Below are 55,601 nucleotides of genomic sequence, written 5' to 3' on the forward strand. Positions count from 1 at the left end.
GATGTACACCGACGGCCTGGTGGAGCGCAGGGACACGTCCGTTCAGGTGTCCCTGTCCCAGCTGCTCGCCGCGGCACAGGACCCGGCCCGTCGTCCTGGTGCTCAGCTCCGCGTCACCGCCGCCGTCAGTCGCGCGCCCAGGTCCTCGGCGTACGCGCGGAGCGGCTCGGGGCCGTGGATCGTCAGCGGCGCGTCGACCAGGGCGAGCCGCAGGGCCAGCCACTCCACCGAGTCCGCGCAGCGGGCCCGCAGTCGGCAGCGGTGCTCGTCCGTCGCCGTCGGCACCAGGTGGGAGGGCAGCCGGGCGGTCACGAACGACACGGGCGCCTCGAAGCTGACGTCCAGCTCCATCTCCTGCTGGGTCTTGTTCATCGACCGGGTCAGCATCTGGGCCGCGTCGCCCGTCGGCAGCTCGCGCGGGGTGAAGCGGGCCCCCGTCGCGAACGGCTCGCTCACCCGGTCGACCCGGAAGGTCCGCCAGTCCTCGCGCCCCAGGTCGTACGCGACGAGGTACCAGCGGTGCCCGGTCGACACCAGCCGGTCCGGCTCCACGAGCCGCTTCGTCTCGGCGCCGTCGCCGGCCCGGTAGCCGAACCGCAGCCGCTCCCGCCCGGTGACCGCGCCCGCGAGGGTCGTCAGCGTCGAGGGCGCGACGGTCGCCCCGTCGCCCCGGGTCAGCGGGATCGTGGCGTTCTGGAGGGTGGAGACCCGGTGCCGCAGCCGCTTCGGCAGCACCTGCTCCAGCTTCGCCAGGGCCCGTACGGACGCCTCCTCGACGCCCTCGATGGCGTGCCCGGCCCCGGCGCGCAGGCCGACGGCGATCGCGACGGCCTCCTCGTCGTCCAGGAGCAGCGGGGGCATCGCCGTACCGGCGACGAGGCGGTAGCCGCCCACCGCGCCGTGGGTCGCCTCGACCGGGTAGCCGAGGTCACGGAGGCGGTCGATGTCGCGGCGGATGGTCCGGGCCGAGACCGAGAGCCGTTCGGCGAGTTCGCTTCCCGGCCATTCGCGCGGGGTCTGGAGGAGCGACAGCAGATTCAGGAGTCGTGCCGGAGTGTCCGTCATGCGTTCCAGGATGACGCGGAACTAGGACACGAACTGACCTATATGACTTCTATCTTCGTCGTATGAGTTCACACGACGCCGCACAGGACGCCGCACCCGACGGCGGTACCGCACCCGACGGCGGTTCCGTCGCCGACAAGAGGCGCTGGGTCGCCCTCGCCATCGTCATGACCGCCGCCTTCATGGACCTGGTCGACGCCACGATCGTCAACATCGCGATCCCCAGCATCGAGCGGGACCTCGGCGCCACCTTCGGCGCGATCCAGTGGATCACCGCCGGGTACGCGCTCGCGTTCGCCGCCGGCCTCATCACCGGCGGGCGGCTCGGGGACATCTACGGCCGCAAGCGCCTCTTCCTCCTCGGCACCGCCGGCTTCACCCTCGCCTCGGCGCTCTGCGGCTTCGCCGCCAACCAGGAGATGCTGGTCGCCTCCCGCCTCCTCCAGGGCGCGGCGGCCGCGATGATGGTGCCGCAGGTGCTGTCGATCGTCCACGTCACCTTCCCCGCGCACGAGCGCGGCAAGGTCTTCGGCCTGTTCGGCGCGATCATCGGCCTCGGCGCGGTCTCCGGCCCGCTGCTCGGCGCGCTGCTCACGCAGTGGAACATCGCGGGTCTCGAATGGCGCCCGATCTTCCTCATCAACCTGCCGGTCGGCGTCGCCGCCCTGATCCTGGGCCGGAAGTTCATCGTCGAGTCGAAGGCCCCGAAGGCGCTCCGCCTCGACCTGGTCGGCGTCGTCCTCGTCACGGCCGCCCTGCTGATGCTGATCTACCCGCTGACGCGCGGCCGCGAGCTGGACTGGCCGCTGTGGGGCCACCTGATGATGGCCGGCAGCCTCGTCGTCTTCGCCGCCCTCGTCGCGTACGAGAGGTACAAGACGAGGAAGGACGGCTCGCCGCTGGTCGAGCTGACGCTGTTCCGGGTGAAGAGCTTCGCGGCCGGCATCGCGGTGCAGCTGACCTTCGGCGTCGTGATGGGCATCTTCTTCCTGGTCTGGACGCTGTACATGCAGATCGGGCTCGGCTGGACCCCGCTGAAGGCCGGACTGACCGGCGTCCCGTTCTCCATCGCCGTCTCCGTCGCCGCCGGCATGTCCGTGCAGAAGCTGGTGCCGCGCTTCGGCCGCAAGGTGCTCCAGGCGGGCGCCCTGACGATGATCGCGGGCGTGCTGCTCTACCTCTTCGAGGCGGGGCGGTACGGGGCCGGGATCGCGCCCTGGCAGATGGTGCCGCCGCTGGTGATCATGGGTGCCGGCATGGGCCTCATCGTGGCGCCGCTGACGGACGCGGTGCTCTCCGAGGTGCCGAGGGAGCACGCGGGCTCGGCCTCGGGGCTGATCAACACGACCGGGCAGATGGGCAACGCGCTCGGGCTCGGCCTGGTGTCGGTGGTCTTCTTCGGGGTGATCGACGAGAGGCCCGCGCCCACGTCCCCCGCCGAGGCGGCGACGGCGTTCGCGGACGCCTTCCAGAACGCGATGGGCTGGGTGGCCGTGGTCCTCGGCGTGATCTTCCTGGTGATGTTCGCGCTGCCCGCGAAGCCGAAGCAGCACCTGGAGGGTGGCAGCGACGGTGACGGCGAGGAGCCCGAGGCCGTCGGGAAGGAACCGGTGCTCGTGCACTGAGCCGCACCGGGAGAGGTACGGGAGAGGGGCGGTGCGTTCCGTGAACGCACCGCCCCTCCTCACGTCACTTCTTCGGCATGCCGAGGAACCGGTTGCCGCTGTTGAGCGGCGGGTCGCCCGGGGTCGGCGTGGTGAGTTCGACCCACGGGCCGAGCTCGTCCGTCGGGGTGCCGACGCAGTCGAGTTCGTCCGGAGTGCCCGGGTCGATGTCGCACAGGGTCTCCCACACCTCGCCGTCCTGGGTGAGCACCTGGACGGAGACGTGGTTCGCCTGGGAGGCGATGGAGACGGAGCAGGCACCCGCCGGGTAGTTGGGGTGGTCCACCGGGTCGGTGAGGTCGGTCCATACGAACGGGGTGACGTTGGGCTCCAGGTCCCGGATGCCGACGTACGTCACGCCGTTGCTGAGGACGGCCTTGACCTCGCGGCTCTCGGCGGGGTTGTAGCCGTCGACGTCGTTGCACGGCCCGGCGGGCCCCGTCGCACCCGTCGCGCCCGTGGCACCCGTGGGGCCGGTCGGACCCGTCGGCCCGGTGGGGCCGGTCGGACCCGTCGGACCCGTGTTGCCCTTCGGGCCCTGCGGTCCGGTCGGTCCGGTCGGTCCCGTCGGTCCCGTCGGTCCCTTCGGGCACTCGCCGCCGCCCATCGCCTCCGGCGGGACCACCGAACGGACCCGGGTGTCCTCGACCAGCCGCCCGACCTCCTCGTCCAGGAACTCCTGGAGCGCGGTGGTGACCGGCCGCCCCCGCTCGTCGTGCTGCTGCGGCCCGGCCTGCTCCTGCACGGCCCGGGGCTTCCTGCAGCCCGTGGCCGGGTTGACGTTCGTCGGGCCGCCCCAGGCGGCCGCCGAGGGTGCGAAGCCGGTCAGGACGAGCGCGACCGAGGCCAGCGCGCCGCCACTCGTCCAGGCACGCCGACGGGGCAGCGGGCCGAGCGGGGACCTGGACGGAGTCCTGGAATCAGGACGCATGCATGCTCCTTTCCTCCGCCGACGACGAACGTCGGCGCCACGATGTGGGGTGGGGACGAAGGCGGAAGCGATGAAAGCCTTCCGATCGGATCATCGGACCGCGACTGCGAGGACTTGACGGTTCCACGGCGCTATGAGCGCCATGGCGTAGTGCCGCCAGCCGAATGGATGCGTACGCGACGGCGAACGTGCCGGGACCGGGCGGCGCGGCGCCGCCGCCTCCCCCCGGGGCCGTGCGTACCGTCGCCCCCCGACCGAACCCCCGGAGGTGGTGTTGCCGTGAGGCCGTCCATCTGCTTGTGCATGATCGTCAAGAACGAGGCCGCGGTCATCGAACGCTGCCTCGCCTCCGTCCGCGGCCTCGTCGACACCTGGGTCGTCTCCGACACCGGCTCCACCGACGGCACCCAGGACCTCGTCCGCGCCGCGCTCGCCGGCGTCCCCGGGGAGCTGCGCGAGGAACCCTGGGTGAACTTCGGCCACAACCGCAGCCTGAACATCGCGCACGCCCGCGGCCGCGCCGACTACCTGCTGCTCCTCGACGCCGACCACGTCCTGCGGCAGGACGGCCCGCTGCCCGCGCCGGCCACCGCCGACTCGTACATGATCCGCCACGAGGGCGCCCTGGAATACCGCATCAAACGGCTCGTCAGGGGCGATCTGCCCTGGCGGTACGAGGGCGTCACCCACGAGTACCTGACGGCCGACCGTGACCACACCCAGGAGAACCTCGACGCCCTCGTCATCGAGGACCACGCCGACGGCGGCTCCCGCCACGACAAGTTCGAGCGCGACGCCCGCCTCCTCGGCGCCGAACTCGACCGCGACCCCACCAACACCCGCACGGTCTTCTACCTCGCCCAGACCCTCCGCGACATGGGCCGCTCCGCCGAGGCCGCCGACCTGTACGAGCGGCGCGCGGCCATGGGCGGCTGGGGCGAGGAGGTCTACTACGCCCTGCTCCAGAGCGGGGTCCTGCGCGCCGAGGGCGGCGACTGGCCGGCCGCCGCCGACGCCCTCACCCGCGCCTGGGAGTCGCGCCCGCAGCGCCTGGAGGCCTGCTACGAGCTGGCCTCACGGCTCAGGAAGGCACGGCGCCACCACGCGGCGCACGCCATCCTGACCGCCGTCCTCGACCGCGAACCGCCCGCCGACGACGTGCTGTTCCTCCAGCCCTGGGTGTACCGCTGGGGGCTGCTCTTCGAGTACTCGATCACCGCCTACTGGGTCGGCGACGCCGAGGCCTCGCTCGCCGCCTGCGACCGGCTCCTCGCCCTGCCGGACCTGCCCGCGGCCCACCGCGAGCAGACCCGCGTCAACCGCCGGTTCGCCGCCGCCCGGCTCACCGGCACCGCCGCCCCCGGCCTCACCTGAGACCCGGCCGGGGGCGGCCGGGGCCCGCCCTCACCCGAGACCCGGGCGCGGGCGGCCGGCGCGTCAGCGGACCCGGGAGCGGGACTCCATCGCCTCGCGGGCCGCGCTCTCGGAGTCGTACACCTCGCACATGTGGCGGCCGTCCGGGGTCGCCGTGTGCTCGACCTCCCAGAGGCTCACCTCGCTGCCGTCGAGGAGCAGGAACTGGTGCTCGTAGAGGGTGAAGCCGGCGTCCCGGCCCCCCTCCACGGGGCAGTGACGGCCGAAGGCCTGGGTGATGTGGTGCGCGAACGCCAGCCGCAGCCGACGGGCCGTCCGCTCGCCCGGACGGTCGGCGTTCTCCGCCCGCCGCAGCACCCGGCGCGCGTGGTCCGCGGAGTTGTCCGGCACGTACATCCGGGGCTGCGCCGGTATCGGACGGGCCAGGAGCGCCGCGAGCAGCTCCATGTCGTCGTCCTCGTCGAGCGCGCCGCCGTCCGCCCGCCCGGCGGTCCAGCCCGGCAGCGGGCCCGCGGGCAGCCGGGAGGCCGCGAGCCGGGCTTCCGCCTCCTCCGTGTACAGCTCGTGCTGCTCGGCACCGTCCCGGCCCGCGTTGTGCACGAGCTCCCAGACGGTGAGCGCGCTGCCGTCGGCGAGCAGGTACGTGTGCCGGTGGGTGGTGCGGTGCAGCGCCGCGCTGTGGTGCGAGGAGTGCAGCGTGCTGGAGTGGGCGAGCGCCGTCTGGAGGCGCTCGACGGTGGTGTCGGGCAGGTCGAAGGAGTTGAGCGCCCTGCCGAGGAGCCGCTCAAGGTGCGTCTCGGTCGTCTCGTACGGATCGTGATGATCCCGCGGATCGTTCAAGGAGGTCTCCAGGCCGTCGCCGCATGTCACTCGGTGCTTGCTAAACGTAGTCCCTGGGTCTGACATCGTGACCGGGTTCAGGAAAACGAAGGGCCCGCACCCGAAGTTCCCCGGGTGCGGGCCCTGTTCGCGTCCGCGGTCGCGCCGCCGGCCCGTCAACTCCCGCCGCGGTCAACGGAGTCGGCACGTGCGCCGGGGTGCGACCGGGTGGCCGGGGTGCGGGCGGTGAGCGTCACCCCGACCGCGACCGTCGCCGCCGCCACGAGCCCCGCCGCCAGGACCGCCCAGCGGCCCGCGAACGAACACATCAGGATCGCGAACGCCGACACCGGAAGGACCAGCTGCTGCGCGATCCCGACCTTGAAGTAGCGGGCGTGCAGCAGCCACACCGACAGCAGGAACACCGCCGTCGGGATCGTCACCGCCGCCGACGCCGCCGTCGTCGAGATGTGCGCCTTGCCGACGGCCTGCTCCACCGCGATCTCGATGCCCGCGCCGATCGCCGCCGCCGACGCGAAGATGACGTAGTGGCCGTAGCCCCACAGGAAGCCCTGCCGGCTGGACGTCAGCCGGTCGTGCGCCGGCACCACGAAGTAGATCCACCAGGCCGCGAAGACGATCAGCAGACCACCGGCCGCGATCGGCAGCAGCTCGTCCAGGGCGTCGTTCTCGACCACGCCCGACTTCACCGCCACCGTCGCCGCCGCCACCGTCTCGCCCAGCACGATGATCGTGAACAGGCCGTACCGCTCGGCGATGTGGTGCGGATGCCAGGTGCTCGGCGCGTCCTTCTCCGCGAACACCGGCACCGCCATCTCCGCGAGCGCCATCACCAGGAACACCCACGGCCGGGCGGCCTCCGGCGCCAGCACCAGCGCCAGCCAGCCCGCCTGCACGGCGATCACCCCACCCGCGTACCGCAGGCACATCGTCCGCTCCGCCGCCGAACCGGCGTGCCGCGCCGCCCGCAGCCACTGCGTGGCGAGCGCGAGCCGCATCACCAGGTAGCCGAGGTAGACGACGAGGAAGTCGTGCTCCTCGAACGCCCGCGAGATCCCGGCGGCCAGCACCAGCACACCGGCGATCTGCACGAGCGTGGTGACGCGGTAGAGGACGTCGTCGTTGTCGTACGCGGACGCGAACCACGTGAAGTTCATCCACGCCCACCAGATCGCGAAGAACACCATCGCGTAGTCGGCGATGCCCTCGCCCGCGTGCCCCTCGGCGACCGCGTGCACCAGCGAGGCGCCCGCCTGGGCCACGGCGACGACGAAACAGAGGTCGAAGAACAGCTCCAGCGGGGTGGCGGCCCGGTGCGACTCCGCACGGGAGCGGGCGGTGAGCGGCAGGAAGGGACGTGTCATGCCCCCAGCACAGCAGAGCCGCCGCCCCGGCGGTAATCGCGCGGCGCGTCCGGACCAGGAATCTCGCCCGGCCCCGTACGCGACGCACACCCGGTTCCGCACGGGCACCCTCACTCCGGAACCGTACAAAACAGGAAAAAGGGTCAGTGCGGTCTTACCGTGGCCGCGTGACCGAGCCACCGAAGACCGCCGACCCGGCCCCCGACCCGGCCCCCGAACCCGGCGCCACAGCCACAGCAGGCCCCCCAGCACACCCGGCACCACGCCGCACAGCAGGCCCCGCGCCCCGGACCCCCGCCGCCGTACACCGCCGCGCCGCACTCACCGGCACCGCCGTCTCCGCCCTGCTGATCCTCGCCATCGTCCTCGGCAGCCGCCTCCTCCGCGACTTCGACTCGGCCCTCCTGCCCTACGCCGTCGCCACCGTCTTCCTCGCCTTCGGCGTCGCCTACCGCTACACCGTCTGGATCTCCGCCCCCGGCGCCCGCCGCCTCTTCCGCCAGGGCTGGCGCTCCTTCTTCTCCGCCGGCAACTTCCGCAAGGCCCCCACCGCCCTGCCGAAGATGATCGCCACCTACCTCGGCTTCCAGAAGTTCCTCGGCGCCCGCTCCCACGCCCGCTGGGCCGCCCACCAACTCCTCTTCTGGGGCTGCCTCCTCGCCGCCGCCATCACCTTCCCCCTCACCTGGGGCTGGTTCACCTTCACCTCCGACACCGGCGCGGGACCCGGCTACGACATGCGGATCTGGGGCTTCAAAGTCCTCGGCTTCAACGGACTCGACGCCCTCGGCTGGCTCATGTTCCACGGCCTCGACATCGCCGCCGTCCTCGTCATCGCAGGCGCCTCCTACTTCCTGTGGCGCCGCATGAAGGACCGCGCCGCCCTCACCGGCCAGCGCTTCGCCTACGACCTCGTCCCGCTCATCGCCCTCGTCGTCATCTCCGTCACCGGGCTCCTGCTGACCTTCTCCTCGATCTTCCTCCACGGCGGCGGCTACGCATTCCTCGCCATCCTCCACATGGTCTCCGTCGTCCTCACCCTCATCTACATCCCCTTCGGCAAGTTCTTCCACATCGTGCAGCGCCCCGCCGCCGTCGGCATGCAGCTCTTCAAATACACCTCCCGCCGCAACGACGACGACGAGATCCTCACCTGCCGCCGCTGCCACCAGCCCATCGACACCGCCCCCTACGTCGAGAACCTCCGCGGCACCATGAAGGACCTCACGCTCGACTTCGACGCCTGGGCCGAGTACTGCCCCCGCTGCAAACGCGTCCTGCGCGGCACCGCCTACCTCGACCACGTCAAGAAGGGCTTCCACACGTGACCGCCACCGACCCCGCCAAGGCGCCGCCGCTCGACCCCGCCATCGCCCCACCCGGCACCCGCGCCTTCCGCGACGCCGGCGGCATCCCCGCCGACCGCTGGCACGCCGACCAGAACGGCGAGACCCTCGTCCCCACCCACTGCTGCTTCTGCGGCGTCCAGTGCGGCATGTACCTGCGCGTCGACCACACCGGCAAGGTCTTCGGAGTCGAACCCCGCAACCACGACATCAACCGCATGCGGCTCTGCCCCAAAGGCATCAACGCCTACCAGCAGGTCAACCACCCCGACCGGCTCACCGCCCCCCTCATGCGCCGCCACCGCGACGAGGAATTCCGCCAGGTCAGCTGGGACGAAGCCCTCGACCACACCGTCGCCGAGATCCGCCGCATCCAGACCGACCACGGCCACGACGCCTTCGGCCTCCTCGGCGGCGCCAGCCTCTACTCCGAGAAGACCTACCTCGTCGGCAAGTTCGCCCGCGTCGCCCTCAAGACCCGGCACGTCGACTACAACGGCCGCCTCTGCATGGTCTCCGCCGCCGGAGCCAACAAACTCGCCTTCGGCATCGACCGCGCCGGAAACCCCTTCTCCGACATCCTCCTCACCGACTGCCTCCTCATCGCCGGATCCAACGTCGGCGAATGCTTCCCCGTCATGACCCAATACCTGTGGGGAGCCCGCGACCGAGGCGCCACCCTCATCGTCGTCGACCCCCGCGAAACCCCCGTCGCCCGCACCGCCGACATCCACGTCGCCCTCAAACCCGGCACCGACGCCGCCTTCTTCAACGCCGTCCTCCACGTCGCCGTCGCCGAAGGCCTCACCGACGACACCTACCTCGCCGCCCACACCACCGGCTGGGACGACGTCAAGAAAACCGTCGCCGACTACCCGCCCGCCCGCGCCGCCCAGATCTGCGGCATCCCCGAAGCCCAGATCATCCAGGTCGCCCGCATGTTCGCCGGCGCCGACAAAGCCATGGCCTGGCACGCCCGCGGCGTCGAACACCACTCCCAGGGCGTCGAGAACTGCCTCACCGTCATCAACCTCTGCGTCGCCACCGGAAACATCGGCAAACCCGGCGCCGGATACGGCACCATCACCGGCCAGGGCAACGGCCAGGGCGGCCGCGAACACGGCCAGAAATCCGACCTCCTGCCCGGCGGCCGCTCCATCACCAACCCCGAACACCGCCGCCAGATCTGCGCGATCTGGGGCATCGACGAAACCGAACTCCCACCCGCCGGCACCAGCATGATGGAAATGGTCTGGCAGATGCAGCGCCGCGAAATCCGCGGCCTCATCGGCATCTGCAACAACCCCTTCGTCTCCCTGCCGAACCACGCCACCGTCAAAGACGGCTACGACCGCCTCGAATTCCACGCACAGTTCGACTTCTTCCTCTCCGAAACCGCCGCCAACGCCCACGTTGTCTTCCCCGTCACCGTCTGGGCCGAGGACGAAGGCGTCATGGCCAACGCCGAAGCACGCGTCGTCAAACACAACAAGGCCCAGGAACCCCCCGCCGGCGTACGCACCGACACCTGGATCATCCGCGAACTCGCCCGACGCCTCGGCACCGGCGACAAGTTCGACTTCCCCGACTCACGCTCCGTCTTCGAAGAACTCCGCATCGCCTCCGCCGGCACCGTCAACGACTACTACGGCATCACCTACGAACGCCTGGAGGAGACCGGCGGCATCGCCTGGCCCTGCCCCAGCACCGACCACCCCGGCACCCCCCGCCTCTTCGAGGACGGCCGCACCTACCACCCCGACGGCAAGATCCACCTCCAGGCCGTCGCATGGCACCCGCCCATGGACCCGTACAGCGACGAATACCCCCTCTCCCTCACCACCGGCCGCACCGTCGCCCACTTCCTCTCCGGCAACCAGACCCGCCGCCTCGGCGCCCTCGTCGAACAGACCCCCCGCCCCTGGGTCGAGGTCCACCCCTCCCACGGCTTCCGCAACGGCGACCCCGTCCGCGTCGTCACCCGCCGCGGCAGCGAGGTCTTCCCCGCCCTCGTCACCGAGGCCATCCGCCCCGACACCGTCTTCGTCCCCTACCACTGGCCCGTCCCCACCGCCGCCAACGCCCTCACCATCGACGCCCTCGACCCCCGCTCCAAGATCCCCGAGTACAAGGTCTGCGCCGCCCGCATCGAAGCCGCCGAACGCGTCGACGAGGTCCCCGCACCCCCCACCCCACCCGGACGCGTCGCCTACCCCGAGACCCAGGTCTCCCGCACCGACCCCCTGCCCCCCACCGCCCCCCAGGGCCGCGGCACCGCGGAGAGGAGCTGACCCGCACATGATGGGCCGCACGATCTTCATCGACCCCGGCCGCTGCATCGGCTGCCAGGCCTGCGTCTCCGCCTGCCGCGAATGCGACTCCCACCGCGGCACGTCGATGATCCACCTCGACTACCCCGACGAGGGCCGCTCCGTCGCCTCCCTCCCCACCGTCTGCATGCACTGCGAGGACCCCGTCGCCCCCTGCGCCGAGGTCTGCCCCGCCGACGCGATCCTCGTCACCGCCGACGGCGTCGTCCAGCAGGCCGACACCACCCGCTGCATCGGCTGCGCCAACTGCGTCAACGCCTGCCCCTTCGGCGTACCGAAGATCGACCTCAAGGCCAAGCTGCAGATGAAGTGCAACCTCTGCTACGACCGCACCGCCTACGGCCTCGCCCCGATGTGCGCCACCGTCTGCCCGACCGGCGCCCTCTTCTACGGCACCCTCGACGAGCTGCGGGCCGAACGCCCCGGCGTGCAGGTCGCGGACTCCTTCGCCTTCGGTGACGTCGTCGTCAGCACAGGCGTCGCGATGGTCGTCCCCGCAGACAAGGTCCAGTGGCCCGTCCCCGGCGGTCTGCCCGTCGTCGAGATCAACGGAGTGGACGTCCGATGAGCGTCACCGACCCCCAGCCACCCGCACCGGACGCCCCGTCCGACGCGGCGCGCGAGGCGCTCCACGACCGGATCGCCGCCGACTCGTTGACCACGCGCCGCGACTACCTGCGGATCGTCGCCACCGTCTCCGGCGGCCTCGCCGTCGGCGGCGTCGCCGTCGCCGCCGGAGTCCTGCACCGGCACGGTGATCCCGACGGCACCCCGGAGCCGAAGCGGATCGCCGACCGGATCGAACCCGGCGCGTCCCTGGCCTTCCGCTACCCCGGCGAGGAGGACCGGGCGATCGCCGTCCGCCTGGAGGACGGCACCCTCGCCGGCTACTCCGCCGTCTGCACCCACCTCGCCTGCGCCGTCCTGTGGCGCAAGGAGCGCGGCAGCGAGGGCGAGCTGTACTGCCCCTGCCACGAGGGGATCTTCGACGCCCGTACGGGAGAGGTCGCGGCCGGCCCGCCGCCGCGCGGCCTGCCGAAGGTGATCCTCGTCGAACAGGTCGACGGCAGCGTGTGGGCGATCGGCACCGCCCGCTCCGGCGAGAGCCTCCAGGAGGGCTACTGCCGCCAGCGTGGCGCCGGCACCCCCGCCTGCGCCGCCCTCCAGGCGGAAGGGAGGGGCCGGGCATGAGCGAGGCACCGTTCCCGAGGGACCCGGCAAGCCCCGGGGGGCCCTCCCCCTCCCCCTCCGCCCCCCTCCCTCCCCGCCCCGTCTACACGCCGGGCAGCGCTCAGCCGCGGTTGAACCGGCCCGTACGCGAGCGCTATCCGCAGATCCGGCCCACCAGCGGCTACGGCGACCCCCGCATCCGGCGCACCGGGCCGGGGCCGGGTGCCGGTACGGAACAGGAACCGGAGCGCTCGTCGAAGCTGTCGGCGCGTCTGGCGCTGGCGCTCACGGTCGTGACCGGCCAGCTGTGGGGGCTGACCGTCGTGGTGGACGAGTGGATGGCCGGCGACACCGGCACCGCGTGGTGGGGCGCGGGCTTCCTCGTCCTGTCGTTCCTCGTGGTGCTCGGCCTGTGGGCGCTGGATCCGAAGGACCGCTGATCAGGCGGGTACGGCAGGGGAATCCGGGCGTACCCTGGAGACATGAGCACCGCCCCCGCCCACGGTCCGCGAGACGCGAAGCCGACCGGCCTTCGACCGCACACCGAGAACTCCGCGAAGCCGGTACTCGTCTTCGACGATCCGCTCGACCAGCAGTCCGCGGACGACACGGACCGCGGGTGGGGCGAGCGGCCTCCGGTCGGCGGCGGAAACGCCGCCGACCTCGCCCGTTTCCTCGACGAGAAGCCGCCGCACCACCTCTGACGTCGGCGCGCGCCGTCCGTCAGGCAGAGGGCCGCGCCCCCGGACCCTCGCCGCTGCCGGAGCCGGCACCCGTACCCGAGCCGGCGGACGGGCCGCGCTGCGCGACGAGGTGGTCGCGGATCTCCTTGAGGACCTCCAGCTCGCTGACCTCCAGGGTCTCCTGGACGCCTTCCTTCGCCTTGTCGTGCGCCGCACGCTTGGCGAGGACCTTGGCCATCGGCAGGACCATGAGGAAGTAGACGACGGCCGCCGTGATCAGGAAGCTCAGGACCGCGCTGAGGACGATGCCCCACATGATCGGGATGCCGGAGACCACGTTGCCCGCGTCGTCGATCCGGCAGGGGCCCTTGAGGCAGGACCGGTAGTTGTCCAGGTCCTTGGTGCCGAAGGCTCCGACGAGCGGGTTGATGATGCCCTTGACCACCGAGTTCACGATGTTGGTGAAAGCGGCGCCGATGACCACCGCCACCGCGAGATCGATCACGTTGCCGCGCATCAGGAAGGCTTTGAAGCCCGCCATCACGCTTTCCTTCTTGGCCACCGAGGTGCCTTTCGTCGCGTGTACTGCTGTCTGCGGAGCCATTAGGCCGTGCACGGCGCAGGGGCGTCCAATCCGTACACACGGGACGGTGACTTGACAGTGAACCCGTGCGAATCAGCACAGGGTCACCGCCAGTTGGGAGGTGATTCCGGCACCTGCCAGCGCGGCCGCCGTCGGGCGCGGCACGGAGAGCACGACCAGGGCCCCTCCATCCGGACGAGCCTCGCCCGGACGGGGAACGTCGGCCACCCGGGCGCCCTTCGCGACGACGCGGGCGTCACCCGCCGCGCCCGTCGGTGAGGTGGTTGCGGCGATGACGTCGACCCGGTCGCCGGGGCGCAGCAGTCGAACGGTCTCGGCGTCGGCGATCCGTACCGGCGCGGACACGAGCCGTACGGGTGGGGGAGGGGGCGGGGGTGGCGCCGGCGCGGAGGCGGGTGCGGCCCTCGGCGCGGACGGTGGCGCGCCTCCGGCGGCGATGGCGAGTGCGGCGGCCGTCAGCGCGAGGAGGGCCGCCGATGTGCGGCGCCCCCGGCGCAGGGCGGCCCCGAGGGGGCCGCGCCGCGCCCCCCGGACCCTCAGCGGCCTGAAGGCCGGCACCGCGCACGGGCCGGGCACGGCGGTGGAGGGCGGGTACGGGGAGTCGGGCGGGTACGGGGAGTCGGGCGGGTACGGGGAGTCGGGCGGAAACGCGGAATCGGGCGGATAAGGAGGGGTCGTGGGGGAGGGGAAGGTCGTCATCGGGGTACCGCCCGTCCGGTCGTCGGTCGTCGTGAGGGCCGCGGCTGCTCGTTGCCGCTGTCCCCACTCTCCGGCGTCCACCCCCGTCCCCGCCGCGGCCTGTGGATCACCGGCCGCCTGTGGACAACTGGGTCCCCCTCGGGGGCGGTTTGGGGCCGGGTACACCCGGAAAACGCCGAGGGCCCCGTCGCAAGCGACGGGGCCCTCGATCGAGGTGCGCGATCGGCTCAGGCGGCCGAGGTCGAGCTGCTCGACGCGGACGTCGTCGTCGACGACGACGAGGAGGCGGTCGAGGAAGACGTCGACGCGGCCGGCTTGGCGTCCGAGGAGGACGAAGACGACGGGGTCGAGGACTTCGACGAGGCCGGGGAGCTGCTGGACGAGGAGCCGCGGCTGTCGTTCCGGTAGAAGCCGGAACCCTTGAAGACGATGCCGACGGCCGAGAACACCTTCTTCAGGCGGCCCTTGCAGCTGGGGCACTCGGTCAGCGCGTCATCGGTGAACTTCTGCACCGCCTCGAGGCCCTCGCCGCACTCGGTGCACTGGTACTGGTAGGTCGGCACGTGTCTTCCTCCTGGCACTCACACTCATCGAGTGCTAACGACGATCCATAGTGACGCATTCCGCCGGTTCAGTCCACCGTCACCGGCACGCGGTGACCGATACCACGTGCGGCGACCCGGCTCGCCTCGCGGGGCCGGAGCCGGGAGCGCAGGGCGAGGAGGGTGGCGAGGGCGAGGACGGTGCCCGCCATCGGCACCAGGAAGCCGGTGCTCGCGCCGTGGGCGTCGGCCAGGCGGCCGGCGACGGTGACGGCCGCGGCCTGGCCCAGCGCGACGGCGCCGGTGAGCCAGGTGAAGGCCTCGGTGCGGGCGGAGGTCGGGATGAGGGTCTCCACGATGGTGTAGCCGGTGATGAGGGCCGGGGCGATGCAGAGGCCGACGACCAGGCCGAGGGCGCCGAGCAGCAGCACCGAGTGGGCGGTCCAGAGCAGCGAGGCGGCGACGGTGAGGCCCGCGTACCCGAGGATCAGGCGGCGGCGGGGGCCGATCTTCCAGGCGACGGCGCCCATGGCGATGCCGGCGAGCATGTTGCCCGCGGCGAAGACGCCGTACAGCAGGCCGTTGGCGCCGGGGTTGCCGATCTCCTCGCTGAAGGCGGTGAGGGAGACCTGCATGCCGCCGAAGACCGAGCCGATGCCGAGGAAGGCGACGACGAGGACGCGCACGCCGGGGATCGCCAGGGCCGAGCGGTGCGGCTCGCCGGAGCCGAAGCCGCTGCCGTTGGCGGCGGCGGCCGCGCCGTACGCGGGCTGGGTGGCGCGCTGCGCGGCGAAGAACAGGCCGCCGACGAGGGTGAGGGCGGCCTCGGCGATCAGGCCGGCGGCCGGGTGGACGCCGGTGCACAGGGCGGTGGCGAGGACCGGTCCGACGACGAAGGTGAACTCGTCCGTCACCGATTCGAAGGCGGCGGACGTCTGCATCAGCGGGGTGCCGTCGAGCTTGGCGGCCCACCGGGCCCGGACCATCGGTCCGACCTGGGGCACGGAGGCGCCGGCGGGCACGGCGGCCAGGAACAGCGCCCACAGCGGGGCGCCGCCGAGGGCGAGGGCCACGAGCAGCGAGACGGAGGCGGTGTGGACGAGGACGCCGGGGACCAGGACGGCGCGCTGGCCGAAGCGGTCGGCGAGCTTGCCGCTCTGCGGGGCGAACAGCGCCATGGAGACGCCGGTGACGGCGGCGACGGCGCCGGCGCTGCCGTACGAGCCGGTGGTGTGCTGGACGAGCAGGACGATGCCGATGGTCAGCATCGCGAAGGGCTGCCGGGCGGCGAAGCCCGGGAGCAGGAACGAGAGCGCGCCGGGAGTGCGCAGCAGCTGCCCGTAGCCGGGCCGCTTCTCGGAGACGACCGTGGACGCCACGGTCCTTGCCTTTCTGCCGCCTGGTAGCGCGTCCCGTGCACGGTGGTGCGGGTGTCGCCGAGAGCTGTCCTCATGCGCGGAACTGCGGTAGATACCGGGCGTGCCCCCACTGCGGAGGGGCGCCTCGGCCGCCATACGGTCGCGCCAGCTCTGCGTCAGGCAGAGTTGGTTCGATCAGGTGTGCCTTCATGGTACAGGGAGGAGCGGTCTCCCGCCTGGGAAAACGCTCCCGCCCCTGAATCAATGCCTGCGATCACTCGCACATTGATGCCCGAGTCACTCGTACATTGATGCCCTGAGTCACTCGTACCCCGCTGGGGTCTCACTTGGCCTTGGGTCGAGGGAGGTGGAAGCGGGTGGGGGTGGTGGCCACCACCTCGGCCCCGTTCCCGGTGCCGAGCCAGCCGGCGAGCTTGCCGCCCTGGCCGACCGCCCGCAGCCGTCGTTCGGTGGCGTCCCGCACGGGGTCGGTCGCGACGACGAGGAGTTCGTCGCCGTGGCGCAGGACGGTCGCGGGGCCGGGGACGAAGCTGGCCCCTTCCCGTACGACGAGGGTGACGGCGGCCCCGGCCGGGAGGCGCAGTTCGGCGACCTCCACGCCGTGCATGCGGGAGCCGTCGGGGATGGCGACGGACAGCAGGTGGCCGCTGAGCCGTTCCAGGGGGGCGGACTCGACGCCGAGGTCGGCGGCCTCGGCGGAGTCGCCGAGCTTGAGGGCCTTCGCCAGCCACGGCAGCGTCGGGCCCTGGATGAGGGTGTAGACGACGACGAGGACGAAGACGATGTTGAAGACGCGTTCGCTGCCGTCGATCCCGGAGACCATGGGGATGGTCGCGAGGATGATGGGGACGGCTCCGCGCAGGCCGGCCCAGGACATGAGGGCCTGCTCCTGCCAGGGGATGCGGAACGGCAGGAGGCTGACCAGGATCTCCATGGGCCGGGCGACGACGGTCAGGACGAGGCCGATGACGACGGCGGGCCAGAAGTCGTGGATGAGCTCGTGCGGGGTGACGAGCAGGCCGAGCAGGACGAACATGCCGATCTGGGCGATCCAGCCGAGCCCCTCCGCGAAGCCGCGGTTGGCGGGGGCGTGCGGCAGCTTGGCGTTGCCGAGGACCATCGAGGCCAGGTAGACGGCGAGGAAGCCGGAGCCGTGGGCGAGGGCGCCCGCGGCGTACGCGGTGACGGCGATGGCCATGACGGCGATCGGGTACAGGCCGGAGGCGGGCAGGGCGACGTGCCGGAGCCCGTAGGAGCCGAGGAAGCCGACGGCGAGGCCGACGGCGACGCCGATGGCGAGTTCGAGGGCGATGGTGCCGACGAGGACGTACCAGTCGTCGACGGGTCCGACGGTGGAGAACGCGACGACGAGGATGACGACGGGGGCGTCGTTGAAGCCGGACTCCGCCTCCAGGACGCCGGTGACCCGCGAGGGGAGGGGCACCTTGCGCAGGACGGAGAAGACGGCCGCGGCGTCGGTGGAGGAGACGACGGCGCCGATGATGAGGGCCTGCCGCCACTCCAGGCCGACGAGGTAGTGGGCGCCGGCGGCGGTGATGCCGACACTGACGGCGACGCCGACGGTGGAGAGGACGACCGCGGCGGGCAGCGCCGGTTTGATCTCCTTCCACTTCGTGCCGAGTCCGCCCTCGGCGAGGATGACGACGAGGGCCGCGTAGCCGATGACCTGGGTGAGTTCGGCGTTGTCGAAGGCGACGTTGCCGATGCCGTCCTGCCCTATCGCGACTCCGATGCCCAGGTAGAGCAGCAGGCTGGGGAGTCCGCTCCGTGAGGAGATCCGTACGGCCGCGACGGCGATGAGCAGCACGAGGGAGCAGATGAGCAGGAGTTCGTTGAGCTGGTGGACAGTCAGTGGCCGTTCCTTCCCCTCGCATGCAGCCGGATCGTTCCTCCAGCGGCCGGTACTTCGTTACCTTACCTAATCTTTAACGTTTTCTTGACGCCTTCTTTGCACCTCGTCGCTCATCAGTACGGTTCTGTACCGGACACCGCGTCCGGGCCGCCCGGACGCTGCGCCTAAGGTGGCTCCCGTACTCCAGGACCACCCTGCCCCTCGAAGGACAGCGATGCCCTCCAACACGACCGCGCCCCCCGCCAAGAAGAAAGGGCGGCGCGCCCGTCTGCTCCTCCTCGTCCTGGTCCTTGCGCTGGTCGCGGGCGTCGGGTTCGGCGGGTACTGGGGAGTGAGCACCGTCCGGGCCTCGTTCCCGCAGACGACGGGCGAGATCCGGCTGGACTCCCTCTCCGGCACCGTCGAGGTCAAGCGGGACGCCCGCGGCGTCCCGCAGATCTACGCCGACAACGAGACGGACCTGTTCCGCGCCCAGGGGTACGTCCAGGCGCAGGACCGCTTCTACGAGATGGACGTGCGCCGGCACGTGACGGCCGGGCGGCTGTCCGAGATGTTCGGCGAGAGCCAGGTCGACACGGACGCCTTCCTGCGCACCCTCGGCTGGCGGCAGGTCGCGCAGCAGGAGTACGACGAGGTCCTGTCGCCGGAGACGAAGAAGTATCTCCAGGCGTACGCGGAGGGCGTCAACGCCTATCTCAAGGACCGGGACCCGGCGGACGTCTCCGTCGAGTACGCGGCCCTGGCGTTCACCAACGACTACGCCATCGAGCCGTGGACCCCGGTCGACTCGGTGGCCTGGCTCAAGGCGATGGCCTGGGACCTGCGCGGCAACATGCAGGACGAGATCGACCGCTCGCTGCTGACCAGCCGCCTGACCCCGGCGCAGATCAAGCAGCTGTACCCGGCGTACCCGTACGCGCTGCACCAGCCGATCGTCGACGGCGGCGCGATCGACGAGTCCACGGAGGCGTTCGACCCGAAGGCCGAGGCGGGCGAGGGGGACGGCGCGACGACCGGCGACACCCCGGGCGGCGGCTCCGACGGCTCGTCCGGTTCCTCGGAGGGCTCCTCCGGCTCGTCCGACGGCTCGTCCTCCGACGGATCCGGTGTCGCCTCCCAGCTGGGCGCGCTCTCCGAGGTCCTCGACACCGTCCCGGCGCTCCTCGGCCCGAACGGCAACGGCATCGGCTCCAACTCGTGGGTCGTCTCCGGGCGGTACACGACCTCCGGGAAGCCGCTGCTCGCCAACGACCCGCACCTCGCGCCGCAGCTGCCCTCGCTCTGGTACCAGATGGGCCTGCACTGCCGCTCCGTCTCGGCGACCTGCCGGTACGACGTCGCCGGCTACACCTTCTCCGGCATGCCCGGCGTGATCATCGGCCACAACGACTCCATCGCCTGGGGCCTCACCAACCTCGGCGCCGACGTCACCGACCTCTACCTGGAGAAGATCGGCCCCGAGGGCTACCTCGTCGACGGCAGGACCAAGCCCTTCACCTCCCGCGAGGAGACCATCAAGATCGCGGGCGGCGGCTCCCGGAAGATCACGGTGCGCGCCACCGACCACGGCCCGCTCGTCTCCGACCGCTCCGCCGAGCTGGAGGAGGTCGGCCGGCAGGCCCCCGTCGGCAACTCCGCCCCCGACCGCGCCACCGGCTACGGCGTCTCCCTCCAGTGGACCGCCCTCCAGCCCGGCCGGTCCATGGACGCGATCTTCGCGCTCAACCGCGCCAAGGACTTCACCCAGTTCCGGGCCGCCGCGAAGAACTTCGAGGTGCCGTCCCAGAACCTGGTCTACGCCGACACCCAGGGCAACATCGGCTACCAGTCCCCGGGCAAGATCCCGCAGCGCACCAAGGGCGACGGCACCGTCCCCGCGCCCGGCTGGGACTCCACGTACCGGTGGAAGGGCTACATCCCCTTCGAGAAGCTGCCGTACGAGTACAACCCGGAGCGCGGCTACGTCGTCACCGCCAACCAGGCCGTGATCGACGCCAGGACGTACCCCGAGCTCCTCACCGAGGACTGGGGCTACGGATCGCGCAGCCAGCGGATCAACGACCTCATCGAGTCGAAGATCAAGGACGGCGGCAAGATCTCGCCGGACGACATGCGGACCATGCAGACCGACAACCGCAGCGAGATCGCGACCCTGCTCAACCCGCTCCTGCTGAAGATCGACATCGCCGATCCGCACGTCCGGGAGGCGCAGAAGCTCCTGGAGGGCTGGGACTACACGCAGGAGCCGGACTCGGCGGCCGCCGCGTACTTCAACGCGGTCTGGCGCAACGTCCTCAAGCTGGCCTTCGGCAACAAGCTGCCCAAGGAGGTGCGCGCCGAGGGCGACTGCATCAACGTCCGCCCGGCCGACGCCACCGGCCCCGTCGACGAGCAGAACGAGCTCGTCCGCGAGTGCGGCGAGCGCGACGCCGACTCGGCGCAGCCGGACGGCGGCGACCGCTGGTACGAGGTGGTCCGCCCGCTCCTGAAGCAGGAGAAGAACGAGTGGTGGACGACCCCGGGCAACCGCACCGACACGGCCACCGAGACGCGTGACCAGCTGCTCGCGCGCGCCATGAAGGACGCCCGCTGGGAGCTGACCGCCAAGCTGGGCAAGGACGTGTCGACGTGGAGCTGGGGCCGGCTGCACCAGCTGACCCTGAAGAACCAGACCCTCGGCACCGCCGGGCCGGGCTTCGTGCAGCAGCTCCTCAACCGCGGCCCGTGGAACCTGGGCGGCGGCGAGGCGGCGGTCGACGCGACCGGCTGGAACGCGGCGGGCGGCTACGAGGTGATCTGGGTGCCGTCGATGCGCATGGTCGTGAACGTCGGCGACTGGGACAGGTCCCGGTGGATCAACCTCTCCGGCGCCTCCGGGCACGCCTTCCACTCGAACTACACGGACCAGACGGACGCGTGGGCCGAGGGCGAGCTGTACGACTGGGCGTTCGGGAAGGCGGCGGTCGACGCCGCCACGCAGGACACGCTCACGCTGAAGCCCTGACCCGACCGGTCGGGTCAGGTCGGTCCGGGTCGGACCGGTCGGGTCGCGGCCGGGGATCAGCGGCGGAAGCGGGTCACCCCGTCCGGGGTGACCACCGCGTGCACGGGGTGGTCGTGGGGTTCCTCCGGGACCCGCGCGACCACCTCGTCCGCGTAGAGGAGCACCACCAGGGCCGGGTCGGCGCCCGCCCGCGCGAGCCGGGCGAGGACCCGGTCGTACGAGCCGCCGCCCCGCCCGAGCCGCATGCCGCGCCCGTCGACGGCGAGGCCCGGCAGCAGCACGGCGTCCGCGCCGACGACCGCGTCGGGCCCGAGCCGCGTCCCGGTGGGTTCGAGCAGCCCCCGGCCGGCCTTCGCCAGGCACCCGGGCCCCTCGTACGCGGCCCAGTCCAGGTCGTTGTCGGGGAGCAGGACCGGCAGCAGGACCCGAACCCCGCGCGCGTGGAGCGCGTCGAGGAGGGCGCGCGTGCCCGGTTCGCGGCCCACGGAGACGTACGCGGCGACGGTGGACGCCTCGGCGAGCTCGGCCAGTCCGAGGCCGCGGCGGGCGAGCGCGGCGGCCGTGGCGGCGAGCGCCTCGGGGGCCAGGGCGGCGCGCGCGTCGAGAAGTCGACGGCGCAGATCGGTTTTTTCGGTGATCTCTGGGTGCATCTCGGGGGTCATCGGGGCCTCATGGGAAGTGTGCGAACCTCACGTAACTGTCTTTATGCGGAGGAAGTTAATCCAATCCACACCTTCCTCTCATTGCCAACGACTAAGGTGCACCGCATGACTCAGTCGCTCCACAGCCTCGGCCGGATCAGCAAGGCTGTCATTCCGGCCGCCGGTCTGGGCACCCGCTTCCTTCCCGCCACCAAGGCGACCCCGAAGGAGATGCTGCCGGTCGTCGACAAGCCGGCGATCCAGTACGTCGTCGAGGAGGCCGTCGCGGCGGGGCTCACCGACGTCCTGATGATCACCGGACGCAACAAGCGGCCCCTCGAGGACCACTTCGACCGGAACTACGAGCTGGAGGAGGCGCTCAGCCGCAAGGGGGACGACGAGCGCCTCTCCAAGGTCCGGGAGTCGAACGACCTCGCCACCATGCACTACGTCCGCCAGGGCGCCCCGCGCGGCCTCGGCCACGCGGTGCTGTGCGCGGCCCCGCACGTCGGCCGCGAGCCGTTCGCGGTGCTCCTCGGCGACGACCTGATCGACCCGCGCGACCCGCTGCTCGCCCGCATGGTGGAGGTGCAGGAGCGCGAGGGCGGCAGCGTGATCGCGCTGATGGAGGTCGAGCCCTCGCAGATCCATCTGTACGGCTGCGCCGCGGTCGAGGCGACCGTCGACGCGGACGTGGTGCGCGTGACGGACCTGGTCGAGAAGCCGGAGCCGGCGGAGGCGCCCAGCAACTACGCGGTCATCGGCCGTTACGTGCTCGACCCGGCGGTCTTCGACACGCTGCGGGAGACCGAGCCGGGGCGCGGCGGAGAGATCCAGCTGACCGACGCGCTGCAGAAGCTCGCGGCCGACGAGAAGATCGGCGGCCCGGTCCACGGCGTCGTGTTCAAGGGGCGCCGCTATGACACCGGTGACCGCGGCGACTATCTGCGTGCCATTGTCAGACTCGCGTGCGAACGTGAAGATCTGGGACCGGACTTCCGGGCCTGGCTCCGGAGATACGTCAGCGAGGAGATGTAGGACCTTGAGCAGCAGCGCGGCAGCGTCCCCCGACGACCACGGCCCCGAGGGGCAGGGCCGGCACCAGGGCCACGGCTCCCACGGGCACGAGGGGCACGGTCACGAGGGGCACGACCACGGCCACGGGCACGGCGCGGCGGACCCGTGTGCGGGCCCGGACCGCGGCCTGTGGTCCGTGGACGAGCACCTGGCGGACATCCTCGCGGCGGTCGCCCCCCTCGAACCCATCGAGCTCCAGCTGCTCGACGCCCAGGGCTGCGTCCTCGTCGAGGACGTGACGGTGCCGGTCGCGCTGCCGCCGTTCGACAACAGCTCCATGGACGGGTACGCGGTCCGCGTCGCCGATGTCGCCGGAGCCACCGAGGAGTTCCCCGCCGTCCTCACCGTCGTCGGGGACGTCGCCGCGGGCGCGGGCGGCCTGCCCACCGTCGGCCCCGGCCAGGCCGCGCGGATCATGACCGGCGCACCGCTGCCGCCCGGCGCCGAGGCCGTCGTCCCCGTCGAGTGGACCGACGGGGGCACCGGTGGCGGCGCGGCCGCCGGGATGCGCGCCGCGAGCACCGCCCCCGAGGGCGCCGGGGGCGAGGTCCGGGTCCACCGCGAGGCCGCGGCAGGCGCCCACGTCCGCAGGGCCGGCAGCGACGTGCGGGCCGGGGAGCCCGCCCTCGCGGCCGGCACGGTCCTCGGGCCGCCGCAGATCGGGCTGCTCGCCGCCATCGGCCGCGGCACCGTCCGGGTCAGGCCCCGCCCCCGGGTCGTCGTCATCTCCACCGGCAGCGAACTCGTCCAGCCCGGCGAGAAGCTCGGCGAGGGCCAGATCCACGACTCCAACAGCTTCGCCCTCGCCGCGGCCGCCCGGGACGCGGGCGCCCTCGCGTACCGGGTCGGCGCCGTCGCCGACGACGCCGAGACGCTGCGGGCCACCATCGAGGACCAGCTGATCAGGGCCGACCTGATCGTGACGACCGGCGGCGTCAGCGTCGGGGCGTACGACGTCGTGAAGGAGGCGCTCACCGCCGACGGCGAGGTCGACTTCCGCAAGCTGGCCATGCAGCCGGGCAAGCCGCAGGGCTTCGGCGCGATCGGCCCCGAGCAGACCCCGCTGCTCGCGCTGCCGGGCAACCCCGTCTCCTCGTACGTGTCGTTCGAGCTGTTCGTGCGGCCCGCGATCCGCGCCCTCGCGGGCCTCCCGGACCCGCACCGGCCGACGGTCCGGGCGGTCCTCGACGCCGACGCGCCCCTGTCGTCCCCTGCGGGACGCCGCCAGTTCCTCCGGGGGACGTACGACGCCGGGGCGGGCACCGTCACCCCCGTGGGCGGCGCGGGCTCCCACCTCGTCGCGGCGCTCGCGCACGCGGACTGCCTGCTCGTCGTCCCCGAGGAGACGGAGACCGTCGAACCGGGCGCGTATCTCGACGTGGTCCTCCTCGGCTGAGGAGGCCCCGGCGGAGGTACGGTGTCGTCCCACACAGCGACCGGGAGTGTCACGGCCATGAGCACGCAGCAAGGACTCACCCACATCGACGAGGCGGGTGCGGCCCGCATGGTCGACGTCTCCGCGAAGGACGTCACGGCCCGCACCGCGCGGGCCAGCGGGCGGGTCCTCGTCTCGCCCCGCGTGATCGAGCTGCTGCGCGGCGAGGGAGTCCCGAAGGGCGACGCGCTCGCCACCGCCCGCATCGCCGGGATCATGGGCGCGAAGAAGACCCCGGACCTCATCCCGCTCTGCCACCCGCTGGCCGTCTCCGGCGTCACCCTCGACCTCGCCGTCGCCGACGACGCCGTCGAGATCCTGGCGACGGTGAAGACCACCGACCGCACCGGCGTCGAGATGGAGGCCCTGACGGCGGTCTCCGTCGCGGCCCTCACCGTCGTCGACATGGTGAAGGCCGTCGACAAGGGCGCCGTCATCTCCGACGTGCGCGTCGAGGAGAAGACCGGCGGCAAGTCCGGCCACTGGACGCGGAGCGAGGCGTGACGCGCGCGGGCCGGGTCACCGGGGCGCACGAGCACGACGGGCCCGCGCCGGAGCCCGCCGAGACCCCCGCCGACGCCTACCGCGCCCTCGTCGTCACCGCCTCCAACCGCGCCTCCGCCGGGGTCTACGAGGACAAGGGCGGCCCGATCGTCGCCGAGGCCCTGCGCGGTCTGCGCTTCGCCGTGGACGGCCCGCAGGTCGTCCCGGACGGCGCGCCCGTCGAGGCCGCCCTCCGGGCCGGCGTCGCCGCCGCGTACGACGTGATCGTCACCACCGGCGGCACCGGCATCTCGCCCACCGACGCGACGCCCGAGGCGACCCGCCGGGTCCTGGAGCGGGAGATCCCCGGCATCCCGGAGGCGATCCGCGCGTACGGCCGGGAGAAGGTCCCCACGGCGGCGCTCTCCCGCGGCCTGGCCGGGGTCGCCGGCAGCACCCTCATCGTGAACCTGCCCGGTTCGACCGGCGGCGTACGCGACGGGCTCGCCGTCCTCGCACCGCTGCTGCGCCACGCCGTCGACCAGATCCGCGGCGGCGACCACCCGAGACCCGCGGAAGCGGGCCCGGCGTCATGATCCCGTCCTGGCCGGCGGTCCTCGTCGACGGCGACGTCCTGCTGCGCCCGATAAGGATGCGGGACCACAAGGCCTGGCGCGAGGTCAACCGCCGCAACCGCGAGTGGCTGCGGCCCTGGGAGGCGACCGTGCCGCCGCCCGCGCCGGGCGCCCCGCCCGCGCAGCGGCCGACGTACCGCCAGATGGTCCGCCACCTGCGGTCCGAGGCGAACGCGGGCCGCATGCTGCCGTTCGTCATCGAGTACCAGGGCCGCCTCGTCGGCCAGTTGACCGTCGCCGGAATCACCTGGGGCTCCATGTGCTCCGGGCACGTGGGCTACTGGGTGGACGGCGAGGTCGCCGGGCGCGGGGTCATGCCGACGGCGGTCGCGCTCGCCGTCGACCACTGCTTCCGCACGGTCGGACTGCACCGGGTGGAGGTCTGCATCCGCCCCGAGAACGGGCCCTCGCGGCGCGTCGTGGAGAAGCTCCGCTTCCGCGAGGAGGGGCTGCGCCCCCGCTACCTCCACATCGACGGCGCCTGGCGCGACCACCTCGTCTTCGCGCTGACGGCCGAGGAGGTGCCGGACGGACTGCTGCGGCGCTGGCACCTGGCACGCCGTCAACACCCCGCCCAATGAAGCGAATAAAATAAATGTTCGAATTCCAGCGGGGCTTGAGCGTCAATCGATCGGAACAATCACAAAAAAGTTCAGTGATATCAGCCAGATCGTGCGACACACCGGGCCAATTGGCCGATGGCCGTCACAGAACCCCTCTACCGTGTGAGGCGTGAGCAGCAGCGGCCTCATCTACGCAGTCATCGTCGGGGCCTGGGCCGCCTACTTGGTGCCGATGTGGCTCCGCAGGCAGGACGAGCTGAACGAAGCCCGTCCGACGGAACGCTTCAGCACCGCCATCCGGCTGCTTTCCGGACGGGCGGGCATGGAGCGCCGGTACGCCAAGGAGCTGCGCGAGCGGGACCGTACGGCGGACGGAGCGGTGCCCGACGTGGACCCGGACGCGGAGACCGAGCATCTGAGCTCGGTCGACGTCCGGGCCTTCTCCGCGCCCGCGGCCAGGACCGAAGCGCGCCTCGAACTCCCGCGGCCGGAACCCGAACCCGGGCCCGGACCGGGCGCCGGCCCCGCGCCGGCGCGCGAGCCCGCGCGGGAAGCCGCCCGCGAGAGCGCCCCGGCGCCCGCCCGGCAGCCCGCGGGCGGCGGCGCCGCCGAACGCGCCCGCCGCGGCAAGGTCCTCGCCCGCCGCCGGCGTACCACCACGATCCTCTTCGTCGCCTTCACCCTCGGCGCCGTCGTCGCCGCCGTCGGCGGCATCGCCTTCCTGTGGGCGCCGGCCGTCCCCGCGGTGCTCCTCAGCGCGTACATCGTCCACCTGCGCGCCCAGGAGCGGCGCCGCTTCGTGTACGTCATGGACCGGCGCCGCGCCGAGGACGCCGCCGCCCGCCTCCGCGAGAGCCGCCGCCCCGCCCCGGCGCCCGCGCCCGAGCCGGAGGCGGCCCCCGCCCCCGCGGTCTCCCCGCAGGAGGCCGACCGGCGCGCCCTCGTCGAGCAGACCGACCACGCCGAGTGGGTGGACCAGCAGCGCGAGCGCGGCCCGGCCCGCGGCGACAGCTGGGACCCGGTGCCGGTGCCGCTCCCCACGTACGTCACCGCCCCGGTCGCCCCGCGCGCCACCGGTGGCATCGACATCACGGACCCGGAGACCTGGAGCGCCGCCCGCTCCTCCACGGCGGCGGACCCGGCGCCCGCCCCGGCCCCCGCGCCCGAGGCGTCCCCGCGCCGCCGCCCGTCCCCGCCCCGCAAGGGCCGCGACCACGGCCGCACCCCGCTCTTCGACCAGTACGCGGAGGAGGACCGCCCCCGGGCGGCCAACGAATGACCCCTCGGCTGACCAGCGGCGGAAGCGATTTTTGTTCTCGCCGATCGGGATGCTAATGTTTCACACGTCGCAAGGGCCTGTGGCGCAGTCTGGTAGCGCACCTCGTTCGCATCGAGGGGGTCTGGGGTTCAAATCCCCACAGGTCCACAGACACTGGGAATCCCGCCCGATCGAAAGATCGGGCGGGATTTCCGCTTTTCCGTGCGATCGACTCGACCGCGAGCGCGCCAACGCCTCCACCGCGCAGGGCGGTCCGATCCGGTGCCCGCGCATCCAGCCCCTCATGGCCTGCAACTGGGAGGGGACGGGCTCCTTCGACCCACGGCGCGGTGCTGCCGAGGGGCGGCACAAGAAGCCCTTCACCATGCCCGTCTTCCGTCAGGTCAGCGACTTCGCGTAGCAGCGGCTGTTGGGGTAGTCCCGGTAGTGGCCGAACTTGCGGCAGGGCGCGTACCCCGACGACTCGTAGAGGGCGATCGCCTCCGGCTGGGCGATGCCCGTCTCCAGGACCATGCGGGTGCGGCCCGCGGCGCGGGCGTCGTCCTCCAGGACGGCGAGGATGCGGCGCGCCAGGCCCAGGCCGCGGGCCTCGGGGACCACGTACATGCGCTTGAGTTCGGCGTCGCCGTCCGCGTAGCCCTGGTCGTTCTCGTCCTGGGTGCGCCAGCCGCCGGTGGCGACGGGCACCCCCAGGGGGTCGTACGCCAGGAGGTAGAGGCCGAGCGGCGGTACGAACATCGACGCGTCCAGCGGTGTGACGTCGCCCTCGTCGCCGTAGCGGGCGGCGTACTCCAGTTGCACCGCGTCGTTGAGTTTCACCGCGTCGGGGTGGTCATAGGGCGTGGGCTGGATGTTCATGCGATGTATCGTACATGTATGCATGCGCCGGGTGTCGGTATCCTCCCCGGATGCTCACTGTGACCAGCGTGAATGTCAATGGCCTCCGCGCCGCCGCGAAGAAGGGCTTCGTCGAGTGGCTGGCGGGCACCTCGGCCGACGCCGTCTGTCTGCAGGAGGTGCGCGCCGAGGAGGCCCAGCTGCCCGCGGAGGTGCGGGCGCCCGAGGGCTGGTTCGCCGTGCACGCGCCCGCCGCGGCCAAGGGGCGCGCCGGGGTGTCCCTCTACACGCGGCGTGAGCCCGACGCCGTCCGCGTCGGCTTCGGCTCGACCGAGTTCGACGGCAGCGGCCGGTACGTCGAGGCCGACCTGCCCGGTGTCACCGTCGCCAGCCTCTACCTGCCCTCCGGCGAGGTCGGCACCGAGCGCCAGGACGAGAAGTACCGGTTCATGTCCGCCTTCCTGCCGTACCTGAAGGAGCTGCGGGAGCGCGCCGCCGCCGACGGGCGCGAGGTCGTCGTCTGCGGCGACTGGAACATCGCCCACCACGAGGCCGACCTCAAGAACTGGAAGAGCAACCGGAAGAACGCCGGCTTCCTGCCCGAGGAGCGGGAGTGGCTCACCCGGGTCCTCGCGGAGGGCGACGGCGGATACGTCGACGTCGTCCGCGCCCTCCACCCGGAGCAGGAGGGGCCGTACACCTGGTGGTCCTACCGCGGCCGCGCCTTCGACAACGACAGCGGCTGGCGCATCGACTACCAAATCGCCACGCCCGGCCTCGCGGCCAGGGCCGTGAAGGCGTACGTGGAGCGTGCCGCGACCCATGCCGAGCGGTGGAGCGACCACGCGCCCGTGACCGCCGTCTACGGGCTGTAGAAGCGCGGGCCCGTCCGCTCACCCTGCCGTGGAGGGGTCCCGCGGGGTGGGGCTGAGGTGGCGGTCGAGGGCCATCGACAGTTCGGCTTCGACCACGCTCTTCGCGAGGGGGCGCAGGCGCTGGAGGTCGTCCGCGCTCGCGTGGGTGCGGAGGAGGTCGGCGAACAGGCCCGCGAGGGCGTCGGCGTGTTCGCGGACGCGGGCGCCGGCCTTCAGAACCTCGGCGAGGGGGACGCCCTCGCGGACGAGGGCGGCGGAGACGTCGAGCAGCCGGCGGCTGATGTGGACGATCTCCTCGCCGTCGGTGACGACGTAGCCGAGGTCCAGCGCGGCGGCGAGGTTCTCCGGGGTGACCTCGCCCGCGAAGTGGTCGGCCAGCTCCTCGGGGGTGAGGCGGACCGGCTCCTCCTCGGAGGGGGCGGGGAGCGCGAGGACCTCGCGGACGCCCCGGCCGCTCTCGAAGGCGGCGGTGAGGTCGGCGATGCCGTTCAGGGTGTGCCCGCGCTCCAGGAGGGCGGCGATGGTGCGCAGCCGGGCCAGGTGCTGCTCGTCGTACCAGGCGATGCGGCCCTCGCGGCGGGGCGGCGGGACGAGGCCGCGCTCGCGGTAGAAGCGCAGGGTGCGCACGGTGATGCCGGCCGCGGCGGCCAGTTCGTCCATGCGGTACTCGCGTGCGCCCGCGTGCGGTGCGGGTGCCTCGTCCGGTGCGGTTCCTGATCCTTCTGCCACACCCGCCAGCCTATGTTGTACCGCCGGTAACTTTCCCTCGCCGTACCCCTACCGCTCGGTATGGAGCTGCTCTACAGTCCCGACTGTGCCAGTGATTGCTGGCGGAATCTTGGCCGGGCGCACGGGAGGCGGCATGGCGAAGCACGAGCACGTACGGGTGGCGGTGATCGGATCGGGGTTCGGCGGCATCGGCGCCGCCGTCCGGCTGCGCCGCGAGGGGAACACCGACTTCGTCGTCCTGGAGCGGGCCGACTCCGTGGGCGGCGCCTGGCGCGACAACAGCTACCCCGGCTGCGCCTGCGACGTCCCCTCCCACCTCTACTCCTTCTCCTTCGCGCCCAACCCGGACTGGCCCCGCACCTTCTCCGGCCAGCGCCACATCCGGGCCTACCTGGAGCACGTCACCGACACCTTCGGCATCCGCCCCCACCTGCGCCTCAACCACGAGATGCTGCGGATGCGGTGGGACGCGGAGGCGCTGCGCTGGGAGATCGAGACCAGTGGCGGCCGCTTCACCGCCGACGTCGTCGTCTCCGCCGGCGGGCCGCTCTCCGACCCGCAGATCCCCGACATCCCCGGCCTCGCCGACTTCCCCGGGAAGGTCTTCCACTCGGCCCGCTGGGACCACGACTACGACCTGCGCGGCAAGCGCGTCGCCATGGTCGGCACCGGCGCCTCCGCCATCCAGATCGTGCCCGAGATCCAGCGCGAGGTCGGGCGGCTCACCCTCTTCCAGCGCACGCCCCCGTGGGTCATGCCCCGCATGGACCGCGCGATCAGCGGCGTCGAGCGCCGGCTCCACCGCGCGCTGCCCGCCACGGCCACCCTGCGCCGCGGCATCCTCTGGGGCATCCGCGAACTCCAGGTCGGCGCCTTCACCAAGCACCCGAACGAACTCGGCCTCGTCGAGAAGCTCGCCAGGGCGAACATCGCCCGGTCCATCAAGGACCCGGAGCTGCGGGCCAAGCTGACGCCCTCGTACCGCATCGGCTGCAAGCGGATCCTGCTCTCCAACACGTACTACCCGGCGCTCGCCCGGCCCAACGTCGACGTCGTCGCCGCAGGGCTCCGCGAGGTCCGCGGCTCGACCGTCGTCGCCGCCGACGGCACCGAGGCCGAGGTCGACGCGATCGTCTTCGGCACCGGCTTCCACGTCACCGACATCCCGATCGCCGAGCGGGTCGTCGGCGCCGAGGGGCAGACGCTCGCCGAGTCCTGGAAGGACGGCGTCCAGGTGCTGCGCGGGGCCACGGCCGGCGGCTTCCCCAACCTGATGATGATCATCGGGCCCAACACCGGCCTCGGGAACTCCTCCATGATCCTCATGATCGAGTCCCAGCTGAACTACATGGCCGACTACCTCCGCCAGCTCGACGTCCTCGGCGGCCGCGCCGCCCTCGCCGTCCGCCCCTCCGCCGTCGGCGCCTGGAACCGCAAGGTCCAGTCCCGGATGGAGCGGACCGTGTGGAAGTCCGGCGGCTGCAACAGCTGGTACCTCGACGCGCACGGCCGCAACACCACCCTGTGGCCGGGGACGACGGCGGAGTTCCGGCGCGAGACCCGGCGCGTCGACCTCTCCGAGTACGAGGTGATCCGCGCCCCCAGGACCCGGACCGTGGAGGCGCGCACGCCGTCCACCCGCACCAAGGAGTCGACCGCGTGACCCTCCACGGACTCGCCGCGCCCCGCGAGCTGACCGCCGTCTCCGCCGACGGCTCCCGCCTCCACGTCGAGGTGTACGGCCCCGACGGCGCGCCCGCCGTCGTCCTCGCCCACGGCTGGACCTGCTCCACCGCCTTCTGGGCCGAGCAGATACGGGCGCTCGCCGTCGACCACCGGGTCGTCGCCTACGACCAGCGCGGCCACGGCCGTTCCCCGGTCCCCGGCCCCGGCGGCTACTCGACGACCGCCCTCGCCGACGACCTGGAGGCCGTCCTCACCGCCACCCTCGGCCCCGGCGAACGGGCCGTCCTGGCCGGGCACTCCATGGGCGGCATGACCGTCATGGCGGCTGCCGGACGGCCCGCCGTCCGGCAGCACGCCGCCGCGGTCCTGCTCTGCTCCACCGGGCCGAACCGGCTGCTCGACGAGGCCACCGTCGTCCCGCTCGGCCCGGGCGGACTGCGCAGCCGGCTGACCCGCGCCGTCCTCGGCGCCAAGGCACCGCTCGGGCCCGTCACGCCCCTGTCGAAGAAGATCCTCAAGTACGCGACGATGGGCCCCGGTTCGGCCCCCGAGCGGGTCGACACCTGTGCCCGCATCGTGCACGCCTGCCCCCGCACCTCCCGGTACGGCTGGTCGCAGGTCCTGGCGGGGCTCGACCTCGACGCGGGGCTGCGGCAGCTGCGGCTCCCCGTCGCCGTGCTCGTCGGCACCGCCGACCGGCTCACGCCGCCCGTCCACTCCCGTGCCATGGCGGAGGCGCTGCCGCACTGCACGGGCCTCGTCGAACTGGCCGGCATGGGCCACATGACCCCGGTGGAGGCCCCGGAGGCCGTCACCGCGCAGATCCGCGAACTGACCCTCACGTACCTGGGCGTGAAGGAGAACGAGGAGGCAGAGGCATGAGCAGGGTGAGCCTGGAGGGGCAGGTCGCGGTCGTCACCGGAGCCGCCCGCGGCGTCGGGGAGCTCCTCGCCCGCAAGCTGTCCGCCCGCGGCGCGAGGATCGCGCTCGTCGGCCTGGAACCGGAGCGGCTGAAGGAGGTCGCCGGGCAGCTGCGCACCGAGGCCGACTGGTGGCACGCCGACGTCACCGACCACGAGGCGATGGCCCGGGTCGCGGCCGAGGTGAAGGAACGGTTCGGGAAGGTCGACGTCGTCGTCGCCAACGCGGGCGTCGCGGCCGGCGGACCGTTCGTGAACTCCGACCCGGTCGCCTGGCGGCGGGTCATCGAGGTCAACCTCGTCGGCGGCGCCGTCACCGGCCGGGCCTTCCTGCCCGTCCTGATGGAGTCCCGCGGCTACTTCCTCCAGATCGCCTCGCTCGCCGCGATCACCCCCGCCCCGATGATGACCGCCTACTGCGCCTCCAAGTCGGGCGTCGAGGCCTTCGCGCACAGCCTGCGCGCCGAGGTCGCGTACAAGGGCGTGAAGGTCGGCGTCGGCTACCTCTCCTGGACCGACACCGACATGGTGCGGGGCGCCGACCAGGACGACGTGATGAAGGAGCTGCGGCAGCGGCTCCCGTGGCCGGCGAACCGCACGTACCCCCTCGACCCGGCCGTCGACCGGATCGTGGCCGGCATCGAGCGGCGCTCCGCCCACGTCTACGCGCAGTGGTGGCTGCGCGGGATGCAGTCGGTGCGCGGCTACCTGCCCGGCATCATCGCGACCGTCGGCAAGCGCGAGGTCGCGCGGTTCGAGCCGCGGCTCTCCACGGTCTCCAAGGGGCTGGTGGGCGCGGGCGGCGCGGCGGACGAGCAGGCGCGGAAGGAGAGCGCCTGACCTGCACCCTTCCCCTGTCCGATACGTACCGTAATCGGTCGACATGCGGAGAGTGTCCGCGCGTGCCAAGCTGGTCTCAGCCCAGGGGCAGAACGCCCCGCTTCCCGACTCACCCTTCTAGGAGTGAACTTCATGGGCATGCGAGACCAGATCAAGGACAAGGCCGGTCAGGCCAAGGAGCAGGCGAAGCAGGCCATGGGCCACGCGAAGGACGAGGCGTCCGAGCGCGCCTCCCAGTCGCGCGAGCGCTCCGGCGAGACGACGGACCGGGCCAAGCAGGAGGCCCGTGAGCGCATGGAGCGCGAGCGCAACCGCGACCGCCAGGCCTGAGCCTTCGGCTCACGCCGCCTTGAGGAAGGCGCACCCGGGACGCCGGGTGCGCCTTCCGCACGTCCGGACCCGGGGATCCCACGCCGCACGCACGTCGTACGCACGCCGGACCCACGGCCTGCGCACTCGAACGTCCCGGCATCATGGCTCATAAGTCGCGCGCGTCCGGCGGCCGATCTTCGTACGGTGAGCGCCATGGCCGTACTTGAGCGACTCCGACCCGACCACGCCTCCGCCCTGCTCGTCTTCGAGCGGGAGAACCGGGGCTTCTTCGCCGCACGCGTGCCCGACCGGGGGGACGCCTACTTCGAGGAGTTCGACGCCCGGCACCGGGAGCTGATCGAGGCGCAGGACGCGGGGGAGATCCACTTCCACGTGCTGGTCGCCGAGGACGGCGAGATCGTCGGCCGGATCAACCTGCTGAACGTGGACCCCAGGACGGGCAGTGCCGAACTCGGCTACCGGCTCGCCGAGAAGGCGACCGGCCGCGGCTTCGCCACCCTGGGCGTACGGGAGGTGTGCCGGCTGGCCGTCGCGGAGTACGGGCTCAGCCGGCTGACCGCCTTCGTGACCGTCGGCAACGACGCGTCGAGCGCCGTGCTCGCCCGCGCCGGGTTCGGGGCGGTGGGCGGCGTGACGCTCGACGACGGCGAGCGGGCCACCGCCTACGAGCTGGACCTCGCGCTGGCGTCCTGAGCGCCGTTCGCCCGGGGCGGCAGCTTCGGGCGGGCGTTGTCCGGGACGTCCTCGTAGCCCGGGGGACTCGCCGCCGGGGTCTTCTCCAGCAGCGCGAGGGCGATGTGGACGGCGTCGTCGAGCTGGGCGTGCCGTCCCTCGGCCCAGTCGAGCGGGGTGCGGATGACGGCGACGTCCGGCTCGACCCCGCGGTTCTCGATGGACCAGCCGTACTCCGGGAACCAGGCCGCGTTCATCGGGACCGTGATCTGGGTGCCGTCGCCGAGGCGGTGGCGGCCGGTCATGCCGACGACACCGCCCCAGGTGCGCAGGCCCACGACCGGGCCGAGGCCGAGGAGCTTGAACGCGGCGGTGATCATGTCGCCGTCGGAGGAGGTGGCCTCGTCGGCGAGGGCGACGACGGGGCCGCGCGGGGCGTTGGAGGCGTACGAGACGGGCTGCGCGTTCCGGGTGAGGTCCCAGCCCAGGATCTTGCGGGTCAGCTTCTCGACGACCAGCTCGCTGATGTGGCCGCCCGCGTTGCCGCGCACGTCGACGATGAGGGCCGGGCGCGAGACCTCCATGCGCAGGTCGCGGTTGAACTGGGCCCAGCCGGAGCCGCCCATGTCGGGGATGTGGAGGTAGCCGCAGCGGCCGCCGCTGACCTCCCGGACGACCGCGCGCCGCTTGGCGACCCAGTCCTGGTAGCGCAGGGGCCGTTCGTCGACGAGCGGGACGACGGCGACGCGCCGGGAGCGGCCCTCGCCCTCGGCGGGGACGAAGGTCAGCTCGACGGTGGTGCCGCCGGTCCCGGCGAGCAGCGGGTACGGCCCGGCGACGGGGTCCACGGGCCGCCCGTCGACGTGGGTGAGCACGGCGCCGGGCCGGATGCCGGTGCCGGCGAGGGGGGAGCGGGCCTTGGAGTCGGACGAGTCGCCGGGCAGGATCCGCTTGACCATCCAACCCTCTTCGCGTGGAACGAAGTTGGCGCCGAGCAGGCCCTGCGGCCGCTGGTAGTGCGGCGGTCCCTCGTTGCGGCGGGCGGGCGTCACGTACGCGTGGGAGGTGGCCAGTTCGCCCATGACCTCGCGCAGCAGGTCGGCGAACTCGTCGGGCGAGGCGACCCGTTCGACGAGCGGCCGGTACTGGTCGAGGACGGCCGTCCAGTCGACGCCGCCCATGCCGGGCTCCCAGAAGTAGGCGCGGACGATCCGGCCGGCCTCGTCGAAGGCCTGCCGCCACTCGGCGCCCGGCTCGACGTCGTGGAGGATGCGCCGCAGGTCGAGGTAGACGGTGGAGTCGCCGTCGCCGGGCTCGGTGGCGGGCACGGCCCGCAGCTCGCCCTCGTCGACGACGACGAGCCGGGAACCGTCGCCGCTGACCGCGAACCAGTCGAGGTCCTTGAGGAGTTCGCTGCGGCGGGCCTTGGTGATCGAGAAGTGCTCCAGGGTGGGGCGGCCCGAGGTGTCCGCCGGGTTGGCGAACGTCTCGCCGAGCGCGCCGGAGATCGGCCAGCGCAACCACACCAGGCCGCCGCCGCTGACGGGGTGCAGCGCCGAGTACTTGGAGGCGGCGACCGGGAAGGGGGTGACCCGGTCCGGGAGGCCCTCGACCTCCACGGTGACCGTGCCGTCGCCGCTCTCCGCCTCGTCGTCGGCCGGATCGAGGCCGCCGGCCGCGGGCCGCCCGTCGGGGAGCAGCGCGAAGGGGGACGGCGTGGCGGAGGAGAGCGGTACGAGGTAGGGGCGGCAGCCCAGCGGGAACGACAGGTCGCCGGTGTGCACGTCGTACACCGGGTCGAAGCCGCGCCAGGAGAGGAAGGCGAGGTAGCGGCCGTCGCGCGTGAAGACGGGGTTCTCGTCCTCGAAGCGGCCGTTGGTGACGTCGACGACGGTCCGGGTGCCCGGGCCGGAGATGCGGGCCATCTTGATGGAGCGCAGGGAGCGGCCGATGCCGGGGTGGGACCAGGTGAGCCAGCAGCCGTCGGGGGAGAACGCCAGGTCGCGGACGGGCCCGTTGACGGACCGGATCAGCTCGGTGACCTCGCCGTTGGACTCCTCGGTCGCGTCGATGAGGAGCAGTCGGCCGTCGTGGGAGGCGATGGCGAGGCGCTCGCCCTCCGGGTCGGAGACCAGTTCCTCGACGCGGCCGAGTTCGCCCGGGGCGAGCCGCCGCGGGGGCCGGTCGCCGGTGGCGCGCGGCAGGGAGGCGACCTCGATGGCGTCCTCGCCGTCGGCGTCGGTGACGTACGCGATCTGCCCGCCGCTGCCGAGCATCTCGGGGAGCCGGACGCGGACGCCGGGGGTGTCGGTGATGGCGCGGGCGGGGCCGTCGCGGTGGGTCAGCCAGTAGAGGCTGCCGCGGACGGAGACGGCGCTGGCCCGGCCGGTCTCGTCGACGGAGAGCGCGTCGACGTGGTGGGCGGCCGGCACCTGGTACGGGCGGCGGCCGGCGCGCTGCCCCCCGAGGCGTACGTCGAGCCTGCGGGGCCGGGAGTCGGCGGTCAGCTCGTCGACGATCCACAGCTCGCCCGCGCACTGGTAGACGACGCGGCGCCCGTCGCTGGAGGCGTGCCGGGCGTAGAAGGCGTCGTGGTCGGTGTGGCGGCGCAGGTCGGTGCCGTCGGGCAGGCAGGAGTAGAGGTTGCCGATGCCCTCGTGGTCGGAGAGGAAGGCGATCCGGCCGTCGACGAACATGGGCGCGTCGAGCTGCCCGTCCAGGCCTTCGAGGAGCCGCTCGCCGTGCAGCCAGAGGCGGCCGGTGGCGCCGCCGCGGTAGCGCTTCCAGGCGGCGGGCTCGTGCGGCGGGCGGCCGGTGAGGAGCAGGGTGCGGCGGTCCCCGCCGGGCCGGTCGGCGCAGGCGATGTCGCTGACGGGCCCCCAGGGCAGGCGGGCGCCGGGGGAGCCGTCGGTGGGGACCCGGTAGGCCCAGGAGAAGTACGAGAAGGGCTGGCCGTGCGAGGAGACGGCGAGGATGTCGGAGCGGCCGTCCTTGTCGGGGGGCGTCCAGGAGCAGACGCGGGTGTCGGTGGAGCCCCAGTGGGTCAGCCGCCGGGCGGGACCGCCGTCGACGGGGACGAGGTGGATCTCGGGGTCGAGGCTGCGCCAGTTCGTGTAGGCGATGTGGCGGCCGTCGGGGGAGAAGCGCGGGTGGCCGACCCGGGTGCGGTCGACGGTGAGCCGCCACGCTCTGCCGGGCCGGTCGCCCTCGGGGACGAGGGGGGCGATCCACAGGTCGTCCTCGGCGGTGAAGCACAGCAGGTCGTCGTGGAGGTGCGGGAAACGGAGGTAGGCCACGTCGTCGCTCACCTCCTCATGCTTTCCGCGCGGAGGGGCCGCGGCAACTCGTACGTACATGCGGGCGTCTTCGGGTGGGGGGCGTCTTCGTGCGGGGGCGCGGTACGGCACCGGTGCGGCGGGGATGTGGCCCAGGACACGTACGAAACGGTTTCGTTTCGCTGAGCGGATGGGTATCGTCGAGGTGTACGACACCGTTTCGATCGGATCGGAGACCGGTCATGGCACGCAGCAGACTCACCCCCGAGCGTGAGTCCGAGCTGTACGAAGCCGTGCTCGACCTCCTCCGCGAGGTCGGCTACGACGCCCTCACCATGGATGCCGTCGCCGCCCGCACCCACTCCAGCAAGGCCACCCTCTACCGCCAGTGGGGGAGCAAGCCCCAGCTCGTCGCCAAGGCCCTGCGCCACGGCAAGCCGGTCAGTCTCGCCGAGATCGACACCGGCTCGCTCCGCGGCGACTTCCGGGCGCTGATGGAGCGGACCGACGACTGCCAGATGGAGAAGGACTCCGCGCTGATGCGGGGCCTGGCCCATGCCGTCCACGAGAACCCCGACCTGCACCAGGCGCTGCGCGAGCTGCTCATCGAACCCGAGATGAACGGCCTCGACGAGGTGCTCACGCGTGCGGTCCGCAGAGGTGAGATCGCCGCCGACAACCCGGCGCTGAAGCTCGTCCCGCACATGCTGATCGGCGCGTTCGTCGCCCGTCCCCTGATCGACGACCAACCGGTCGACCACGCGTTCCTCAGCACCTACCTCGACGCCGTCGTGCTCCCCTCACTCGGCGTCTGAGGCCCCGCCGCCGCGCCCCCGCGCGGCACCCGCCCACCCACGGCACCCCGCACCACCCGCACGACCACCCGCACCACCCGCACGACCACCCGCACCACCTGACTGCGCACCGCTCACGCCGTCGGGCCGGCTCCCCACGCCCTTGTCCCACCCACACCGGGAGTACGCACCCGTGGCCACCTTCCTTTACAAGCTCGGCCGCTCCGCCTTTCGGCGCCGGCGGCTCGTCGCCCTCCTCTGGGTGGCGCTCCTGGCGATCGCCGGAGTCGGCGCCGCCACCGCGCCCGTAGCGACCTCCAGCTCCTTCTCGATACCCGGCACCGAGGCCCAGCGCGCCTTCGACCTCCTCGAGGAGCGCTTCCCCGGCGCCGCCGCCGACGGCGCCACCGCGCGCGTCGTCTTCAAGGCCCCGGCCGGCGAGAAGATGACCGACGCCGGCCACAAGGCCGTCGTCGAGGAGACCGTCGCCGCCCTGAAGTCCGGCTCCGACCAGATCGCGCAGGTCACCGACCCGTACACCGGGCGCGCGGTCTCCGCCGACGGCTCGACCGCCTACGTCTCCGTGACGTACGAGGTCAACGCGATGGAGCTGACCGACGAGACCCGCGAGGCCCTCAAGCAGGCCGGGCACGGCGCGCAGGGCCAGGGGCTGACCGTCGAGGTCGGCGGCGACGCCCTCCAGACCATGCCGGAGTCCGGCACCAGCGAGGCGATCGGCGTCGTCATCGCCGGCATCGTGCTCGTCCTGACCTTCGGCTCGCTCGTCGCCGCCGGACTGCCGCTGATCACCGCGCTCATCGGTGTCGGCATCGGCGTCTCGACGATCACCGCGCTCGCCAACGTCCTGGACCTCGGCTCCACCACCTCCACCCTCGCGATGATGATCGGCCTCGCCGTCGGCATCGACTACGCGCTCTTCATCGTCTCCCGCTACCGCGCGGAGCTCGCCGAGGGCCGGACGAAGGAGGAGGCCGCCGGGCGCGCCACCGGCACCGCCGGTTCCGCGGTCGTCTTCGCCGGACTCACCGTCGTCATCGCCCTGGTCGGCCTGGCCGTGGTCAACATCCCGATGCTGACGAAGATGGGCTTCGCCGCCGCCGGAACCGTCGTGATCGCGGTCCTCATCGCGCTCACCCTCATCCCGGCCCTGCTGGGCTTCGCCGGTGACAAGGTCATCGGCCGCAAGCAGCGCAAGAGCAAGGCCGCGACGGACTCCGCGGGTGCGGCCCCGGCTTCGGCGTCCGCTTCGGCCCCGGCCCCGGCGTCCGCTTCGGCGAAGGCCGGCGACACCAAGGACGGCAAGGCGAACGCGGGCACCCGCTGGGCCCGGTTCGTCATCCGCCGCCCGCTGATGGTGCTGGTCGTCGGTGTCCTCGGCCTCGGCGCGATGGCCGTGCCCGTCGCCTCCCTGGAGATGGGCCTCCCGGACGACGGCGCGAAGCCGACCTCCACCTCCGAGCGCCGGGCGTACGACCTGCTGTCCGAGGGCTTCGGCCCCGGCTTCAACGGCCCCCTGCTCGTCGTCGTCGACGGCGACAAGGCCACCGCCGACCGCACCGTCGACACGATCAAGGGCCTCGAAGGCTTCGCGGCCGTCACCCCGGCCACCCCGAACAAGGCCGGCGACGCCGCCATGATCACCGTGGTCCCGAAGGACCGGCCGTCCTCCGCCGCCACCGAGCAGCTCGTCCACGACATCCGCGAGGCCACCGGCGACGAGGTCCTCGTCAGCGGCGCCACCGCGATGAACATCGACTTCTCGCAGAAGATGAACGACGCCCTGGTGCCCTACCTGGCCCTCGTCGTCGGCCTCGCCTTCGTCCTGCTCACCCTGGTCTTCCGCTCGATCCTGGTCCCGCTCAAGGCGGCCCTCGGCTTCCTGCTCTCGGTCGTCGCGGCCCTCGGCGCGGTCGTCGCGGTCTTCCAGTGGGGCTGGCTGGGCGGCCTGTTCGGCGTCGAGCAGACCGGCCCGATCATGTCGATGATGCCGATCTTCATGGTGGGCGTCGTCTTCGGCCTCGCGATGGACTACGAGGTCTTCCTCGTCACCCGCATGCGCGAGGCCTACGTCCACGGGGAGCGCCCCGGCGAGGCGATCGTGACCGGCTTCCGGCACAGCGCCCGGGTGGTCACCGCCGCCGCCGTGATCATGATCGCGGTCTTCGCCGGCTTCATCGGCATGGATGACCAGATGGTCAAGATGATCGGCTTCGGCCTCGCCGTCGCCGTCCTCTTCGACGCCTTCGTCGTCCGCATGGCGATCGTCCCGGCCGTGCTCGCCCTGCTCGGCCACAAGGCCTGGTGGTTGCCGAAGTGGCTCGACCGCGTCCTGCCCAACGTGGACGTCGAGGGCGAGGGCCTGGCCGCGCACGACGACCGCGGCGGCCGCGGCCCGCAGGGCCGGAAGCCGGAGCTCGCCAAGGCCTGACGCGCTCCTCCATGACCCCGGGGCTGCCCCTGAGCGGGGGGTGCGCCCCGGACCGCGCCGGAATCCGTGGGGACGGGGAGCCGACGCGGCCGTACGCCGTCGGCGTGACGTCACTGTCGCGCCGACGGCGTACGTGCGTTCCGGGAGGGTACGGGGTGGGTGGCGGCGGCCCCGGCGACGGGCTCGGCGCCGGACCCGGCGGCAGGCTTGGCGGCGTACGTGTGACGGAGGAAGCGGGTCAGGGCCGTGGTGTCGAACTGCACGACGTCGACGCCGTCCCGGCCGTGGAACTCCACGACGGTCTGCACCCGCCCGCACGGCCAGACGCCGACGTCGCCGCGGCGCGCCGGGGCACGGAGCCCGGTCTCCAGGAGGGAGCGGGGGAAGGACCACTCGACGCCGCCGGGGAAGACGAAACGGACCGTGGGGGGAGAGAAACCGGGATCGAAACGGAGGGCGACGGGTACGGGGCGGGTGAGCGGGGCGTCACTCACGACGCGGCCGCGGGCGTGGTCCTCGATCCGGCCTTCCGTCCGGCCCTCGATCCGGTCCTGGATCCGGCCCTCGGTCCGGCCCTCGCCCTCGGTCCGGCCGGCGGGGTGGTCGGCCTCGTGGCCGTCGGCGGAGTCCATCGGAGAGCCCCTCACGTTTAGTCCCATTAACTACCAATGTTCCACTCCTTCCCGGCGTCCGCGAGGCCCAAGCGCCGCCGCGGTGTCGCGCGCGCCACGTCCGGGGGCGGTTTCGGAGGCCGTCCTGTGATCCGGACGCTCTTGCAAGCTGTTTGCAGGAGCGTTCATCATTCAGGGCGTGCATGTACCTGACGGATTCATCAACGCCCCCGTATCGGCCGCCGCCGGTGTCGTCGCCGCCGGCGCCGTCGCCGTCGCCCTGCGCGGGGCCCGCCGCGAGCTCGACGAACGGGCGGCCCCGCTGGCCGGCCTCGTCGCCGCCTTCGTCTTCGCGGTCCAGATGCTGAACTTCCCGGTCGCCGCCGGGACCAGCGGCCACCTCCTCGGCGGCGCGCTCGCCGCGATCCTCGTCGGCCCCTGGACCGGCGTCCTCTGCATCGCGGTCGTCCTGCTCATGCAGGGCGTCCTCTTCGCCGACGGAGGCCTCACCGCCCTCGGCGTGAACATCACCGTCATGGGCGTCGTCACCGTCGTCGTCGCGTACGCGCTCTTCCGCGGCCTCGTGCTCGTCCTGCCCCGCACCCGCCGCTCGCTGACCGCGGCCTCCTTCGTCGCCGCGCTCGTCTCCGTCCCGGCCTCGGCCGCCGCCTTCACCCTGCTCTACGCGATCGGCGGCACCACCGACGTCCCCGTGGGCAAGGTCCTCACCGCCATGCTCGGCGTCCACGTCCTCATCGGCGTGGGCGAGGCCGTCATCACCATGCTCACCGTCGGCGCGGTCGTCGCCGTCCGCCCCGACCTCGTGTACGGCGCCCGCGGCCTCACCGCCCCGCTCAAGCTCCGCGTCGACGGCGAACTCGTCGACGCCGCGCCCGCGGCGGCGCCCGCGACCGCCCCGGCCACCCGCTCCCCGAAGAAGCTGTGGCTCGGCGGTCTCGTCACCGCCCTCGTCCTCGCCGGGTTCGTCTCCTTCTACGCCTCCGCCAGCCCCGACGGCCTGGAGAAGGTCGCCGCCGACCAGGGCATCGACAGACACGTCGAGGAGCACGCCGCCGCCGGCTCCCCGCTCGCCGACTACGGCGTCGAGGGCGTCGAGACCGCACGCCTCTCCGGCGGCCTCGCGGGCGTCATCGGCGTGGGCGCCACCCTCGCCGTCGGCACCGGGGCCTTCTGGGCCGTACGCCGCCGCAAGACCGCCGCCGCGGAGGCCTGAGATGGGAGCGGGGCACTCCCACAAGCTCTACCGGCACGCGCACTCGCCGGTCCACGCGCTGCCCCCGCACACCAAGCTCGTCGCCGTCCTCGGCTTCGTCGTGGTCGTCGTCTCCACGCCCCGCGAGGCCGTCTGGGCCTTCGCGCTCTACGCCGCGCTCCTCGCGGCCGTGGCGGCGAAGGCCCGCGTCCCCGCCGGGTTCCTGCTGCGGCGGCTGCTCGTCGAGATCCCGTTCGTCGCGTTCGCGCTGCTCATGCCCTTCGTCGTCCCCGGCGAACAGACCACCGTCCTCGGCGTGACGGTCAGCGTCCCCGGCCTGTGGGGCGCCTGGAACGTCCTCGCCAAGGGCACCCTCGGCGTCGCCGCCTCAGTCCTCCTCGCCGCCACCACCGAGCTGCGCGCCCTCATCCTCGGGCTCCAGCGGCTGAGACTGCCGCCGCTGCTCGTCCAGATCGCCTCCTTCATGATCCGGTACGGCGACGTCATCACCGACGAGCTGCGCCGCATGTCCGTCGCCCGCCGCTCGCGCGGCTTCGAGGCGCGCGGCGTCCGCCACTGGGGCGTCCTCGCCAAGACCGCCGGGGCGCTCTTCATCCGCTCGTACGAGCGCGGCGAACGCGTCCACCTCGCCATGGTCAGCCGCGGCTACACCGGCACCGTGCCGGTGCTCGACGAGGTGACCGCCACCCGCGCGCAGTGGGCGCTCGCCGCCGCGCTGCCGCTCGCCGCACTGCCGATCTGCCTCCTGGGATGGACCCTGTGACCGACCCCGCCACCACCCCGCCCTCCCTCCAGGTCGCCGGCCTCGCCTACGCCTACCCCGACGGCCACCAGGCCCTCTTCGGCGTCGACCTCACCGTCGGACGCGGCGAGCGGGTCGCCCTCCTCGGCCCCAACGGCGCCGGCAAGACCACGCTCGTCCTCCACCTCAACGGCATCCTCACCGGCGGCGCGGGCACCGTCACCGTCGCCGGGCTCCCCGTCGGCAAGCGGCACATGGCCGAGATCCGCCGCAAGGTCGGCATCGTCTTCCAGGACCCCGACGACCAGCTCTTCATGCCGACCGTCCGCGAGGACGTGGCCTTCGGCCCGGCGGCCGCGGGGCTCCGCGGCGCCGAACTGGAAGCCGTCGTGCGGCGCGCCCTCGACCGGGTCGGCATGGCGGAGTTCGCCGACCGGCCCCCGCACCACCTCTCCTTCGGGCAGCGGCGCCGCGTCGCCGTCGCGACCGTCCTCGCCATGGAGCCCGAGATCCTCGTCCTCGACGAGCCGTCCTCCAACCTGGACCCGGCCTCCCGCCGCGAGCTCGCCGACATCCTGCGCTCCCTGGACGTCACCGTCCTCATGGTCACCCACGACCTCCCGTACGCCCTGGAACTCTGCCCGCGCGCGCTCGTCCTCAGCGAGGGCGTCATCGCCGCCGACGGCCCGACCGGCGAGATCCTCTGCGACGAGGAGCTGATGGCCCGGCACCGCCTGGAACTGCCCTTCGGCTTCGTCCCCGGTTCCGTCGCCTGAGACCATGGGTGGTCGAAAGCACGAGCGAGGAGCACAGGTGGACGTCCAGGGCACGGTGGCGGCGGGCTGGGAGCCGGTCAGGGACGCGTTCCTGCGCAACTTCGCGGAGCGCGGCGAGCGCGGCGCGGCGGTGGCCGTCCACCACGACGGCCGGCCGGTCGTCGACCTCTGGGCGGGCAGCCGCGACGTCGAGGGCGGCGCGCCCTGGACCGCTTCCACGGCCCAGGTCGTCCGCTCGGCCACCAAGGGCGTCGCCGCCGCGGTCCCGCTCCTGCTCCACCAGCGCGGACTGCTCGACCTGGACGCCCCCGTGGCCACGTACTGGCCCGAGTTCAAGGCGGCGGGCAAGGACCGCGTGACCGTACGGGACCTGCTCGCGCACCGCGCGGGCGTCCCCGTCCTCGACCGCCCCCTCACCCTCGCCGAGGCGACCGACCTCGCGACGGCCACCGCCGCCGTCGCCGCCCAGGCCCCCGCCTGGGAGCCCGGCACCGCCCACGGCTACCACGCCCACACCTTCAGCTGGCTGCTCTCCGGCCTCGTCCACCGCGTCACCGGCCGGACCATCGGCCGCTGGGTCGCCGACGAGATCGCCGGCCCGCTCGGCCTCGACCTGTGGATCGGCCTCCCCGGGACCGAGGCCCACCGCGTCGGCCGCCTCGGCCCGGTGGCGGAGGTCGAACCCGCCGGGAGCGGCGCGCTGCGGCTGCGTCCCAAGCGGTCGGTGACCGAGGCGTACGCCGACCCCTCGTCGCTCACCCGGCGCGCCTTCGCCGTCATCGACCCCACGCCCGACGAGAACGACCCCGCCTACTGCGGCGCCGAACTCCCCGGCTCGGCGGGCGTCGCCACGGCCCGCGCGCTCTCCCGCTTCTACGCGGCGACGTTGGGCCCGCTCGCGACGCCGGACCCGGGGGAGGGTTCCGCGTCCGTGCCGGGCTCCGCGGGGGGCTCGGGCGCCGCGACGGGCCGTCTCTTCGCGCCCGCCACGCTCACCCTCGCGCGTACGGAGGAGTCCGCCGGCCCCGACCGGGTGCTCGTCGTGGGCACCCGCTTCGGCCTCGGCCACATGCTCCACGGCCCGGCCTCCCCGCTCCTCGGCCCCACCTCCTTCGGCCACCCGGGCCGCGGCGGCTCCCTCGGCTTCGCCGACCCGGAGTCGGGCGTCGCCTTCGCGTACGTCACGAACGGCATGCGCAAGACGGTCACGGCCGACCCGCGCGCCCAGGCCCTGGTCCGGGCGGTCCGCGCGGCGCTCGACGGCCGGGAGCGCGGCGGGGAGCGCCGGGGCTGATCGTTTCCCCGGGGGCTCCTGCTCGTTGGCCACGGCAGGACGCGGGCCGGTGCCGACGCCGGCCCGGCCACGAGGAAGGAAACGCTGTGAACCGTAAGAACCTGGCCGCCGCCTTCGGAGCCCTGGCCGTCGCGGCCCTCGCGACCCCCGCCCAGGCGGCGGACCACCCCGACGCGGCCGCGGCGCTGGGCGCCGTGACCCAGGCCGTACCGGTCGAGGAGGCGGCGCAAACCCTGCCGGCGCCCGCGGGCGACGTGGTGGCCAAGGCCGCCCCGATGGTCGAGTCGGGCCTGACCACGGCCCAGCCGGTGGCCGGGCAGGCGCTGGACGCGAGCGGCTCGGCCGCGCACCTGCTCGGCGGCCTGCCCGTGAAGGGCCTGCCGACGGAGGCCCTGACCGGCCTGCCCGTCTCCGGCCTGCCCCTCTAGGGCCCTCCTGGGGAATCCGTAGGAACTTCCCAGGGAAGCTCCCGCGGGTAACCCCCCAGGGAAGCTCCCGCGGGGAACTCCCCCGGAGATCAGGCCTCCTCCCCGGCCTCGGACCCGTCCCCCTCCCACCGGAGCAGGTCGCCCGGCTGGCAGGCGAGGACCTCGCACAGGGCGGCGAGGGTGGTGAACCGCACCGCCTTCGCCCGGCCGTTCTTCAACACGGCCAGGTTGGCGGGCGTGATGCCGATCCGTTCCGCCAGCTCGCCCACGGACATCTTCCGCCGCGCGAGCATCACGTCGATGTCGACGACGATCGGCATCAGATCACCTCGTCGAGCTCGACCCGCATCCGGGTCGCCTGGGCCAGCAGCATCCGCAGGACCAGCACGATGAGCGCGACCCCGAGCAGCGCCAGACAGACCCCGCAGATCAGCAGCACGATCCCCGGCGCGACGGCCTCGCCCGGCGCGAGCAGCACCGCGACCGTGAACACCAGGATCGCGGCGGCCACGAACGCGCCGATCACCAGGTGCACGTACCGGAAGGCGCCGGGCGAGAACACGGTCCCGCGCCGCACCATCGTCACCAGCCGCCACACGGAGACGAGGACGACCTGGACGGTCACGAGACCCAGCAGGACGATCACGATCAGGGGCGTCCGCAGATGCGTCAGCTCCCCTCCCGGGCCGTCGAGATCGGCGGCGAGCAGCGGGACCATCACGGCCTGCACGAACACCGTCCCCGCGATCAGCCCACCCAGCACGGCGCGCAGCGCCCATACCGTCAGTTTTCCCACGACCCGTCCTCCATCTCTCGACCCTCGACAGGAATCTATCGAAAAACGATAGGTGGCGGCAAGGCGGGTTCGATGCTGAGATCGGGCCCATGGATCTCACGAGGCGATTCGACGACTACACGGCGCTCGTCACGGGCGCGGGGCGCGGCATCGGAGCGGCGACCGCGCGCCGCCTGGCGGCGGAGGGCGCGCGGGTCCTGGTCACCGACATCGACGAGGCGGCGGCCCGCGAGACGGCCGCCGCGCTCCCGGACGCCCGCTGGCTCCGCTGCGACGTCGGCGACCGGGAGTCGGTGGACGAGGCGATGGCGTACGCGGTACGGGAGTTCGGCGGCCTCGACGTCCTCGTCAACAACGCCTTCGCCCCCATCGACCCGGACCCGGACGCGGCCTGGCGGCGCCAGCTCGACGTCACCCTCATGGGCGCCGTCCACTGCTGCCGCGCGGCCCTCCCGCTCCTCGCCGGGGCCGGGGGCCGGGGCGCCGTCGTGACCATCGGCTCCGTCAACGCCGAGGCCGACTTCGGCGACCACGCCTACAGCGCCGCCAAGGCGGCCCTCGGCTCCCTCACCCGCACCCTGGCGGGCGAGGCGGCCCGGCACGGCGTCCGCGTCAACCAGATCAACCCCGGCACGATCGCCACGACCGCCTGGGCGGGCAGGGAACGCGCCCTCACCGCCCTGGCCGACCGCGCCTACCCCCTGGGCCGCGTCGGCACCCCCGAGGACATCGCCGCGGCCGTCGCCTTCCTCGCCTCCCGCGACGCCTGCTGGATCACCGGCACCACCCTGCGCGTGGACGGCGGCCTGCTCGCGGTGAACAGCCACTTCCGCGAGATCCTGGACGAGGAGGCGGACGCCTGACGGACGTCAGGGGGGCACGTGTGCGCGGGCGTACGTCCCCTTGGTGGAAGGCTGATCGTTTCAGCACCGGGTGTGCCGCGTGGCTCGGTGGCCGGGGGGCATTCGTGGCGTTACGTGGGATGTCCTTGCTGTCGATCTGAAGGAGGAATCGTGATCCGCAACGCCGTGCGCGTGGCCGCTTCCGTGTTCGCCGTCGCCGTCTGTGTCCTCGCGGGGGCCGGGGCCGCCGCCGCCGCGGAGGAGGAGTTCGTGGAGATCGAGCAGTCCAACGTGAGCGTGACGGTGAACTTCTCCGAACTCTGGTGATCCCGGCGGCCTGCCGGCCCGCGCGGGCCGGCGGGCCGTTACCGCTCGCGGACGTCCGCCACCGTCGCCCCCGCGTGGGTGACGAGTTCCTTCGGGGGGAGGGCGAAGACCGTGTGCGGGGCGCCGGGCGCCGACCGTTCAGCCCGCCTTCAGGACCCGCGCCACCACCGGGCCCGCCGCGTCGCCGCCGTGGCCGCCCGACTGGACGACGGCCGCGGCCGCCAGGTCGCCGGAGTAGCCCGTGAACCAGCTGTTCGACGTGGCCTGGTCGCCGACCTCGGCGGAGCCGGTCTTGGCGCCCTTCGGGGCCGGGACCCCGGCCATCGCCTCCGCCGCCGTGCCGCTGCCCCGGGTCGCCGCGCCCATCATGCGGCGCAGGCCCGAGGCGACCTCGTCGGGGAGCGGCGCGGCGGTGGCGAAGGGCCGGTCGTCGAGATCCCGCGCGACCAGGAACGGCTGGCGGAAGGTGCCGTCCTTCACGGTCGCGGAGAGCGAGGCGACGTTGAGGGCGCTCATCGTGATGCGGCCCTGCCCGATGTACGAGGCGGCGGTCTCGGTGCCCGACGACGCGGGCACGGAGCCGTCCGACGCGGCGACGCCCACGTTCCACTCGGCGCCGATGCCGAACCAGTCGCGGGCCGTGTCGCCGAGCGCGGTGTCGGCGAGCTCCTCGTCGTCGAGGGGCCGGACGGCCTTGATGAAGGCGGTGTTGCAGGAGCGGGCGAAGGCGTCGGTGAGCGTGCCGCCGTCGATGCGGAAGTCCTTGAGGTTGTGGACGGTGTAGCCGAACCACGTGACCGTCGGCGGGCAGGCCACCACGCTGCCGGGACCGGCGAGCCCGTGCCGCATCATCATCGCCGCGGTGACGATCTTCATCGTCGAGCCGGGCGCCTGCCGCCCCTCGAAGGCGGCGTTGAACCCCTGCGCGGGGCTGTTCGCCACGGCCCGTATCGCGCCCGTCGAGGGCTCGACGGCGACCACCGACGCCGAGCCGTACGCCTTCACGGCCTTCTCCGCCGCCGCCTGCACCTCGGGGTCGATCGTGGTCCTGAGCATGCCGGGCCGGCCCTTCTTCAGGACCAGGAGCGTCGTGTCGGGCACCGAGCCGCTGCCCGACTCGATCCACGTCGCGACACCGGTCTCGCCGCCCGCCTTCGCGCCGTACCGCTCGCGGAGCCGGGCGAGGACCGGCCCGAGCGAGGGGTACGTCTCCGCCGACAACTCCACCCCGTTCCGGTCGACGGCCTTGACGGACGCGGACTCCGGGACGCCCGTCCGCAGCGTGCCGCCCGCCGCGAGGTCCGGGTGCAGGACGCCCGGCCGCCACTGCACCAGCGGCCGGCCGGTCGTGGCGCCCCGCACGACCGTGAGCTTCGACGCGTACGTCCAGGGCTTCGACACGCCCTCGTACGTGACGGTGGCCCGCACCGTGAACGGCACCGTCGGCCCGGTCGCCGCCCCCGGTGTGATCTCGGCCGCCGACACGGAGGCCCCGGTCCGGTAGGCGGCCACCGCGGGCCCCGCCGCGACCGGGTCGTTCGTCAACTGGGCGGCCCGGTCGGACTCCCCGGCCGCCCACGCCGCCAGGAAGGCCTCGGCGGTGGCGGTGACCTCGTCGCCGGTCACCGGCCCGCTCCCCGGGGCACCCACGCCCCCCGGCGCCCCCGCGCTTCGCGTACCGACGGAGCTCTCCCCGCCGGTGATCCCGTTCCAGAGGTTGTAGCCCCCGTAGCCGACCCCGCTCGCCACGACGACGAACACGCCCCCGACGATCGTTCCCTTGACTCCCCCGCGCATGACGGCGCTCCCCTCCCCAGGTGGAGCCAGCAGTCAAACACCCGTCACATGCGTGTGTCGAGCAACAATCGTCACTCCCGTCCCGGTCACACCCAGGTGTCGAGCCACATCCGAGCGCGCCACTGGTCGATCGGGATCGGGGTCGCCGTGTAGATCGGCCAGAAGTAGATGAAGTTCCAGACGATCAGCAGGACGATCACGCCCGCCGTCACCGCGCCGATCGTGCGGCGGCGTTCCGAGGAGCCCCGCGGGCCGATGACCGCGCCGAGCGTCATGGCGACGGCCAGGCACAGGTAGGGGACGAAGACGACCGCGTAGAAGAGGAAGATCGTGCGCTCCTGGTAGTGGAGCCAGGGCAGCCAGCCGGTGGCGACGGCGCAGGCGATCGCTCCCGCGCGCCAGTCCCGGCGGAAGGCCCAGCGCCACAGGACGTACAGGAGGGCGAAGCAGGCGGCCCACCACAGGAGCGGGGTGCCGAGGGCGAGGATCTCCTGGGCGCACTTCTCCCGGGCGGTGGCCGGGCAGCCGTTCACGCCGGGCGCCGGGGACTCGTAGAAGTACGAGACGGGGCGGCCGAGGACGATCCAGGACCAGGGGTTCGACTCGTACGTGTGCGGCGAGGTGAGCTTCACGTGGAAGTCCCACACGGCGTACTCGTAGTGCCACAGGCTCCGCAGCCACTCGGGCAGCCAGCTCCACGTGCCGCCGCCGGTCAGCTTGTCCTGCTCGGCCGCCCAGTTGCGGAAGTAGCCCTTGTCGGAGGCGAGCCAGCCCGACCAGGTGGCCAGGTAGGTGGCGAGCGCGACCGGCACGGTCGACACGAACGCCGGGACGACGTCCCGCTTGAACGCGGCGACGTACGGGCGGACGGCGCCCGCCGTGCGCCGGGCGCCGACGTCCCACAGCACCGTCATCAGACCGAAGGCGGCCAGGAACATCAGACCGTTCCACTTGGTGGCCGCCGCCAGGCCCAGCATCACGCCCGCGGCAAGCCGCCACGGCCGCCACCCCAGACGCAGCGCGTCCGCGATCTCGCCGTCCGGCCGCAGCACGCCCTCCTCGTCCTCGGGGAGCGCCGCCGCGAGCCGCGCCCGCGCCCGGTCGCGGTCGACGACGAGGCAGCCGAAGGCGGCCAGCACGAAGAACATCAGCACCTGGTCGAGGAGCGCGGTGCGGCTCATCACGAAGTGCAGGCCGTCGACGGCGAGCAGCAGGCCCGCCAGGCAGCCGAGGAACGTGGAACGGAAGAGCCGCCGTCCGATCCGGCAGAGCATCAGGACGGAGAGCGTGCCGAGCAGCGCCACCATGAAGCGCCAGCCGAACGGCTCGAAGCCGAAGAGCTTCTCGCCGACGCCGATCACCCATTTGCCCATCGGCGGGTGGACGACGTACCCCGGGTCGGTCGGGATGGGCACCGACCCCGGGTCGCTCAGGATCGTCTTGTCGACGTCCTTGGGCCAGGCGCCCTCGTACCCGTTGTTGATGAGGGCCCAGGCGTCCTTCGCGTAGTACGTCTCGTCGAATATCACCGCGTGCGGCTTGCCGAGGTTCCAGAACCGCAGCAGGCCCGCGACCGCCGCGACCAGCAGCGGGCCGCCCCAGCCGGCCAGCCGCCACAGCCGGTCGGCTGCGCCGGGACCGATGCCGAGCAGCGGCCACAGGCGTTCCGACGGCCGCGCGTACGGCGGCACGAGCCGGTCGCGCAGGCCGATCGTGAGGCTGCCGGTCGCGGGGGGCCGGTAGCCGAAGCGCCGCAGTCTGTGCTGCCACGAAGAGGGCTCTGCCACGGTCGGTGCCATGGGGTGCTGGCCCTCCAGGGCCTCGGGTGCGGTACTGGTCACCGCGCCATCGTAGGGAACGCGCCTGTGCGCGTCGCCTGTCCGGGCTGGGAGGATGACCCGTGTGACAGGAACGCTGGTACTCGCAGGGACCCCCATCGGTGACATCGCGGACGCCCCGCCGCGGCTCGCCGCCGAGCTGGAGAACGCGGACATCGTGGCCGCCGAGGACACCCGGCGGCTGCGCGGGCTGACCCGGGCGCTCGGCGTCCACACCAAGGGGAGGGTCGTCTCCTACTTCGAGGGCAACGAGTCCGCTCGTACGCCGGAGCTGGTCGAGGCCCTCGTCGGCGGCGCCCGGGTGCTGCTCGTGACGGACGCGGGCATGCCGTCCGTGTCGGACCCTGGCTACCGGCTCGTGGCCGCCGCCGTCGAGCAGGACGTCAAGGTGACAGCCGTCCCCGGCCCGTCCGCCGTGCTCACCGCGCTCGCGCTCTCCGGCCTGCCCGTGGACCGCTTCTGCTTCGAGGGCTTCTTGCCCAGGAAGGCGGGGGAGCGCCTCGGCCGGCTCCGCGAGGTCGCGGACGAGCGGCGGACCCTCGTCTACTTCGAGGCCCCGCACCGGCTCGACGACACCCTCGCCGCGATGGCGGAGGTCTTCGGCGCCGAGCGCAGGGCCGCCGTCTGCCGCGAGCTGACCAAGACGTACGAGGAGGTCAGGCGCGGCCCCCTCGCCGAACTCGCGGCCTGGGCGGCCGAGGGCGTACGCGGCGAGATCACGGTCGTCGTCGAGGGCGCCCCGGAGGCCGGCCCGCAGGAGCTGGACGCCGAGGAGCTGGTGCGCAGGGTGCGGGTGCGGGAGGAGGCGGGCGAGCGGCGCAAGGAGGCCATCGCGGCCGTCGCGGCCGAGGCGGGCCTGCCCAAGCGGGAGGTGTTCGACGCCGTCGTCGCGGCGAAGAACGCGGACGCGGCGGGGGGCGGGGGAGGCCGGTAGGCCCTCAACCCTCCCGGGCCCGGGAAAGGTCGTCCCGGGCCCGGGAAAGGGTAAAGGGCTAATCTGAAAGGCAAAGCCGAAACCGGCGCCGGGACCCTTTCCTCGGGTACTTGGCAAGGGAAGAGCCAAAAGCCTTCCATGGTTCGCCCCCCGCTGATGCGCTCCGGCCCGAAAAGGCGTCCACTGGACCAGTGGAGAGGAGCTGGAATGAGCGAGATCACCGGCACCGGCATATCCGTCGCCCATGAGGCGTACGCCTTCGCCTGCATGCGCTGTGGATACGGCTGGGAGCAGGCGTACGACATCGAGCACCACGTCGACGCCGCCGGCCAGGAATTCGTCGTCTACAAGGCCGAGGGGGAGCGGGTCCCCTCGCCGCTGTCCCGTCCCACCTGCATGAACTGCGGCGGCCACGTCGTCCGCATCATGCGCGCGGGTCAGGTGTCGTCGGTCATCGACCTGATCGCCGCGACCGAGAAGCACCACCCGGGGGCGAGGGCGACGAAGCCCGTCTCACCCGCCGGACCGATCGGCCAGGAACTCACCGAGGACGACGCCGGGACGCCCCCGGTGCCGCACCACTGGCACCTCTCGGACCTCCTGCACCCCTTCCGGCGCAGGTAGGCCCCGCCTCGCACTCATGGCCCTCGTACGATCGGGGCCATGAGTGCCAAGGACGCCCCGCCGCCGCTGCCCGAACCCCTCCTCGTCGAGGTCGCGGACTCCCACACCCACCTCGACATGCAGGCGGGCACGGTCGAGGAGGCCCTCACCAAGGCCGCCGCCGTCGGCGTGACGACCGTCGTGCAGGTCGGCTGCGACGTGAAGGGCTCCCAGTGGGCGGCCGAGACCGCCGCCGCGCACGCGAACGTGCACGCGGCCGTCGCCCTCCACCCCAACGAGGCCCCGCGGATCGTCCTCGGCGACCCCGACGGCTGGTCGCGCCAGGGCGCGCGCGAGGCGGGCGGCGACGCGGCGCTCGACGACGCGCTCGCCGAGATCGACCGGCTCGCCGCCCTCCCGCACGTCCTCGGCGTCGGCGAGACCGGCCTCGACTTCTTCCGCACCGGCCCGGAGGGCATGGCGGCGCAGGAGCGTTCCTTCCGCGCCCACATCGAGATCGCCAAGCGCCACGGCAAGGCCCTCGTCATCCACGACCGGGAGGCCCACGCCGACGTCCTGCGCGTCCTCGACGAGGAGGGCGCCCCCGAGCGGACGGTCTTCCACTGCTACTCCGGCGACGCCGACATGGCCCGGATCTGCGCCGCCAAGGGCTACTACATGTCCTTCGCGGGCAACGTCACCTTCAAGAACGCCCAGCCGCTGCGGGACGCGCTCGCCGTCGCCCCGCTCGACCGCGTCCTCGTCGAGACGGACGCCCCGTTCCTGACCCCTGCGCCGTTCCGGGGCCGCCCCAACGCCCCGTACCTGATCCCCGTCACCGTCCGGGCGATGGCGCAGGTCCGCGGCATCGGGGAGAACGAACTGGCCGAGGCGATCGCCGTGAACACGGCCCGCGCCTTCGATTACTGATCCATAACGGTTACGTCTCGTAGTCGCGTCGCGCCGCTGGGTGACCGGGGCCGGGGCTAGGGTCCCGGCCTCGTGAGCACTTCGCAGGGCAGTCACCGCGCGGGCAGGCGGGCGGCGACCCTCCCCGTCCACGAGCAGCCGACCCAGGCGGCGCTCGTCGTCCCGCCCTTCGCGCCCGCCGGCGGAGCCCCCGCCGGTCCGTCCGCCGACACCGCCGCCGCCGGTGGCGCCGCCGTCCCGGGCCAGGGCTCCCGCGCCGCCGCCCGCCGGGCCTCCCGCGCCCACCGCCGCAAACCGTCCACCGGCGGCGGCGCCGAAGGGCTCCGGCGGCTCGTCCCGCAGGCCCTCGTCGTCGCCTTCCTCGCCGGCGGCACCAGCGCCTTCGTCGCCGACGACAAGGCCGTGCGGCTCTCCGTCGACGGCGTGCCCCGCACCCTCCACACCTTCGCCGACGACGTCGACGAACTCCTCGCCGACGAGGGGCTCACCGTCGGCGCGCACGACATCGTCGCCCCCGCCCCCGGCGAGGCCCTCACCAGCGGCGACGAGATCGTCGTCCGGTACGGCCGCCCCGTCGCCCTCACCCTCGACGGCCACCACCGCCAGGTGTGGACCACCGCGCGGACCGTCGAGGCGGCCCTGCGCCAGCTCGGCGTCCGCGCCGAGGGCGCCCACCTCTCCGTCTCGCGGTCGGCCGCCATCTCCCGGCACGGCCTCGCCCTCGACGTCCGCACCGAGCGGGCCGTCACCTTCCTCGCCGACGGCCGCGAGCGGACCGTCCGCACCAACGCGGCGACCGTCCACGAGGCCCTCGCCGAGGCCGGGATCACCCTCTCCGGCGAGGACACCACCTCCGTGCCCGCCGACGCCTTCCCGCGCGACGGCCAGACGATCACCGTGCTCCGCATCACCGGCTCCCGCCAGATCCGCGACGAGGCCGTCCCGTACGCCGTCGAGCGCGTCCGCGACCCCGCGCTCTTCGCCGGCACCGAGGTCGTCGAACGGCAGGGCGTCCAGGGCGTCCGCCGCGTCACGTACAGCGTGCGGACCGTCAACGGCGTCCGCGAACGGCCCCGCAGGACCGGCGAGGAGATCGTCCGCGCCCCCGTCAACCGCACCGTCCGCGTCGGCACCCGCCCCCTGCCCACCTCCGTCGCCGGAGCCGACGGCCTCGACTGGGGCGCGCTGGCCGCCTGCGAGTCCGGCGGCCGCCCGGACGCCGTCGACCCCTCCGGCACCTACGGCGGCCTCTACCAGTTCGACCCCGGCACCTGGCGCTCCCTCGGCGGCACCGGAGTCGCCCAGGACGCGCCCGCCGCCGAGCAGACCTACCGGGCGAAGAAGCTCTACGTGCAGCGGGGGGCGAGTCCCTGGCCCCACTGCGGCCGTAGGCTGTACCGGTGAGCACCACCACCGGCCCCGAAAGCCCCGACGCCCTCCTCGGCCCCGCCGACATCCGTGAGCTGGCCGCCGCCCTCGGCGTGCGCCCCACGAAGCAGAAGGGCCAGAACTTCGTCATCGACGCCAACACGGTCCGGCGCATCGTCCGCACGGCCGAGGTGCGCCCCGACGACGTGGTCGTGGAGGTGGGGCCCGGACTCGGCTCCCTCACCCTGGCCCTCCTGGAGGTCGCCGACCGGGTGACCGCCGTCGAGATCGACGACGTCCTCGCCGCGGCCCTGCCCGCCACCATCGCGGCCCGCCTCCCGGAGAAGAAGGACCGCTTCGCGCTCGTGCACTCCGACGCGATGCACGTCCAGGAGCTGCCGGGCCCGCCGCCCACCGCGCTCGTCGCCAACCTGCCGTACAACGTCGCCGTGCCCGTGCTGCTGCACATGCTGGACCGCTTCCCGACCATCGAGCGGACCCTCGTCATGGTCCAGGCCGAGGTCGCCGACCGGCTCGCCGCGAAGCCCGGCAACAAGGTGTACGGCGTGCCGTCGGTGAAGGCGAACTGGTACGCGGAGGTCAAGCGGGCCGGTTCCATCGGCCGCAACGTCTTCTGGCCGGCCCCCAACGTCGACTCGGGCCTCGTCTCCCTGGTCCGCCGCGGCGAGC

53 protein-coding genes, 1 tRNA gene and 1 pseudogene (1 of these 55 running past the window's edge) are annotated in these 55,601 nt (G+C 73.0%); 36 read left to right on the plus strand and 19 right to left on the minus strand.

Annotated features, from left to right (window positions below; all coding sequences use genetic code 11):
* Positions 1 to 102: 102 nt before the first annotated feature.
* Positions 103 to 1,065: a helix-turn-helix transcriptional regulator gene (locus tag ACWDVG_RS20790; RefSeq protein WP_451700775.1), complete on the minus strand. Its 963-nt coding sequence runs from the start codon at positions 1,063 to 1,065 to the stop codon at positions 103 to 105.
* Between the two features lie 62 nt (positions 1,066 to 1,127).
* On the opposite strand from ACWDVG_RS20790, the gene ACWDVG_RS20795 reads away from it, so the two are divergent.
* Entirely contained in the window at positions 1,128 to 2,690 is a 1,563-nt protein-coding gene (locus tag ACWDVG_RS20795) for an MFS transporter (RefSeq protein ID WP_451700776.1), read from the plus strand.
* 64 nt (positions 2,691 to 2,754) lie between these two features.
* Here the strand turns inward: ACWDVG_RS20795 and ACWDVG_RS20800 are convergent, their stop codons facing one another.
* Complete coding sequence (locus ACWDVG_RS20800) at positions 2,755 to 3,660, minus strand: hypothetical protein (RefSeq protein WP_451700777.1); 906 nt, start codon at positions 3,658 to 3,660, stop codon at positions 2,755 to 2,757.
* Between the two features lie 303 nt (positions 3,661 to 3,963).
* Here ACWDVG_RS20800 and ACWDVG_RS20805 point away from each other — a divergent pair, with 303 nt between their 5' ends.
* A complete protein-coding gene (locus tag ACWDVG_RS20805; protein ID WP_451700778.1) occupies positions 3,964 to 5,034 on the plus strand; it encodes a glycosyltransferase in 1,071 nt (356 codons plus the stop codon).
* A 63-nt stretch (positions 5,035 to 5,097) separates the two neighbouring features.
* Here ACWDVG_RS20805 and ACWDVG_RS20810 read toward each other — a convergent pair whose 3' ends face one another.
* A complete protein-coding gene (locus tag ACWDVG_RS20810) occupies positions 5,098 to 5,874 on the minus strand; it encodes a DUF6227 family protein (protein ID WP_451700779.1) in 777 nt (258 codons plus the stop codon).
* A gap of 155 nt (positions 5,875 to 6,029) precedes the next feature.
* Entirely contained in the window at positions 6,030 to 7,238 is a 1,209-nt protein-coding gene (locus tag ACWDVG_RS20815) for a low temperature requirement protein A (RefSeq protein ID WP_451700780.1), read from the minus strand.
* A 167-nt stretch (positions 7,239 to 7,405) separates the two neighbouring features.
* Between ACWDVG_RS20815 and ACWDVG_RS20820 the strand changes: the two genes are divergently transcribed.
* Genes ACWDVG_RS20820 through ACWDVG_RS20845 form a run of 6 tightly spaced genes read left to right on the plus strand, consistent with a single transcriptional unit; the run spans position 7,406 to position 12,788 of the window.
* Positions 7,406 to 8,566 (plus strand): MFS transporter, encoded by a 1,161-nt coding sequence (locus tag ACWDVG_RS20820; RefSeq protein WP_451700781.1) that lies wholly within the window; start codon positions 7,406 to 7,408, stop codon positions 8,564 to 8,566.
* Positions 8,563 to 10,875: a molybdopterin oxidoreductase family protein gene (locus ACWDVG_RS20825; RefSeq protein WP_451700782.1), complete on the plus strand. Its 2,313-nt coding sequence runs from the start codon at positions 8,563 to 8,565 to the stop codon at positions 10,873 to 10,875. Before ACWDVG_RS20820 ends, ACWDVG_RS20825 begins: the two co-directional genes overlap by 4 nt.
* 7 nt (positions 10,876 to 10,882) lie before the next feature.
* A complete protein-coding gene (locus ACWDVG_RS20830) occupies positions 10,883 to 11,482 on the plus strand; it encodes a 4Fe-4S dicluster domain-containing protein (RefSeq protein WP_451700783.1) in 600 nt (199 codons plus the stop codon).
* The gene (locus ACWDVG_RS20835) at positions 11,479 to 12,105 is read left to right on the plus strand and encodes a QcrA and Rieske domain-containing protein (protein WP_451700784.1); all 627 of its coding nucleotides are present in this window, start codon (positions 11,479 to 11,481) and stop codon (positions 12,103 to 12,105) included. Before ACWDVG_RS20830 ends, ACWDVG_RS20835 begins: the two co-directional genes overlap by 4 nt.
* Entirely contained in the window at positions 12,102 to 12,524 is a 423-nt protein-coding gene (locus tag ACWDVG_RS20840; protein ID WP_451700785.1) for a hypothetical protein, read from the plus strand. The genes ACWDVG_RS20835 and ACWDVG_RS20840 overlap by 4 nt, the downstream gene beginning before the upstream one ends.
* 42 nt (positions 12,525 to 12,566) lie before the next feature.
* Positions 12,567 to 12,788 (plus strand): hypothetical protein, encoded by a 222-nt coding sequence (locus tag ACWDVG_RS20845; protein WP_451700786.1) that lies wholly within the window; start codon positions 12,567 to 12,569, stop codon positions 12,786 to 12,788.
* A gap of 19 nt (positions 12,789 to 12,807) precedes the next feature.
* On the opposite strand, the gene mscL is transcribed toward ACWDVG_RS20845, so the two are convergent.
* The 5 genes from mscL to ACWDVG_RS20870 all read right to left on the minus strand — a co-directional run bounded on the left by mscL (position 12,808) and on the right by ACWDVG_RS20870 (position 17,819).
* Entirely contained in the window at positions 12,808 to 13,308 is a 501-nt protein-coding gene (gene mscL, locus ACWDVG_RS20850; protein ID WP_451700787.1) for a large conductance mechanosensitive channel protein MscL, read from the minus strand.
* A 135-nt stretch (positions 13,309 to 13,443) separates the two neighbouring features.
* Positions 13,444 to 13,716, minus strand: coding sequence for a hypothetical protein (locus ACWDVG_RS20855; RefSeq protein ID WP_451700788.1), 273 nt, complete (start codon positions 13,714 to 13,716; stop codon positions 13,444 to 13,446).
* A 581-nt stretch (positions 13,717 to 14,297) separates the two neighbouring features.
* A complete protein-coding gene (locus ACWDVG_RS20860) occupies positions 14,298 to 14,633 on the minus strand; it encodes an FmdB family zinc ribbon protein (protein ID WP_451700789.1) in 336 nt (111 codons plus the stop codon).
* Positions 14,634 to 14,701: 68 nt separating this feature from the next.
* Entirely contained in the window at positions 14,702 to 15,991 is a 1,290-nt protein-coding gene (locus tag ACWDVG_RS20865) for an MFS transporter (RefSeq protein ID WP_451700790.1), read from the minus strand.
* Positions 15,992 to 16,313: 322 nt separating this feature from the next.
* Complete coding sequence (locus tag ACWDVG_RS20870) at positions 16,314 to 17,819, minus strand: potassium/proton antiporter (protein WP_451700791.1); 1,506 nt, start codon at positions 17,817 to 17,819, stop codon at positions 16,314 to 16,316.
* A gap of 259 nt (positions 17,820 to 18,078) precedes the next feature.
* Between ACWDVG_RS20870 and ACWDVG_RS20875 the strand changes: the two genes are divergently transcribed.
* On the plus strand, positions 18,079 to 20,868 hold the full coding sequence (locus ACWDVG_RS20875) for a penicillin acylase family protein (RefSeq protein ID WP_451700792.1): 2,790 nt from the start codon (positions 18,079 to 18,081) through the stop codon (positions 20,866 to 20,868).
* 56 nt (positions 20,869 to 20,924) lie between these two features.
* On the opposite strand, the gene ACWDVG_RS20880 is transcribed toward ACWDVG_RS20875, so the two are convergent.
* Complete coding sequence (locus tag ACWDVG_RS20880; RefSeq protein ID WP_451700857.1) at positions 20,925 to 21,518, minus strand: 5-formyltetrahydrofolate cyclo-ligase; 594 nt, start codon at positions 21,516 to 21,518, stop codon at positions 20,925 to 20,927.
* Positions 21,519 to 21,635: 117 nt separating this feature from the next.
* Between ACWDVG_RS20880 and galU the strand changes: the two genes are divergently transcribed.
* From galU to ACWDVG_RS20915, 7 genes are all read left to right on the plus strand, one after another.
* Entirely contained in the window at positions 21,636 to 22,547 is a 912-nt protein-coding gene (gene galU, locus ACWDVG_RS20885; protein WP_451700793.1) for a UTP--glucose-1-phosphate uridylyltransferase GalU, read from the plus strand.
* A gap of 166 nt (positions 22,548 to 22,713) precedes the next feature.
* Entirely contained in the window at positions 22,714 to 23,982 is a 1,269-nt protein-coding gene (gene glp / locus ACWDVG_RS20890; RefSeq protein WP_451700859.1) for a molybdotransferase-like divisome protein Glp, read from the plus strand.
* A 57-nt stretch (positions 23,983 to 24,039) separates the two neighbouring features.
* On the plus strand, positions 24,040 to 24,525 hold the full coding sequence (moaC, locus tag ACWDVG_RS20895) for a cyclic pyranopterin monophosphate synthase MoaC (protein ID WP_365761207.1): 486 nt from the start codon (positions 24,040 to 24,042) through the stop codon (positions 24,523 to 24,525).
* Positions 24,522 to 25,100 carry a MogA/MoaB family molybdenum cofactor biosynthesis protein gene (locus ACWDVG_RS20900; RefSeq protein ID WP_451700794.1) on the plus strand — a complete coding sequence of 193 codons (579 nt, stop codon included), beginning with the start codon at positions 24,522 to 24,524 and terminating at the stop codon, positions 25,098 to 25,100. Before moaC ends, ACWDVG_RS20900 begins: the two co-directional genes overlap by 4 nt.
* Entirely contained in the window at positions 25,097 to 25,720 is a 624-nt protein-coding gene (locus ACWDVG_RS20905; protein ID WP_451700795.1) for a GNAT family N-acetyltransferase, read from the plus strand. Before ACWDVG_RS20900 ends, ACWDVG_RS20905 begins: the two co-directional genes overlap by 4 nt.
* A gap of 151 nt (positions 25,721 to 25,871) precedes the next feature.
* The gene (gene sepX, locus ACWDVG_RS20910) at positions 25,872 to 26,981 is read left to right on the plus strand and encodes a divisome protein SepX/GlpR (RefSeq protein ID WP_451700796.1); all 1,110 of its coding nucleotides are present in this window, start codon (positions 25,872 to 25,874) and stop codon (positions 26,979 to 26,981) included.
* Between the two features lie 73 nt (positions 26,982 to 27,054).
* Positions 27,055 to 27,128, plus strand: a tRNA-Ala gene (locus tag ACWDVG_RS20915).
* Between the two features lie 231 nt (positions 27,129 to 27,359).
* Here the strand turns inward: ACWDVG_RS20915 and ACWDVG_RS20920 are convergent.
* A complete protein-coding gene (locus ACWDVG_RS20920) occupies positions 27,360 to 27,839 on the minus strand; it encodes a GNAT family N-acetyltransferase (RefSeq protein ID WP_451700798.1) in 480 nt (159 codons plus the stop codon).
* A gap of 50 nt (positions 27,840 to 27,889) precedes the next feature.
* Here ACWDVG_RS20920 and ACWDVG_RS20925 point away from each other — a divergent pair, with 50 nt between their 5' ends.
* Positions 27,890 to 28,693: an exodeoxyribonuclease III gene (locus ACWDVG_RS20925; RefSeq protein ID WP_451700799.1), complete on the plus strand. Its 804-nt coding sequence runs from the start codon at positions 27,890 to 27,892 to the stop codon at positions 28,691 to 28,693.
* Between the two features lie 18 nt (positions 28,694 to 28,711).
* Here the strand turns inward: ACWDVG_RS20925 and ACWDVG_RS20930 are convergent, their stop codons facing one another.
* Positions 28,712 to 29,353 carry a MerR family transcriptional regulator gene (locus ACWDVG_RS20930; RefSeq protein ID WP_451700861.1) on the minus strand — a complete coding sequence of 214 codons (642 nt, stop codon included), beginning with the start codon at positions 29,351 to 29,353 and terminating at the stop codon, positions 28,712 to 28,714.
* Positions 29,354 to 29,555: 202 nt separating this feature from the next.
* Here ACWDVG_RS20930 and ACWDVG_RS20935 point away from each other — a divergent pair, with 202 nt between their 5' ends.
* The 5 genes from ACWDVG_RS20935 to ACWDVG_RS20955 all read left to right on the plus strand — a co-directional run bounded on the left by ACWDVG_RS20935 (position 29,556) and on the right by ACWDVG_RS20955 (position 33,894).
* Positions 29,556 to 31,085: a flavin-containing monooxygenase gene (locus tag ACWDVG_RS20935; RefSeq protein ID WP_451700801.1), complete on the plus strand. Its 1,530-nt coding sequence runs from the start codon at positions 29,556 to 29,558 to the stop codon at positions 31,083 to 31,085.
* The gene (locus ACWDVG_RS20940) at positions 31,082 to 31,990 is read left to right on the plus strand and encodes an alpha/beta fold hydrolase (RefSeq protein WP_451700802.1); all 909 of its coding nucleotides are present in this window, start codon (positions 31,082 to 31,084) and stop codon (positions 31,988 to 31,990) included. Before ACWDVG_RS20935 ends, ACWDVG_RS20940 begins: the two co-directional genes overlap by 4 nt.
* Positions 31,987 to 32,868, plus strand: coding sequence for an SDR family oxidoreductase (locus ACWDVG_RS20945; protein ID WP_451700803.1), 882 nt, complete (start codon positions 31,987 to 31,989; stop codon positions 32,866 to 32,868). Before ACWDVG_RS20940 ends, ACWDVG_RS20945 begins: the two co-directional genes overlap by 4 nt.
* Before the next feature lie 132 nt (positions 32,869 to 33,000).
* Positions 33,001 to 33,198 carry a hypothetical protein gene (locus ACWDVG_RS20950; protein WP_451700804.1) on the plus strand — a complete coding sequence of 66 codons (198 nt, stop codon included), beginning with the start codon at positions 33,001 to 33,003 and terminating at the stop codon, positions 33,196 to 33,198.
* 195 nt (positions 33,199 to 33,393) lie between these two features.
* A complete protein-coding gene (locus ACWDVG_RS20955) occupies positions 33,394 to 33,894 on the plus strand; it encodes a GNAT family N-acetyltransferase (RefSeq protein ID WP_451700805.1) in 501 nt (166 codons plus the stop codon).
* Here the strand turns inward: ACWDVG_RS20955 and ACWDVG_RS20960 are convergent.
* On the minus strand, positions 33,864 to 37,181 hold the full coding sequence (locus ACWDVG_RS20960) for a S41 family peptidase (RefSeq protein WP_451700806.1): 3,318 nt from the start codon (positions 37,179 to 37,181) through the stop codon (positions 33,864 to 33,866). The two genes, ACWDVG_RS20955 and ACWDVG_RS20960, sit on opposite strands and share 31 nt — an antisense overlap.
* Positions 37,182 to 37,390: 209 nt before the next feature.
* On the opposite strand from ACWDVG_RS20960, the gene ACWDVG_RS20965 reads away from it, so the two are divergent.
* Together ACWDVG_RS20965 and ACWDVG_RS20970 are read left to right on the plus strand one after the other, a co-directional pair.
* Positions 37,391 to 37,963, plus strand: coding sequence for a TetR/AcrR family transcriptional regulator (locus ACWDVG_RS20965; protein ID WP_451700807.1), 573 nt, complete (start codon positions 37,391 to 37,393; stop codon positions 37,961 to 37,963).
* Positions 37,964 to 38,135: 172 nt separating this feature from the next.
* Complete coding sequence (locus ACWDVG_RS20970) at positions 38,136 to 40,391, plus strand: MMPL family transporter (RefSeq protein WP_451700808.1); 2,256 nt, start codon at positions 38,136 to 38,138, stop codon at positions 40,389 to 40,391.
* A gap of 110 nt (positions 40,392 to 40,501) precedes the next feature.
* Here ACWDVG_RS20970 and ACWDVG_RS20975 read toward each other — a convergent pair whose 3' ends face one another.
* Positions 40,502 to 41,023 carry an SsgA family sporulation/cell division regulator gene (locus ACWDVG_RS20975; protein ID WP_451700809.1) on the minus strand — a complete coding sequence of 174 codons (522 nt, stop codon included), beginning with the start codon at positions 41,021 to 41,023 and terminating at the stop codon, positions 40,502 to 40,504.
* A 178-nt stretch (positions 41,024 to 41,201) separates the two neighbouring features.
* Here ACWDVG_RS20975 and ACWDVG_RS20980 point away from each other — a divergent pair, with 178 nt between their 5' ends.
* The 5 genes from ACWDVG_RS20980 (at position 41,202) to ACWDVG_RS21000 (ending at position 45,476) form a co-directional block, all read left to right on the plus strand.
* Positions 41,202 to 42,236 (plus strand): energy-coupling factor ABC transporter permease, encoded by a 1,035-nt coding sequence (locus tag ACWDVG_RS20980; RefSeq protein WP_451700811.1) that lies wholly within the window; start codon positions 41,202 to 41,204, stop codon positions 42,234 to 42,236.
* 1 nt (position 42,237) lies between these two features.
* The gene (cbiQ, locus tag ACWDVG_RS20985; protein ID WP_451700812.1) at positions 42,238 to 42,999 is read left to right on the plus strand and encodes a cobalt ECF transporter T component CbiQ; all 762 of its coding nucleotides are present in this window, start codon (positions 42,238 to 42,240) and stop codon (positions 42,997 to 42,999) included.
* A complete protein-coding gene (locus ACWDVG_RS20990) occupies positions 42,987 to 43,754 on the plus strand; it encodes an energy-coupling factor ABC transporter ATP-binding protein (protein WP_451700813.1) in 768 nt (255 codons plus the stop codon). Before cbiQ ends, ACWDVG_RS20990 begins: the two co-directional genes overlap by 13 nt.
* A gap of 4 nt (positions 43,755 to 43,758) precedes the next feature.
* The gene (locus ACWDVG_RS20995) at positions 43,759 to 45,048 is read left to right on the plus strand and encodes a serine hydrolase domain-containing protein (RefSeq protein ID WP_451700814.1); all 1,290 of its coding nucleotides are present in this window, start codon (positions 43,759 to 43,761) and stop codon (positions 45,046 to 45,048) included.
* 86 nt (positions 45,049 to 45,134) lie between these two features.
* Positions 45,135 to 45,476 carry an ATP-binding protein gene (locus tag ACWDVG_RS21000; RefSeq protein WP_451700815.1) on the plus strand — a complete coding sequence of 114 codons (342 nt, stop codon included), beginning with the start codon at positions 45,135 to 45,137 and terminating at the stop codon, positions 45,474 to 45,476.
* Positions 45,477 to 45,565: 89 nt separating this feature from the next.
* Here ACWDVG_RS21000 and ACWDVG_RS21005 read toward each other — a convergent pair whose 3' ends face one another.
* Together ACWDVG_RS21005 and ACWDVG_RS21010 are read right to left on the minus strand one after the other, a co-directional pair.
* The gene (locus tag ACWDVG_RS21005) at positions 45,566 to 45,796 is read right to left on the minus strand and encodes a helix-turn-helix domain-containing protein (protein ID WP_451700816.1); all 231 of its coding nucleotides are present in this window, start codon (positions 45,794 to 45,796) and stop codon (positions 45,566 to 45,568) included.
* The gene (locus tag ACWDVG_RS21010; protein WP_451700817.1) at positions 45,796 to 46,272 is read right to left on the minus strand and encodes a DUF2975 domain-containing protein; all 477 of its coding nucleotides are present in this window, start codon (positions 46,270 to 46,272) and stop codon (positions 45,796 to 45,798) included. The genes ACWDVG_RS21005 and ACWDVG_RS21010 overlap by 1 nt, the downstream gene beginning before the upstream one ends.
* 89 nt (positions 46,273 to 46,361) lie before the next feature.
* On the opposite strand from ACWDVG_RS21010, the gene ACWDVG_RS21015 reads away from it, so the two are divergent.
* Complete coding sequence (locus ACWDVG_RS21015) at positions 46,362 to 47,135, plus strand: SDR family NAD(P)-dependent oxidoreductase (protein WP_451700819.1); 774 nt, start codon at positions 46,362 to 46,364, stop codon at positions 47,133 to 47,135.
* Between the two features lie 150 nt (positions 47,136 to 47,285).
* A complete protein-coding gene (locus ACWDVG_RS21020; protein WP_451700820.1) occupies positions 47,286 to 47,441 on the plus strand; it encodes a hypothetical protein in 156 nt (51 codons plus the stop codon).
* A 38-nt stretch (positions 47,442 to 47,479) separates the two neighbouring features.
* Here the strand turns inward: ACWDVG_RS21020 and ACWDVG_RS21025 are convergent.
* From ACWDVG_RS21025 to ACWDVG_RS21035, 3 genes and pseudogenes are all read right to left on the minus strand, one after another.
* Positions 47,480 to 47,575, minus strand: a pseudogene (locus ACWDVG_RS21025) (YbaK/EbsC family protein); the annotation flags it as partial.
* Positions 47,576 to 47,579: 4 nt separating this feature from the next.
* Positions 47,580 to 49,238, minus strand: coding sequence for a penicillin-binding transpeptidase domain-containing protein (locus tag ACWDVG_RS21030; protein WP_451700822.1), 1,659 nt, complete (start codon positions 49,236 to 49,238; stop codon positions 47,580 to 47,582).
* 86 nt (positions 49,239 to 49,324) lie between these two features.
* Entirely contained in the window at positions 49,325 to 51,079 is a 1,755-nt protein-coding gene (locus ACWDVG_RS21035; RefSeq protein WP_451700823.1) for a dolichyl-phosphate-mannose--protein mannosyltransferase, read from the minus strand.
* Positions 51,080 to 51,131: 52 nt separating this feature from the next.
* On the opposite strand from ACWDVG_RS21035, the gene rsmI reads away from it, so the two are divergent.
* From rsmI to rsmA, 5 genes are all read left to right on the plus strand, one after another.
* Positions 51,132 to 52,010 (plus strand): 16S rRNA (cytidine(1402)-2'-O)-methyltransferase, encoded by an 879-nt coding sequence (rsmI, locus tag ACWDVG_RS21040; protein ID WP_451700824.1) that lies wholly within the window; start codon positions 51,132 to 51,134, stop codon positions 52,008 to 52,010.
* 207 nt (positions 52,011 to 52,217) lie between these two features.
* Complete coding sequence (locus ACWDVG_RS21045) at positions 52,218 to 52,634, plus strand: hypothetical protein (protein ID WP_451700825.1); 417 nt, start codon at positions 52,218 to 52,220, stop codon at positions 52,632 to 52,634.
* A 39-nt stretch (positions 52,635 to 52,673) separates the two neighbouring features.
* Positions 52,674 to 53,543, plus strand: a complete 870-nt coding sequence (locus ACWDVG_RS21050; protein WP_451700826.1) for a TatD family hydrolase — start codon at positions 52,674 to 52,676, stop codon at positions 53,541 to 53,543.
* Positions 53,544 to 53,615: 72 nt separating this feature from the next.
* Positions 53,616 to 54,947: a ubiquitin-like domain-containing protein gene (locus ACWDVG_RS21055; RefSeq protein WP_451700827.1), complete on the plus strand. Its 1,332-nt coding sequence runs from the start codon at positions 53,616 to 53,618 to the stop codon at positions 54,945 to 54,947.
* A protein-coding gene (gene rsmA, locus ACWDVG_RS21060; protein WP_451700828.1) for a 16S rRNA (adenine(1518)-N(6)/adenine(1519)-N(6))-dimethyltransferase RsmA crosses the window boundary here: on the plus strand, positions 54,944 to 55,601 show its 5' portion. 215 nt of this gene lie beyond the right edge of the window; only the first 658 of its 873 coding nucleotides appear in the window; it begins with the start codon at positions 54,944 to 54,946; its stop codon lies off the right edge, out of view. The genes ACWDVG_RS21055 and rsmA overlap by 4 nt, the downstream gene beginning before the upstream one ends.

It is taken from the genome of Streptomyces sp. NPDC003327, assembly GCF_053589515.1.

What these genes read in the sequence shown, in the direction of transcription:
- ACWDVG_RS20790 (WP_451700775.1), bottom strand. Translation starts at nt 1,065, where the DNA reads ATGACGGACACTCCGGCACGACTCCTGAATCTGCTGTCGCTCCTCCAG.
- ACWDVG_RS20795 (WP_451700776.1), top strand. Translation starts at nt 1,128, where the DNA reads ATGAGTTCACACGACGCCGCACAGGACGCCGCACCCGACGGCGGTACC.
- ACWDVG_RS20800 (WP_451700777.1), bottom strand. Translation starts at nt 3,660, where the DNA reads ATGCGTCCTGATTCCAGGACTCCGTCCAGGTCCCCGCTCGGCCCGCTG.
- ACWDVG_RS20805 (WP_451700778.1), top strand. Translation starts at nt 3,964, where the DNA reads ATGATCGTCAAGAACGAGGCCGCGGTCATCGAACGCTGCCTCGCCTCC.
- ACWDVG_RS20815 (WP_451700780.1), bottom strand. Translation starts at nt 7,238, where the DNA reads ATGACACGTCCCTTCCTGCCGCTCACCGCCCGCTCCCGTGCGGAGTCG.
- ACWDVG_RS20830 (WP_451700783.1), top strand. Translation starts at nt 10,883, where the DNA reads ATGATGGGCCGCACGATCTTCATCGACCCCGGCCGCTGCATCGGCTGC.
- ACWDVG_RS20835 (WP_451700784.1), top strand. Translation starts at nt 11,479, where the DNA reads ATGAGCGTCACCGACCCCCAGCCACCCGCACCGGACGCCCCGTCCGAC.
- ACWDVG_RS20840 (WP_451700785.1), top strand. Translation starts at nt 12,102, where the DNA reads ATGAGCGAGGCACCGTTCCCGAGGGACCCGGCAAGCCCCGGGGGGCCC.
- ACWDVG_RS20845 (WP_451700786.1), top strand. Translation starts at nt 12,567, where the DNA reads ATGAGCACCGCCCCCGCCCACGGTCCGCGAGACGCGAAGCCGACCGGC.
- mscL (WP_451700787.1), bottom strand. Translation starts at nt 13,308, where the DNA reads ATGGCGGGCTTCAAAGCCTTCCTGATGCGCGGCAACGTGATCGATCTC.
- ACWDVG_RS20875 (WP_451700792.1), top strand. Translation starts at nt 18,079, where the DNA reads ATGCCCTCCAACACGACCGCGCCCCCCGCCAAGAAGAAAGGGCGGCGC.
- ACWDVG_RS20880 (WP_451700857.1), bottom strand. Translation starts at nt 21,518, where the DNA reads ATGCACCCAGAGATCACCGAAAAAACCGATCTGCGCCGTCGACTTCTC.
- galU (WP_451700793.1), top strand. Translation starts at nt 21,636, where the DNA reads ATGACTCAGTCGCTCCACAGCCTCGGCCGGATCAGCAAGGCTGTCATT.
- moaC (WP_365761207.1), top strand. Translation starts at nt 24,040, where the DNA reads ATGAGCACGCAGCAAGGACTCACCCACATCGACGAGGCGGGTGCGGCC.
- ACWDVG_RS20905 (WP_451700795.1), top strand. Translation starts at nt 25,097, where the DNA reads ATGATCCCGTCCTGGCCGGCGGTCCTCGTCGACGGCGACGTCCTGCTG.
- ACWDVG_RS20920 (WP_451700798.1), bottom strand. Translation starts at nt 27,839, where the DNA reads ATGAACATCCAGCCCACGCCCTATGACCACCCCGACGCGGTGAAACTC.
- ACWDVG_RS20925 (WP_451700799.1), top strand. Translation starts at nt 27,890, where the DNA reads ATGCTCACTGTGACCAGCGTGAATGTCAATGGCCTCCGCGCCGCCGCG.
- ACWDVG_RS20930 (WP_451700861.1), bottom strand. Translation starts at nt 29,353, where the DNA reads ATGGACGAACTGGCCGCCGCGGCCGGCATCACCGTGCGCACCCTGCGC.
- ACWDVG_RS20935 (WP_451700801.1), top strand. Translation starts at nt 29,556, where the DNA reads ATGGCGAAGCACGAGCACGTACGGGTGGCGGTGATCGGATCGGGGTTC.
- ACWDVG_RS20945 (WP_451700803.1), top strand. Translation starts at nt 31,987, where the DNA reads ATGAGCAGGGTGAGCCTGGAGGGGCAGGTCGCGGTCGTCACCGGAGCC.
- ACWDVG_RS20950 (WP_451700804.1), top strand. Translation starts at nt 33,001, where the DNA reads ATGGGCATGCGAGACCAGATCAAGGACAAGGCCGGTCAGGCCAAGGAG.
- ACWDVG_RS20955 (WP_451700805.1), top strand. Translation starts at nt 33,394, where the DNA reads ATGGCCGTACTTGAGCGACTCCGACCCGACCACGCCTCCGCCCTGCTC.
- ACWDVG_RS20965 (WP_451700807.1), top strand. Translation starts at nt 37,391, where the DNA reads ATGGCACGCAGCAGACTCACCCCCGAGCGTGAGTCCGAGCTGTACGAA.
- ACWDVG_RS20975 (WP_451700809.1), bottom strand. Translation starts at nt 41,023, where the DNA reads ATGGACTCCGCCGACGGCCACGAGGCCGACCACCCCGCCGGCCGGACC.
- cbiQ (WP_451700812.1), top strand. Translation starts at nt 42,238, where the DNA reads ATGGGAGCGGGGCACTCCCACAAGCTCTACCGGCACGCGCACTCGCCG.
- ACWDVG_RS20990 (WP_451700813.1), top strand. Translation starts at nt 42,987, where the DNA reads ATGGACCCTGTGACCGACCCCGCCACCACCCCGCCCTCCCTCCAGGTC.
- ACWDVG_RS20995 (WP_451700814.1), top strand. Translation starts at nt 43,759, where the DNA reads ATGGGTGGTCGAAAGCACGAGCGAGGAGCACAGGTGGACGTCCAGGGC.
- ACWDVG_RS21005 (WP_451700816.1), bottom strand. Translation starts at nt 45,796, where the DNA reads ATGCCGATCGTCGTCGACATCGACGTGATGCTCGCGCGGCGGAAGATG.
- ACWDVG_RS21015 (WP_451700819.1), top strand. Translation starts at nt 46,362, where the DNA reads ATGGATCTCACGAGGCGATTCGACGACTACACGGCGCTCGTCACGGGC.
- ACWDVG_RS21030 (WP_451700822.1), bottom strand. Translation starts at nt 49,238, where the DNA reads ATGCGCGGGGGAGTCAAGGGAACGATCGTCGGGGGCGTGTTCGTCGTC.
- rsmI (WP_451700824.1), top strand. Translation starts at nt 51,132, where the DNA reads ATGACCCGTGTGACAGGAACGCTGGTACTCGCAGGGACCCCCATCGGT.
- ACWDVG_RS21045 (WP_451700825.1), top strand. Translation starts at nt 52,218, where the DNA reads ATGAGCGAGATCACCGGCACCGGCATATCCGTCGCCCATGAGGCGTAC.
- ACWDVG_RS21050 (WP_451700826.1), top strand. Translation starts at nt 52,674, where the DNA reads ATGAGTGCCAAGGACGCCCCGCCGCCGCTGCCCGAACCCCTCCTCGTC.